Origin of the sequence: Sphingobium sp. TCM1 (assembly GCF_001650725.1) — a bacterium.
Classification (GTDB): Bacteria; Pseudomonadota; Alphaproteobacteria; order Sphingomonadales; family Sphingomonadaceae; genus Sphingobium.
In genome coordinates this window covers 1-45,357 of the sequence record NZ_LXVX01000024.1, presented here as the reverse complement: position 1 = coordinate 45,357, position 45,357 = coordinate 1, and the positions used below count along the sequence as shown (strand labels likewise).

The following is a 45,357-nucleotide window of genomic DNA, read 5'->3' as shown; positions in this document are numbered from 1 at the left end:
AGATGTGTATAAGAGACAGGTCCGCAGCTCGGCATAAACCCCCCACAACCACAACATTGGATTTTTACGCACCCAAGCTGAAAGGCTGGATATCCGCCTGCGAGAGGTCTGGCCCATGGCGAACCGCAAGGAACGGGCCATGTTCGAGAAGCTCAAGGACGCCTATGTAAAGGCGCGCTACTCCAAACATTATCGCATCAGCGAGGAAGAGCTGAGCTGGCTTGGCGAACGCGTCGAGGAACTGGGCCGCGTCGTCCATATCGTGTGCAGCGAGAAGATCGCACAGCTCGAACAGGCCCTCTAGCGGATCGCAAATTCCTTCAGCGTGCGCAGGTCGCGGTTGATCCATTTGGCATCCCGCGCGAACATCTCGTCATCCATGCCCGGCTGACGGAAGAGCGTCAGCATGACCTCAGAGCCCTCGCCATTCTGGATGACTCGCAGCGGCACATGGACCTCCTTGCCCTCGCCGGTATCGACCCAATGATCCATCACCCCATAGTCATTATGGGGCGTGAAGCGGATCGTGATCGCCCCCTCCGGACCATCGGCAATCCACTTGCCATCCTCCTCCCGCAGATCGGATTCTGAAAGACCCGACGCCCATTTGGGGAAGACTTCCGGCCGCCAGATCGCTTCGTAAAGGTCGCGCCAGTTGCGGTCGATCGAGATGCTGTAGGTGCGCGACGGCAGCATGCGGATGGTCCAATCGATGGGGACGGGAAGCCAAACCGCTAGCGCCCCGTCTGACCCCTGTCACTCCCTTCCTTCAGCCACAACATGTCGATTCTGGCGGGTTCGGCATGCGACCGATTCTCTCCCGTTTAGGCCGCCCATGAGGGTTTGATGGCGGTCGCAGCGGGCAAGCCGCTGCGGCATGGCTGACGCATCGGCACAAGGCCGTATTGTAATGCACCGTACGCACAGGTGCTGCGCCGTAAAGTCTAGTGATAACAATGGATTATGCCGTATGACGCGTCATGCGCGGGACATGGTTCGCGTCCTACGCGCGTGACAGGGCCGGTTGGCATTTGGCGGCAAGTGATTGATCCGGCGCGGAAAGATGCGCGTATGACGGGTCATATCCTTGTCCCTTCTTGGGCTTGATGATCGGCCAATGAGCCGCTGTCCGATTGTCGCTGCCGATGGCGGTCATTCTGCGGCAATCGGCACGTCAGTGCCCTGAACCGGCACCTCATTGCCCTGGCCGATGCGCGGCCGTCCGCCTTGCGCTACAGCCATGCATGGCGGGCCAGTCCAGTGTGAAGGACAGCTCAAACATGCGAACATTGTCGATCAGGATCGATGACGCCCTGCACCGCAGGCTGCGCCTCCGGGCCTATGGCGCCAATCTCTCCGTCTCGGAGTTCCTGCGGCCCCTCATCGAGGACGCCGCCGTCCCCGGTGGCCGCTACGCCTATACCGGCCAGGACGAGCTGCTGGGCGTCGCGCTCCAGACCTACGCGCTGCTCGCGGAAATGGCGGCGCAGCAGTCGGGCGGCATCGTTGAACGGGCGCTTGCCGCCTCCCGCGCGATGTTGCGGGAGCGGGGCCTGCTCGAACCCGAAGAGGAGGCGGCGAGCGGAATGCGGCCCACCTCGCTGGGGAAGGAGGGGCGGGCGCGATGAGCATCTTCCGCAACGACACGCTGGGTTCCTGGACGAGGGGTGGTCAGGCGACCGTCCACAATGTGCGGATGACCACCCAGGTCTTCAAACAGTCCGCGCTCGCTGGGCTCGTCCTCTGGGTCCTGCTCACCCTCTGGCTGGTCTATGAAGTGCTGCATCAGACGACCCGGCTCCTGCTCGGCAAGATGGCGGAAGCCTGGTTCCAGCTCTATGTGGTCGGCAGTCCCTCCAGCCCCGTCTTGTTCACCGCGCCTGGGGGACGGCAATATTGGGTGCGGGCCGACGAACTGCTGCGGTCCGGCATCGCCAGGGACGCAGGCAGCGAACTCATCTATAGCCTCAAGCTGGTCGGCAGCTGCACCGCAATCTTCGTCCTCATCATGCTGTTCGCCGCCTGGTATTATTTCACTGTCTCGGGGCGTGGGCTCGGCTCCAACCAGTTCCTGCGCGGGGCGAGCTTTGCCACGGTCAGGCAGTTGCGGCGGCGCTTGAGGGGCATGGCAAAGGGATGCCTGAGCGTGGGCGGGATCGCGATCCCCGCCGCCTATGAGCCCGAGCATATCCTGCTGAGTGGCGCGCCGGGAACGGGGAAGACCAATATCCTCCACACCATGCTCGAGGGCATCCGCAAGGAGGGGAAGCGCGCCATCGTCTATGATACCGCCGGGACCTTCGTCGAGCGCTTCTACCGCCCCGGGCGGGACATCATCCTCAATCCCTTCGACACCCGTTCGGCGCGCTGGTCGCCCTGGTTCGATGTCCCCCTCGACTATCATTATGACCAGATCGCCGAGTCCGTCGTGCCCGATGGCGGCAAGGATCCCTTCTGGGCGAAGTCCGCCCGGGGCACGCTGGTCGCGGTCATGCGGACTCTCGTCCATCAGGACCGGATGCGGGTCTCCGCGCTCCTCGATATCATCACGCGATCAAGCCTCAAGATCCTGGCGCAGTTCGTCGAGAATACCGACGGCGCGGCGTTCGTCTCCGCCGAGGGCGAGCGCACTTCGGCCGGCATCCAGGCGGAGCTTGCCTCCGTCCTGCGTGGGTTCCGTTATCTTGATGACACCGATGAAGGTCTTTCGATCCGCGACTGGGTGACGATCGAGGAGGATGACAGCTGGCTCTTCATCACGGTGAAGGCCGACCAACTGCCGACCCTTCGCCCGCTCATTACCATGTGGCTCGACATCGCCATCAACGCGATCATGAGCATGGCTCCCGATCAGCAGCGCCGCCTCTTCTGCGTCATCGACGAACTCCCCTCGCTGCAACGCCTGCCATCGCTCTCCGACTTCCTGGCACGCGCGCGGAAATATGGCGGCTGCGGCATATTGGGGTTCCAGTCCTATCCGCAGCTCGAAGCCACCTATGGGCGGCAGGAGGCCGCGGCGCTCACCGGCTATTGCTCGACCTGGATTGCGCTGCGCGCCAACGATACGCCGACCGCCCGGCACATCTCCGACAATCTGGGCCAGGTCGAGCAGGTCGAGGCCAATGAAGGCATGTCCTATGGGGTCAACGACATGCGCGACGGGGTGAACCTGTCGCGCGTGCAGGTGACGCGGCCGCTGGTGATGCCGACCGAGATCGTCAACCTCCCCAACCTTACCGGCTATCTCCGGTTCGGGCGCGATCTTCCGGTGGTGCGGTTCACCGATCGCTACCGGCACGGACGCCTGTTCGAGCCGGCCTATATTGATCGCGCAGCGCCGGGGATCAGGCTTGACGCGCCGAGCGAAGAGACCGCTACGCCGGACAACACATCAGCCTCGACGCCGAAATCCTTTGTTCCGCCGATCAAGCCCGATGGTGAACCAACGCCCGGTGATCGGAACGCGGAGGAGACCATCCCTGCGCCCCATCCAGGGCTGATCGGACCCCGCAGTGAACGTAGTTCAATTCGCCAGCAGGGGCGGCCCAACGGGCCGTTCCGACCCTCCAACCCTGCATAGCCTCATCACCCATGAAAGGACGTCATCCCATGCACAGAATTACCCGCAACAGAGAAACTCGACCGGCAGCCGCGCCTTCGCCCGAGGAAAAGGATCATGTCATCGCCCCGCTCAGCGTCCGTATTGCGATGGCGGTGAAGATGACCGGCATTGGCCGATCCAAGCTCTATGAGCTGATCCAGGAGGGAGAGGTTGAGATCGTCAAGATCGGATCGGCAACGTTGATACCGATAGCCAGTCTTGAGCGGTTGTTGGAGCGCCATCGGAAATGCTGACCAGCCGGAATTGTTGGCCAGCATGGTGCCGGCTGTGGGGTCTGCATATGGCGAGGGATGGGGACGAAGCCGTCATTTGCGAACACCATCGTGGAGGTCGGGTTTCGGCTGAACCTGCCGTCGGGGCGTCGACCCAATCAGCTTTCGGTCGCGCGGTGGTAATAGCTGTCGTCCCTGCGACGCGGATGTCTTCCGAATGGCCTCGGTGCGAGCACGGTCGCCAAGACGCTGGTGGGTTCTTAGAGGTCGGCTGATGTCCCTGCTGGTTAGATAGCCTCCTTGGCTGATTCCGGCGGCGGCTTAAGAGGCGTCAATGGCCGCCAACGAGACCGACCGATCGGTGCGCAGATCGCCGTCGCCGGGTGAGAGCCTAATAACTTGCCAGCCAGCTGGCACACGAGACGCGAAATCAGCTCAGGGACGGAATGTGTCGAGCGCAAAATCGTCCTCGCGGAACTTGAGGCAACTAACCGCGCTTCCAATCCGTCGCAGCTCTGGAATCGCAGCAACAGAATCGAGTTGCTGGACAAGGCTGGGATTAATGCCCTCGCAACCGATGGCCTGAAGCCCGCCTTCGGTCAGGTCCGCGTTGTAGCGCACATACCGGAACAGCTTCTCGACTAGCGGGCCCGCGCTACCTTTCAACGTGCCAACTTCTCGGTCGAGATGATCGCCCGCCACACAGTCGCCGAAGACGCGGCAAAGTTCGTCTTGCTCAACAAGTGCGCTGAACATCAGAGCCGACGGGATCTTGCTGGCGTTGAACAGCAGGTTCATCTCGCGTGGCTCCAAGAGGTCGTTCGCTCCCGAGCTCGTTCCTGTCCCAACCGAGACGAGCAGCATCTTGTCGACGCCCGGCGCCCAGCCTCTCGCAAGATGCTTCGGGGCTCTCGGCCAGAAGCGATCCACTGTCAGCATGAGGAAGATGCGGAATGCGGGATTATTGTACATTGTCACGCCGCCATCCACGAAGAGGAAGGTCCGATCGCCAAGCACGGCACGCTCCGGGGGAAAATAGGTCGGCGCAGCGGTGCTCGCGCGGACGAGCTGCCACAAAGCCAAGTTTAGATTGCGGCCGGGATGATCGGGAGCGTTGTACAGTGCATAGGGATTGTTGCTCACGGCCCAAGGCGACTCAGTTGTGGCGTTGCGTAGCATGACCACGAGAAGCGTCTGGAGATCGGGCGACCCAAGCGTCCGTTCGCCAAACTCTTGCTTGAGGAGCGTGACAAGAGGCTTCGCCTCAAATTTATACCTCAACCGATCAAACCAGTGCGCACGCCGGAACATCGCTTCGCCGTGATTTTGATAGAAGTCGATAAGCTGTCCCACCTCGAAGCCGAGCGACAGGCCAGCCGCAATAATCGCCCCGGTGCTGGTTCCGCCTATGCAGTCAAAATACTCACTCAGGCGGTAGTTTGGATTGCCGGTGCGGCGCCGCAGCATGCCCTCTATTCCTGAAAGAATTTCCAACGCGAGAATTCCACGAATCCCTCCACCGTCTATGGAAAGGATCTTCTTTGGTGACGGATCCGCGATCCGCTGCAGTAGCGTCCTTGACTGGCTCACCTTGCCCCCTTCAAACCGATGCGCGACCTGGACCGAGCGCTCACGCTCTTTGCCAGTGCCGAGCTTAGCATGCTTTCGTCGACGACAGATCCGCCAAATTCGTGCTCATGGTGACAACATTTACAGCTAGTCATCAAGGTGAGGAGATGTCAGACTGCCATAAATGGTCGTCTGCGACTTCAAGGCGGCTCGATCAACTTTCGTCTCAAAGTCAACGCGGTGATTAATTGCGGGCCGTTCGCAGATTATGTAAATTGATGGTGGAGCATTTCGTTAACGGAGGGGCATCGTGTTTGTGTTCTTATCACACCGAAGCACCGATAAGCCCAGGATCTTGGGCTTCGTAAAGCGCCTCGAGGCCGCGCGACTTGCGTTCTGGATCGATAGCCCAAGCGCTTTCGGTTCGGACGCCCCCATGGCGCCCGGGATCGAAGCAGGGCGCGACTGGCCGGAACAAATCGATCAGGCGCTGATGAAAGCCCGCGCCATCGTGGTTTTCTGGTCGATCTCTTGGGAGAACGGGGGCGCTTACCTTAGCATGGAGCATGCAGTCGCGCTGAGCCGCCATCGCGCCGGAACTGCAACGTATATCCCGGTTTTGCTCGACGGTCAGCGCGCCCTTGCTTCGCAGGTTCAGGCGCTGCGGGCCGATCGCCATGATCTCGTTCAGGCAATCAACATAGCGCGTGACGGCGAACGCGGCTGGGATCAGCTTTTCGAACTGCTACGGCAGACACTGCCCAAGCCTCTGGAGCATCCCGACGGCAAGGCAACGGCTCGCGCTTTAGACCCAAGCATGAAATGGGCCGAGATCCTGCGCGCGCCCCCAGACGATGAGAAGGAGCGAGCGCGATTGTTGCTCACTTTGCCGAAAGGTCCACCTATCGACACGTTTGCAGTCTCTCTACGGATTGTTCAGCGCATTGCCAATGCAACCACGGCGCTCACCGCCGCAGGTGCGGTTGGTGAGGCCAATGCGCTGATGATGGACTCGATGGCGATTCGGCACGATGATCGCTTCGCCTTCATCATCATGCGAGGCGCCGTGCCCGACCCAAATCGGATTGCGCTCCAAGACTACTGGATGTCGGTAATCGAACAGGCCTGTTTTCTCGGCCCCAGGATGCTTGCCGCGTTGCTCATAGCGCTACCGGCTAGCGCAAGGTTTGGGTCTGAAGATGCTCTCGGTAAAGTTCTCGACAGGGTGGGAATCACGACATGACGCGCGTGTGTTTGAACGTCCGCTCTTTCGTCAGCGCTTGGCTCCTGCTCTTCGCATTCACTGTGACGACCCCAAACGCCGCGCAGCCCGCCGCGCTTTCAGGCGAGGATCAGCGCGCCCTACAAGTCTTGGCGTCTGCCGTTGCTGGGCAGCCAGACCGAACCGATCAAATACTTTTAGACATGGGATTCCCGCGAGAGGAGGCACGCGCCCGTTGGACCGGCTTCGATCAGTGGCCATCGCTTCGCAAGATTGAAACCGGATACTTCTCCGCGATCGAAGCCAGTGGCGCGCAGGGTGGCGCCGACTATCTGCGCACGATGAGCCGGATCGCTGCGGCGGACCACTCCCGCGCGATCCGATTTGAAAAGGCGCTCGCAAGTTACTTTCCTGAAGCACCGTCGGCGAGCATCACCATCGCAGATCGGCAAGCGACGCGCTTTAGACTTCCCTCGTCGTTGCCCACCGCTGCTCCGCCGCCCGAAATCAGGGCTGTGGTCGCTGTACTCGAGAAGCACGTTGGCCGTATGCCCGGTGGCCTTCAGGGCCTTGTCTCCCGCTGTTGTAATCATTCACCCGACGCGGTCTACGACATCATTCGCAACTCCGCCTCCGCGGGCGACGCGCTCAGTAGAGCGCTTCAGAGCGGTCGTATCCCGCCCGAGCTGCTCGCGCGTCTGAAGCGGTTAGCGATCCTCTCGGTCGAAGGCAGTCACGCTCTCGCATCGGAGCCTGCGCTTGCCAGCCTCATCGAGCCGCCGTTGGTGCGGGCGGCTCCGCCAAATTCAACAGCCGTTGAGGGGAAGCAGCACTCGGCTGCGTCGGAGCTGGCCCGGCAAGCAATGGTTGCTTCAGACATCAACCAAGCGACGGTGGATTGGGCGCTTGGGAGCAATGGAATTGACGATCCCCCTGCCCCAGCGGGCTCTGGGCCCGCGCTCGGCGGCGCTCCTGACGGAACTCCCGGCGGAGCAGCTGGCGACAATGCGAAACGCTACTCGAACATTGGCAAGACGGTCGCCAGCGGCGGCTCCCGTCCAAACTTTCGCGACGCCCGTATCGCCGCTCGCGGCTTTGGCGGGGTGCTATTTGGCAATCAACTCGACATAAGCCAAATGCCGCGTCCGCGTTTGCTCAGCTGGGTAGCTGATCCTCAGATTGAGGTCGACGGCACCGCATGGGGTCGGTTCGAAGTCGTGCTCGAAAATGGTGATGTGGCGCCCACGCGCCGGTTTCGGCAGGAGGATGTTGCGGTCGCAAATGCAGTTGTTGCCGATATCAATGTCGCGGCAAGCGAGGCTGTCGGACTAAGCGGCCTTCATACCGTTAGAGGACAAACAGCGTTATTCGTCGTTCACCCAAAACTATTTGGGACGAGCCTCGCTGATGCATCAATCGTCGCTGATGCTCGCAAATTTATGACCGACCAAGCGCTGTTTGAGCGGAGACTAAGGAAGGCGCAAATTCCTGAGGAGCAGATCGCTCTGGCGATGGACTGGAGAAAAGTCGTCGCGGGCTATTACAAGATCACCGATGCACCACTCAGTGTGATTCTAATCGATGGAAGAGTCACTGTTGAACGAACCCGAAACTCCCAGGCGGTGAGCGATCAACTACGCCGAAATGCTCTTTTGGCGTTTCAGGCTTGCGACGACGATCCCTCAAAAAAACCCGAAGATAGATCATGCGATCTTCCTGAGGACCGGACGACTTTCTATCCTGCCCTCCCTGCTCTGATGGCGGCATTTCCGGAGTTTGATCGGTTGAACCGGTTTTCAGAGGCCTTTGCGCTCATGCGCTGGGCGAAGCTTACACAGGCCACGGTAGAAGTGCCCGCGCCGACGCCCGCTCAATCGCAACGCCTTTTAGTCTACAGGAGCGACGATGGCGACATCGAGCTGGTGGACGCCCAAGCAGACATCGCCAATCAATTTCACGACTGCGTTCGGGAGCCTGATTTGGCGGCCATACAGCACGGGTATACGCCGCGCGAAGGTGCTGATACGACAGCGCTGTGTAACCTGATCGTCGCAAGAGAGATGGTCGAGATGACTGATCTCGACTTCGATGAGAAAAAGCGAACTCAGTCTGAGTTGGAGCAACAATTAAGTCGCTATATTGCACCTTCGGAACCGTTCGAAGATTGAGTCGAGGCGGCTCGGTACGAATACTCGGGTCGAGAATGAAATTTTTATCGTATTCCAGAAGTGCAGACGCTTAAAGCGGGTTCGGCACGTATCAGAGTTAGGGGAATCGCAAGAAAGAGGGAACGTCGCTAGCTTTTACTTACCTTCTGGCCGATATTTAGTCGAGTCCTGCTTGATGGACGGGAAATGACCGTATTAGGTATGACCCTCGAGAGGAGAGAAAGCCGCTGCCGAGGCGCGCTCTCCTGCCATTACTACATGCTCGTCACAGTGCGGAAGGTAAGATCGTCGAGGTCAGAGAGTATGCCGACACCTTCATGTTTCCGACCATCTTCAGATCAACGCTACGCACGATGAAGAGGCTCGCTCGCCCTGTTGTCGCATGGATTCATCCGCGCCCAGGGAGCATCACGCCCGCAATAACTGGCGCACGTCGGTCAGTTGCGCGTGTTTAACGGACGTGAGCTTTTGGGCTCGGCAGATCCGGCGTTGAACGACCGTGATTGGGCGGGAGATGCCGTAGGTTCCCAACGGAACGAACGTCGGTTTTAGGGCAGCACCGCGGCGATGTTGAACGATCGACTTTTTGGCGCATTGCTTACCGTCCGCTTTTTGACAACCATACGGCAAGTTCTGTCAGGAGCAGACGCTCATGGTAGGTGTGTTGAACGACCGGGCTTGGTCGCGAGATGCCGGAAACCGGGTGGTTGGCACCTCGGTATCGATAACCTGTCGCTAAGCGTCCGGGATGGATCGAGGTCGGCGATAAAATGCCAAGAAAAGCAACTCGAACTGTGCGCAAGAATCAGGGGTGAAGCGACCGCAGGACTCGAATTCGTGGCGAAATGGCTCGTAATTTTTTTGGGGGCTTGTGCGGGGGCCTTCATCACCCGCTTCGACAGTTTATCCAGCTTATTGAGGATGATAGGGTCGCCTTATGAGTCCCGTAAGCGCACCATTCCCAAGCTCCAAGAGACGCGCCGCGCCAGTCGATGATCCGGCGAGGCGTCTCCTTGTCCGGACGGCGACGTCCCGGTCGTCTATATCGTCGCCCAGGCGGCGAGGCTGACGGCTGCCGCCGCCAGGGCGGCGAGCAGCGGCAGGGCCGCCCGGATGCCGCCATGCCCCCAGCCGATGACCATCGTCATCACCGCCTTGGCACCGGTATTGGCGAGCACGGCCGCGCCCAGGATGAGGCCGGCGACATGATCGTCGAGCAGATCGGATGGCAGTCCGGCCATGGTCATGACCGCTGCATCCACGTCCGTTATGCCGGTCAGGGTCAGGACCACTGCCATGCCCTCCTGACCGAAATGCTCCAGCGCCCAGCGCGCGGCGAGCGACAGGCCCGCCACCAGCGCCGCCAGCAGGAGCGCAGGCCCGAAGCCGAGAGGATTGGAAATCGACACGCCATCGCCACCGGCGCCGTGCCGACGCCAGGCGATCAGGGCGAAGGCGACGGCCACCAGCGTCGCGGGGGCCATCGTCAGCGCCAGGGTCGGAACCGCGCGCGGGATCAGGGCGAACGCCACGAGTTGGACTCGCACGAACATGACGATGGACGCGACCGCAATGCCCGCCGACAATATCCCGCGCGCCTCCGGCTCGTCGCGCAGGCGTCGCGCATAATCGGCGGTCACTGCGGTGGAGGAGACGATGGCGCCGGTCAGCGCCACCAGCAATATGCCTCGGTCACGCCCGAAACGGCGCGCGATGGCATAGCCCGCAAAGGACAGGCCCATCACGAACACCACCAACATCCAGATCTTGCGGGGATTCCAGGCGTCATAGGGGCCATAGGCGGCATCGGGCAGCAGCGGCAGGATGATGAGCGCGACCAGCAGGAAGCGAGATACGCCCTCGATCTCGCTTTCGTCCATGCCCCGCAGCAGGGCGTGCATTGATTGTCGCGCGCTCAGGATCGCGAAGGTCGCCGCGCCCGTCGCGAGGCCGAGCGCGGGGGAAAGCCGCGTCGCGCAGAAGCTGGCGCCGAAGGTTACGAGAGCAGCGAGCGTCGTGGTCGCTGACAGATGGTCGGGGTCGGCGCTCCGGGCATAGCCGATGGCGAGGATGGCCGCGACGCCGATGCCGATCGCGGCGGCCATGCCGTCGGGGGCCAGCCCGCCGATGCCGCCCAGCAGACCGATCAGGCCGAAGGTCCGGAAGCCCGCCACCCGACGGCCCTTGCCCAGGTCGCGCTGCGCCCAGCCGCGTTCCAGCCCTACGAGCAATCCGACCGCGATCGCGGCGATCATCGACAGATAGGGCTGGGCGATGTCGGACATGGAGCCTTCTTGCACGAAAGCGGCGAAATCTGGAAACGCTGGCGGGATGCGGCCATGGACATGTGCCGCGATCAGCCCTGTTTCATCGTCACCGGAATCTTCAGATAGCGCACGCCATTGTCCTCCGCCTCCGGGAAGCGGCCGGCATGGATATTGACCTGGATCGCGGGCAGCAGCAGCCTGGGCACCGCCAGCGTGGCGTCGCGCGCCTCGCGCATCGCGACGAAGCTGTCCTCATCCACCCCGTCATGCACATGGACGCTGGCTTGCCGTTCTTCGGCGACCGTCGTTTCCCAGCGATATTCACTGCGGCCCGGCGCCTTATAGTCATGGCAAAGGAACAGGCGCGTGTCGCCGGGCAGGCTGAGCAGCCTGCGGATCGAGCGATAGAGGGTGCGGGCGTCGCCGCCGGGAAAATCGGCGCGGGCCGTGCCATAGTCCGGCATGAACAGCGTATCGCCGACAAAGGCGGCGTCGCCGACCAGATAGGCGATGTCGGCCGGCGTATGGCCGGGAACATGCAGCACCGTGAAGCGCAGCGCTCCGACCGAAAACTGCTCTCCATCGCGGAATAGCCGGTCGAAATCCGCGCCGTCGCCCTGCGCGCCCTCCTGTCCGAAGATCGGGCGGAAGATCTTCTGCACGTCGCGGATATGCTCGCCGATGCCGATTGGCGCGCCGGTCCTGGCCTTGATGAAGGGCGCGGCCGACAGATGATCGGCATGGGCGTGGGTTTCCAGCACCATGGCGATCCGCCAGCCCCGGTCCTGAGCAAAGGCCAGCATCCGTTCGGCCGATCGGCTATCCGCCTCTCCGCTGGCGATGTCGAAGTCCATCACCGGGTCGATCACGGCGGCCTCGCGCGTCTGGGGATCGGCGACCAGATAGCTGACCGTGAAGGTCGCTTCGTCGAAAAAGGCTTCGATCAGGGGTTGCGGTTCCATGCTCTTCTCCTGTGATGCTTGACAACATATTATTATTTACTAAATTAGCAATACCTAATGGAGTAGCGCAATGATCCGGCCGCCGATGGACCTTTCCACTTTCGAGAAGAAGGCGGGGGAGGTGTCGACCCTGTTGAAAGCGATGGGCAATGTCCGGCGCCTGATGGTGCTGTGCAAGCTGGTTGAACATGGCGAGATGACCGTGACCGACCTCGCGCGCGACGTGGGCTTGTCGCAATCCGCCCTGTCGCAGCATCTCGCCCGGATGCGCGAGGAGGGGCTGGTCGCCTTTCGGCGGGAAAGCCAGACGCTCTGGTACCGCATTGCCGATCCCCGGACGGAGGAATTGCTCGCCAGTCTTTATACCATCTTCTGCAAGGAATGACCCCAATGTCGATCAGGACCATCACGCCGCAGGATGCGGCCCAGGCGGTGGCGGCGGGCGCGACGCTCGTCGACATCCGCGACGCCGACGAACATGCGCGCGAAAGCATCGCGCGCGCGGTCCATGTGCCGCTGGCGCGCCTTGGCGATCTGCCCCGTGTCGCCGGGCCGATCATCTTCCATTGCAAGTCGGGGATGCGGACGCAGGCCAACGCTGCGGCGCTTGCGGCGGCGGCGGGCGTCACGCCCTGCCGGATATTGGAGGGCGGGCTCGACGGCTGGCGCGCGGCGGGCCTGCCGACCAGAGTCGATCGCCGCCAGCCGATCGAGGTGATGCGGCAGGTGCAACTGGTGGCCGGCGGGCTGGTGCTGCTTGGCGTGGTGCTGGGCTTTCTGGTCGCTCCGGCCTTTTTCGGCCTGTCCGCCTTTGTCGGCGCGGGGCTGATGATGGCAGGTGCGACGGGCTGGTGCGGCATGGCCAGGCTGCTGCGGCTGATGCCCTGGAACCGCCGCGCGCTCGGCGCCTGACGCGATGATGCCCCCGGCCATGATCGCCGCCGCGCTGGCGTCGGGCGGGGTGGTCGGCCTCGTCCTGGGCCTGGTCGGCGGGGGCGGGTCGATCCTCGCCGTGCCGCTGCTGGTCTATGTGGTCGGTGTCGGCTCGGCCCATGCCGCCATCGGAACGGCGGCGGTCGCGGTGGCCGCCAATGCCGCCGCCAGCCTGATCGGCCATGCCCGCGCGGGCACGGTGAAATGGCCCTGCGCCTCGGTTTTCGCGGCGGCGGGCGTCATCGGGGCCGCGATCGGCGCGGAAATCGGCAAGGCGGTGGACGGCCGGAAGCTGCTGATGCTGTTCGGCCTGCTGATGATCGGCGTGGGGCTTTCCATGATGGGGAAGAGGCGCGGCATGGAGGCGCCCGATGTTCGCCTGTCGCGCGCGACGGCCGCCACCCTGTTGCCCCGGCTTGTGCCCATTGGCCTCGGCGTCGGGCTTGCGGCGGGATTTTTCGGGATTGGCGGAGGCTTCCTGATCGTGCCCGGACTGATGTTGGCTACCGCCATGCCGCTCAGGAATGCGGTTGGAACATCGCTGGTGGTCGTCACCGCGCTCGGGCTGACCACGGCGGCCTCCTATGCGCTGTCGGGCTATGTCGACTGGCGGCTGGTGGGCGTGATGGTCGCGGGCGGGGTGGTCGGCTCGGCAATCGGCATGGCTATGGGTCGACGGCTCGCCGCGCGCAAGGGGCTGCTGGAGCGGCTTTTCGCGCTCATCGTGATGGTCGTCGGCGTCTATGTCGCGATGCGCGCTGGGTGAGGCCCGCTGTCAGCGCGTTCTGACGCTGGTTTCGCTGATCCGCCCGTCCAGCATGGAAATTTGCACGTCGGCGGCGGCCGCGACGTCGGCATCATGGGTCACGCACACCAGCGCGCGCCCCTGATCATGGGCGAGGCTCCGGAACAGGTCCACCACGCGGGCGCTGTTCTGGCTGTCGAGATTGCCGGTGGGTTCGTCGCACAGCACCAGCACCGGATCGTTGGCGATGGCGCGGGCGATGGCGACGCGCTGCCGCTCGCCGCCGGACAGCCGGTCGGGCGTCTTGCCGGACTTGGCGCCCAGGCCCATCTCGTCCAGCAGGCCCAGCGCCTTGTCGCGCGCCTGCGCCTGCGGCAACCGTCCCAGCCGGCGCATCGGCAGCATCACATTTTCCAGTGCGGTGAATTCAGGCAGCAGGAAATGGAACTGGAACACGAAGCCGAAGCTGGCCAGCCGTATCTGCGCGCGGGCATCCCCGTCGAGCGGGTTCATGTCGCGCCCCTGGAACAGCAAGGTTCCGCTCGTCGGTCGGTCCAGCAGGCCCAGCAGGTAGAGCAGCGAGGACTTGCCGCAGCCCGAAGGCCCGACGATGGCGGTGAAGCTGGCCGGCTCGATGGCGATCGCCACGTCGCTCACCAGCGTCACCGGCGGTGTCCCCGCCAGGCTGCGCGACAGTCCCTCCGCCTGCATGACCGCGCTCATACCGCGCCTCGCAGGATGTCGACGGGGTCGACTCGCGCCGCCTTGCGCGCCGGGAGCCAGGCGGCGATCACGCCGGCGAACAGTGAGGCAGCGGCGGCGATCGCATATTGGCGGGGCGACCGGTCGAGCGGCAGATATTGGTCGTCGCCCGCGATCGGAAATTTCAGCGACCCCAATATCGCCATCAGCCCATAGCCCAGCAGCCATCCCGCCATGATGCCGATTACCGCCAGCGCCAGTCCTTCGAACACGAAGATCAGTTGCAGGTCGCGCTCGGAAAACCCCATGGAGCGCATGATCGCGATGTCGCGGCGCTTGTCGGTAACGCTGTTCGACACGACGGAATAGATGCCGAAGCTGGCGACCAGCAGGATCGCCGACACGACGCTGTACATGATGACGTTGCGGGTCACGAGCAAGGAGAGGAAATCGGCCGACCGTTCCTGCCAGCTTTCCGCCTTGTAGGAAAAACGCTGTTCCAGCCGCCGGCCGACCGGCTGCGCGCCATAGGGATCGGCGAGGCGCACGCCGATGCGGTTGATGATGAAGGGGCGGCCGAGCAGCGACTGGGCCTCTCGCAACAGCACATAGCCGGCCGATGGGCCAAGCTGGCTCTGGCCGCGCTTGAACAGGCCGACGATGCGCAGCGACCGGCTCTTGCCCGATGCCGATGTCGCGCCGACCATGTCCCCCATGCCGATGCCCAGGCGCTCGGCCATTTCCTCCCCGATGATGATGCCGCCCTGCGTGCTCTCCAGATCGCGCAGACGGCCCGTGCGCAGCTGATCGCTGATCGTGCTCACTTTCTCCTCGATGGCGGGATCGACGCCGATGACGGTCAGCGCTTCCTCCCGCCCGCCGCTGCGCAGGGTGATGGCGCCGGTCAGGCTGGGCGATCCGATGGCGCCCGGCTCGGCGTTGACGGCGCGCAATATTTCGGGCCAGCCCTTGAGCCCGCGCACTTCGCTGCGGACCCTGTAGTGGCGCAGGTCGATCGCGGCGCCCGGATAGGCCCGCACACCCGGCTGCGGCGGCGGGCTGCGCCGTTCGTCGGAAATGATGATGTGCGGGGCCGCGTCGATCAGCGTCTCGACAAAATCATTCTGGCTGCCGATCATCATCGCCGACACCGCCAGGAAAAAGCCGACGCCCACGGCAACGCCGCTCACCGCTACCAGCGTCTGGCGCCGGCGCCCCGCCAGGTGCCGGGCGGCGATCCCCGCCAGCAGCCGCAACTGCCCGCTCATCGCGTCGCCCGCACGCGCATATTCTCGGTTATCTTGCCGTCCGGCCGGGCGACGACCTTCTCCCCTTGCGACAGGCCGGACAGGATCTGGACCCCGCTCGATCCGGCGATGCCGGGACGCACCACCCTGGCATGGGCGCGGCCGTCGCGCACGATCCAGACATGGTCGTTCTCGACGGCATCAGCCGGGACGAGCAGTGTCCGGGCCGCATGGCGGGTCACGATATTGACTTCCAGCGTCAGGCCGAGCGGCAGGGGCATGGCGCCGTCGGTCACGATCCGGGCGCGGAATGCCCGCTGCTCGGGATCGCCGCCTGGCGTGACGTCCCGCACATGGCCGCGCAGCACACGCCCCGGCCAGGCGTCGCTCGACATCAGCGCGGACTGGCCGGGATGGAGGCGTGGGACGTCGCGCTCGTCCACCGTGGCGGTGATGCGGATGCGCGCAGGATCGCCCAGGGTCATCAGCGTCCGGCTGGGCACGGCCAGATCGCCCGGCTCCACATCCCGGCGCAGGACGATGCCGTCGATGCCCGAGCGCACCACCATCTGGTCCAGCCGCGCGGCGGCGCTCTGCTCGGCCGCCCTTGCGCCGTCGGCCGCGGCCACAGCCGAATCGCGGGCTGCCCGCGTGACCCAGCCCCTGGCGAAGAGGGTCAGCGTCCTGCTTTCGTCCTGAAGGGCGACGCGCCGCTGAGCCTTGGCCTGTTGCAGCACATGGCGCTGTTCCTCGTCATCCAGAAGGATCAGGGGCTGGCCGCGCCGGACGCGGTCGCCTTCATCGACCAGCACCTGCCGCACGGGGGCGGTCAGGCGCGCGGCGACGGTAGCCGGATGCTCGGCCTCGACAAAACCGGTGGCGTAGACCAGTTCGACCGCGTCACCGATACGCGCCGGGGCGAGCGTCACGTCCTGGGCCTGTCCTGCAAACAGCCATCCGGCCGCTGCCGCCGCCAGCAGCGCCACCGCCAACAGCCAGGGCGCGATGCGTTTCATAACTCCGTCATAGCATCATGTGACGATCATTGCCTGCCCGTATCGAATTTCCGCCTGCGGCCTTTGGCGATGCTATCGCAGCGTCACGTCCGAACTGCCGCGCGCGACGATGGTCCCCGCCCCCCGCGTCGTCTGCAAACGGTGATCTACGTCTCGAGGAGCGGGCCGAACAGGGAATGTGGCCAGTCGTGCGGGCCATTCTTTGGCTGTCACATCGCTGTTGGCGCGGGGCGGGTTCCCAATCCGGCGATTCATATTCTAAGGATGGGGCATGATCCGGGATTTTGCCATCAGCCTCGAAGATGTCGTCGACGCCGCGCGCGTGATCGCGACGGCGGCGATAGGGACGCCGCTGCTCGAAAATGCACAATTGAACGAACGCTGCGGCCGGCGCGTGCTGCTGAAGTTCGAGGGCGCGCAGCATACCGGCTCGTTCAAGTTTCGTGGCGCCTATAACCGGCTGGCGCGGCTGACGGTGGCCGAGCGGGCGGCGGGTGTCGTCGCCTGGTCGTCGGGCAATCATGCGCAGGGCGTGGCGGCGGCGGCGCGGATGCTGGACATGCCCGCGACCATCGTGATGCCCGCCGATGCGCCCGCCATCAAGATCGCCAATACGCGCGCGCTCGGGGCGCAGGTCGTGCCCTATGACCGGCTTCGCGAGAGCCGCGAGGAGATTGCGACGGAGCTGGCCCGGACGCGCGGGGCGACGCTGGTGCCGTCCTTCGACGATCCGTTCATCATCGCGGGCCAGGGCACGGCCGGGCTGGAAATCCTCGATCAGGCCGCGGACGCGGGCGCCGAGCTTTCGCAACTGCTGGTCTGTTGCGGCGGGGGCGGGCTGACCGCCGGGATCGCGACGGCGGTCAAGTCGCTTGCCGCCCATGTCGATATTCACACGGTCGAGCCTGTCGGGTTCGACGATACGGCCCGGTCGTTGCGCAGCGGGCAGCGCGAGACGGTCGCGCCTGAAGCGCGGTCCATCTGCGACGCGCTGTTGTCGCCCAGCCCTGGCGCGCTGACCTTTCCGATCAACCGGGCGCTGGTGACGAGCGGCCTCGCCGTGACCGACGATCAGGTGCGCGACGCGATGCGCTTCGCCTTTTCGACGCTCAAGCTGGTGGTCGAGCCGGGCGGGGCGGTGGCGCTGGCCGCGCTGCTCGCAAGACTGGTTCCGGCGCGCGAGGGGGCGATCGCGGTCGTCCTGTCGGGGAGCAATGTCGATCCCGCCGATTATGCGGCCATTCTGAACGGCCTGGCCTGACGGCGCCGCGCTCGCGATTTCCGGGGAGCGCGGACTGGCTTTATTGCGCGATCACGCGCACGGCGAAGGCGGCTGCGGCGGCGCGCGTCTCGACTCCCAGCTTCTCGAAAATCTGCTCCAGATGCTTGTTCACGGTGCGCGGGCTGATCGCCAATATCTCGCTGATGACGCGGTTGGGCTTGCCATAGCTGATCCACAGCAGCACCTCCGCTTCGCGCTGGGTCAGGCCGAAATGGCTTTGCAGCCGACCGATATCGGCCAGCGGGTCGAGATGATTGAGGCGGATCAATATCTCTTCGCGGCGCGGGCGGCCTACGATGATCAGTTCCACCGTGTCGCCGCCGCCGCTGTCCGCCTTCGCGGTCGCGCCGGCGGGAAGGTCGTCGCCCAGCAGCCGCGAGATCGTCGCGCGGAGCAGGGCGGGCGGCGCGGCGTCGCCGCGTGACCAGCCCGGCTCCAGCGCCTCCATCAGCTTTTCCGCGCCGGGCGTGCTCCAACTCAGTTGTCCCCCGGTCGTTACCGCGATCAGGTTGCGGCCGGTGGCGTCCAGCGCGAACTGGCCGCCCTGGGTCTGGCGCGCGTTGGCCATGTGGACGCGCACGCGGGCCAGCAATTCCTCGACCACGATGGGCTTGCGCACATAATCCACGCCGCCGGCCTCCAGCGCATGGACGACATGCTCGCTTTCCGTCAGGCCGGTCATGAAGATGATCGGGATCGGCGCCCCCGCCGGCATCTGCTTGATCGCGCGCGTCGTTTCGAAGCCGTCCAGCCCCGGCATCACCGCGTCCATCAGGATCAGGTCGGGGGCGACATGCTCCAGCAATTCCAGCGCCGCGTCGCCGCTGGTGGCGATCAGGACGGAAATATGCGCGGCTTCCAGCGTGTCGGTCAGGAAGCGGAGCGACTCGGGGGTGTCGTCGACGACCAGTACGGTGTCGCCGGGGGAAGTCTTGGTCATTGAGCGGCCCTTATGGTTCTGATCAGCGCCTTGAGGTCGAAGCGGTCGAGATGGAGGAGGAGAGTGCGGGTCAGTGGCTGGGCGTCGGGCACGGTTTCCTCCAGGGCGCGGATGCTGGCCTCGATCCCGCGAACATGGCCGATGATCGCCTTCTGTTCGATATCGGCGAGGATGGGGGCGGCTTCTTCGGGCAGGGGCGGCATTGCGGCGTCGGCTTCGGTCGGGAGGGGCGGGGCGTCGCCGGTCCAGCGGATATGGAGCTGGTCGGCGATCGCGTCCAGCAGGGCGTCCAGATCGACGGGCTTCATCAGGAACATGTCGTGCGCCGCCTGGCCGTCGCCGCCGCGATGAAATTCATGCGCGTTGGCCGAAACCATGACAATGCGGACCCGGCCGCCCAGTCGTTCGCGCAGGATGCGGCAAATGTCCCAGCCGGATTCTCCGGGCATCGAGATATCGAGGAGAATGATGTCGGGCTGTTCCCGCGCCGCGATCTCCAGTCCGGCCCGGCCGCTGAGCGCTTCGAACACGGTGAAGTCGAGCGGTTCGAGCAGGCCGCGCAAGACCGCGACCTGCGCGGCGTCGTCGTCGATCAGCAGCACCTTGCGCCGTTCGCCTTCATAGCCCCTGATCCGGTCGACCGGCTGGCTGTCCGCCGCCTGTCCGGCGACATGGCCCAGCATCAGGCGCACCGTGAACTGGGTTCCCCTGCGGGTCGAATCGCTGCCCGCATCACTGATGACGGACAGGTCGCCGCCCAATATCTGCACCAGCGCCTGGGTGATGGCGAGGCCGAGGCCGATGCCCTTCTGTTTCTGTGCGTCCGGATTGGAGCCGCGCTCGAACGGATCGAAGATGCGCTTCAGGTCGTCGGCCGCAATGCCCAGCCCTGTGTCGATGATGTCGAACGTCGCCATCTGGCTGCGATACTGGACGCGGAAGGTGACGGACCCGGACCGGGTGAACTTGATCGCGTTGGACAGCAGGTTGATCAGGATCTGGCGCAGTCTTTTCTGGTCGGTGCGCACGAAGTCGGGCAGATTTTCGGGCCGTTCGTAGAGAAATTCGATGCCCTTGGCCTGCGCCTGGGGTCGGAACATGTTGGCGATCTGGTCGACGAAGGGAGACAGGCGGACGGTTTCGCTGCTGATGCGCAGTACGCCGCTTTCGACCTGGCTGATGTCCATCAGCCCCTCGACCAGATTGGTCAGATGTTCCGCGCTGCGGCGGATGATCTTGGCGGCTTCGACCGGCGCGATCTCATGGCCGCGTTCCATCAGCTGGGCATAGCCGTAGATGCTGTTGAGCGGCGAGCGGATTTCATGGCTGACACTGACGAGATAGCGGCTCTTGGCCGCATTGGCGGCCTCCGCCGCCTCCTTGGCGCGTTGCAGTTCCGCGCCGGTCACGTCATGCGCGATCACCTCTTCCATCAGCTTCTGCACATGATGCTCGCTTTCCTGCATCGCGCTGCGGCGGCTCTGATGCGCCAGCACGATCATCCAGGCGATGACCCCGCCGAACAGCGAGAAAAGGAGGAAAAGACCCAGCATCAGGCTGCTGGTCTGGGCGGCGATGGAGGGCGCGCGCCGCGCGACCTGCCAGCCGATCCCGCCCAGCACCGCGCCATTGGCGAGTGTGATGATCGTCATCACCGCGATGAAATGGCCCACCGGGGTATGGACATGCGTCGCCACGGCGCGAGGCAGCAGGCGCTCCAGCCACCGCGCGGCCTGCTGCGTCGCCCGGCTGTCGGTCTTGCACCGGTCGTGGCAGCGCGCCTCCAGCGTGCAGCAGAGCGAGCAGATGGGGGCGGCATACATGGGGCAATGCGCCATATCGACATGCTGGAACGCATTTTCGCAGATGATGCACGTCTTTGTCTCGCCGCCCTCCGGCCAGTGCGACCGGCGGGCGATATAATAGCGGCCATGGGTCAGCAGCGCGATGACCGGGGCGCTGGTGAAGGCGACCGCCATGCCGATGACCGGGGCGAAGGCGCGGGCGATCTCTCCCAGCAGGCCGACATGGGCGATGCCCGACACCGAAATGGACAGCAGCATCGCGCCGATGCCGACCGGGTTGATGTCGAACAGATGCGCCCGCTTGAACTCGATCCCCGCCGGCGACAGCCGCAGCGGCTTGGAGATCATGAGGTCCGCCGCCAGCGCCCCGATCCAGCCCGCCGCGACCGTGGCGTACAGGATCAGGATCGCCTCGATCGCGTCGAAGATGCCGACTTCCATCAGCAGCAGCGCCAGCAGCACGTTGAAGATCAGCCACACGACGCGGCCGGGATGGCTGTGGGTCAGTCGGGCGAAGAAATTGGACCAGGCGATCGAGCCGGCATAGGCGTTGGTGACATTGATCTTGAGCTGGCAGATGATGACGAACAGGCCCGTCAGCACCAGCGACAGGCCGGCATGGCCAGACATGGCGGTGTAGATCGCCTGAAACATCGCGGTCGGGCTGGACGCTTCGCTCTGCAAGGCGGCGCTCTGGACCAGGAAATGCGCCAGCCAGGAGCCGAGTAGCAGCTTCATGCCGCCGATCAGGGTCCAGCCGGGGCCGCCCGCCAGCATCGCGGTCCACCATTTGCCCCGGCCGATCTTCGCCTTGGCGGGCAGGAAGCGCAGATAGTCCGCCTGCTCCCCGATCTGGGGCAGCAGCGACAGGAGGGTGGAGAGGGCAAAGCCGAAATAGAGCAGGCTGACGCTGCCGTCGGGCGCGCCCAGTTGTCCGGTGAAACGGCTCCATTGCGCCAGCGCGTCCGGGCCGGACCAGAGGATATAGGCGATCGGCGCGACCTGGAGGACGATCCAGAAGGCCTGGGTCGCATTCTGGAACCGGGTGATGGCGCTCATGCCGTAGAGGGCGATCGGGATGACCATCAGTGCGCTCACCAGATAGGCGACGCTCATCGGCATCCCGGTCATCGCCGTCAGCGCGACCGCCATGATCGTCGCTTCGACCGAGAAGAGCAGGAAGGTGAAGCTGGCGTAGATCAGCGAGGTGAGGGTGGACCCCAGATAGCCGAAGCCGGCGCCGCGCGTCAGAAGGTCGATGTCCAGGCCATGCTTGGCGGCATGATAGGCGATTGGCAGGCCGATGACGAACATCAGCGCCACGGCCGCCGCGATGGCGGCGACGCTGTTGGCGAAACCATAGGTCAGGGTGATGGACGCCCCGATCGCCTCGCAGGCGAGGAAGGCGGTCGCCCCGATCGCGGTGTTGGCGACCTGTCCCGCCGTCCAGCGCCGGGCGCTGTCGGCGGTGTAGCGCAGGGCATAATCCTCCAATGTCTGGCTGGCGACCCACTTGTTGTAGAGCCGCTTTTCGCGCAGGACATAGGCGGCGCGGTCCATCAGCCGGCGGTTTCGAGCGCGGGCCGGGGCCGTAGCCCGCCGGTCGCGATGATGAAGTCGATGATCGCGTCCAGTCCGATCATGTCCTTCAGGTTGGTGAAGAGGAAGGGGCGCGTCCCGCGCATCTTCTTCGCGTCCCGGTCCATGACATTGAGGTCGGCCCCGACCAGCGGGGCGAGGTCGATCTTGTTGATGACCAGCAGGTCGGACCGGGTGATGCCGGGGCCGCCCTTGCGCGGGATCTTGTCGCCCGCCGACACGTCGATGACATAGATGGTGATGTCGGCCAGTTCGGGGCTGAAGGTGGCGGCGAGATTGTCGCCGCCGCTTTCGATGAAGATGAGTTCGAGGCCGGGGAATTTCCGGCTCATTTCGTCCACGGCGGCGAGGTTGATGCTGGCGTCCTCGCGGATCGCCGTATGGGGGCAACCGCCCGTTTCCACGCCCATGATCCGTTCAGGAACGAGCGCGCCCGAACGGGTCAGGAACTCGGCATCCTCGCGAGTGTAGATGTCGTTGGTGATGGCGGCGATGTTGTAATGGTCGCGCATCGCCTTGCACAGCCGGTCGGTCAGCGCGGTCTTGCCGGAACCGACCGGGCCGCCGATGCCGACACGCAGGGGACCGTTACGAGAGGTCATGATCTGAAAAGCCTTGTGTAGAGGGTTTCATGGGCGAGCGACGCCAGTTCCAGTTCGGGCGCCGCGGTACCGAGGTCGTCGAGCGATGTCATCAGGGCACGCTCGGCAATCGGGGGAATCGCGTGCGACAGGGCGGCAAGGGCAAGCTGGCCATCGGTCTGGCCGAGCGGGACGAGGCGCACGCCGGCCGACACCAGATTGGCCGCGGTGGCGTGCAGCCAGCCATGGAGCGCGGCTTCGCGCGGTATGTCGTGCGCCGCGCAGGCCAGCGCCATGACCGCGGCATGGGCGATGGGATGCTCGCCCCAGCGCTCTGCGAAGGCATCGAGCGCGCGATGCGGCCAGGCCTTGCGCGTCACCGACAGGAAGGAGCCGCCCTGCTGGCGGCTTTCAAGAGCGGTTTCGCTGCTGCCGCGAAAGGCGGCGGCCAGTTCGGCTATGGCATCGAACGCATCGGCGTCCCCCGCCGCGTCATAGGCATGGACGAACAGCACCGCGTCGATCCAGCCGCCGCCGCGCGCGAGCACCGCCTCGACATAGTCGGCGACATTGGCGGCGGTGCGGACGCGGCCATCCTCCACCGCTGTTTCCAGCCCATGGCTGTAGGTGAAGCTGCCCACCGGATAGGAGGGCGAAGTCCAGGCCAGCAGGCGATGGAGCGCGGCGTCAGCCAGCATGGTCGTGATGATGATGGTCGGGGCTATGGCCATGATCGGGATCGTGCGCGTGGCCATGATCATGGTGATGATGCCCGCCCCCCGAATAGGCGCCGCCCTCCGGCGTGAAGGGCGCCTCGATCTTCGTCACCGTCGCGCCCAGCCCCTCCAGCATCGCGTTGATGACATGATCGTCGCGCAGGCGGATGGCATGGGGGTGGAGTTCGGCAGGCAGGTGGCGATTGCCGATATGCCAGGCCAGCCGGATCATCGTCGCCGGGCTGTCGGCGGTGACTTCGACCAGCGCTTCGGGCGCGGCCAGTATCTCGACCAGCCGCCCGTCCGACAGTATCAGCGCGTCGCCATGGCCCAGCACCGTCGCGCGGGCGAGGTCGAGCAGAAACATCGTGCCATGGTCGGCGGTATAGACCCAGCGGCGGCGATGACGCGCGTCATGCTCCAGCATGATATGGTCGGCGGCGGGGCCGGACCAGTGGCCGGCGGGGAGGACGTCATGGGCGGTCAACATGGGGAAGTTCCTGTCATTCCTCTCCTGGAAAGGGAGGGGGACCGGCGAAGCCGGTGGTGGGGTTCGATCAGGTTCAACTGCCCCCGGCAGTTGAAGGTCATGCCGGGGGCATGACCGACCTGATCGACGCTATCGAGATCGGGACACCCCTCCATCACCGCCTTCGGCGGCGGTCCCCCCGCCCCTATGGGGGAGGAATTGGGCCTGACCTCAACCATCAGAACAGGAAATAGCGCTGCGCGAAGGGCAGCACGCTGGCCGGTTCGCAGGTAAGCAGTTCGCCGTCGGCCCGCACCTCATAGGTCTCGGGATCGACCTCGATATGCGGCATCGCGTCATTGAGGATCATCGACGCCTTGCCGATCCCGCCGCGCGTGTTGCGCACCGCCTCCAGCGGGCGCGCCAGTTGCAGCCGCTCGCCGATGCCCTCCGCGATACCCGCTGCCGACACGAAATGCACCGCAGACAAGGCGCCGGCCCGGCCCAGCGCGCCGAACATCGGGCGGTAATGGAGCGGCTGGGGCGTCGGGATGCTGGCATTGGGATCGCCCATCGGCGCGGTGGCGATGCTGCCGCCCTTGATGACCATGTCGGGCTTCACCGCGAAGAAAGCGGGCGACCAGAGCACCAGATCGGCCAGCTTCCCGACCGCGATCGACCCGACAATGTGCGAAATGCCATGGGCGATCGCCGGGTTGATCGTATATTTGGCGATGTAGCGCTTCGCGCGGAAATTGTCGCTGTCGGCGTCGTCCGACTCCAGGCTCCCACGCTGCTGCTTCATCTTGTCCGCCGTCTGCCAGCAGCGGATGATCGTTTCGCCCACCCGGCCCATCGCCTGGCTGTCCGACGACATCATGGAGAAGGCGCCCAGGTCGTGGAGAATATCCTCCGCCGCGATCGTCTCCTTGCGGATGCGGCTGTCGGCGAAGGCGACATCCTCGGCGATGCGCGGGTCGAGATGATGGCACACCATCAGCATGTCGAGATGTTCCTCGATCGTGTTGACGGTGTAGGGCCGCGTGGGATTGGTGGAGGAGGGCAGGACATTGGGCAGCCCCGCCAGCTTGATGATGTCGGGCGCATGGCCGCCGCCCGCCCCTTCGGTATGGAAGGCGTGGATGGTGCGGCCCTTGAACGCGCCGATCGTGCTTTCGACGAAGCCTGCTTCATTCAGCGTGTCGGTATGGATCGCGACCTGGATATCATACTCGTCGGCGACCGACAGGCAGCAGTCGATCGCGGCGGGCGTCGTCCCCCAATCCTCGTGCAGTTTGAGGCCGCATACGCCCGCGCGGGCCATCTCCTCCAGCGCGTGCGGCTGGCTGGCATTGCCTTTGCCCATCAGGCCGAAATTCATCGGCATGGTTTCGAGTGCCTGGAACATCCGCCCGATATGCCAAGCCCCCGGCGTGCAGGTCGTGGCCAGCGTGCCATGCGCCGGGCCGGTGCCGCCGCCCAGCATGGTGGTGATGCCGGCGTTGAGCGCCTCCTCCACCTGCTGCGGGCAGATGAAGTGGATATGCGCGTCGATGCCGCCGGCGGTCAGGATGCGCCCTTCGCCCGCGATGATCTCCGTGCCTGGGCCGATCGGGATGGTGACGCCGGGCTGGACATCGGGATTGCCCGCCTTGCCGATCGCGGCGATCAGGCCGTCGCGGATCGCCACGTCCGCTTTGATGATCCCCCAATGGTCCAGGATCAGCGCGTTGGTGATGACCGTGTCGGGCGCGCCATCCACACGGCTCATCTGGCTCTGGCCCATGCCGTCGCGGATCACCTTGCCGCCGCCGAACTTCACCTCCTCGCCATAGATGGTGCGGTCTTCCTCGACCCGGATGAGCAGCGAAGAGTCGCCCAGCCGCACCCGGTCCCCCACGGTCGGCCCGAACATGCCGGCATAGGCGCGGCGGCTCATGGTTACGGGCATGTCAGAGCGCCCCCATCACATCGCCGCGAAAGCCGATCACCACCCGATCGCCCGCATAGGGGATGACTTGCACGTCGCGGCTCTGCCCCGGCTCGAAGCGGACGGCGGTGCCCGATGGAATGTCCAGCCGATACCCCCGCGCCGCGTCGCGATCGAAGACCAGCGCGGGGTTCGTCTCGGCAAAATGATAATGGCTGCCCACCTGGATCGGCCGGTCGCCGCTGTTGGCGACGGTCAGCGTGATGGGCTCTCGCCCTGCGTTCAGCACGATGTCGCCGGGGACGGGGATGATTTCGCCGGGGATCATCATGCTGACCTCCCGACCCGTTCGGGCTGAGCTTGTCCAAGCCCCGCTTTTTCCGGAAGAGAAGAACGGCCCTTCGAGGGGATGAGGGCGAAAGGATTGAGGGGCAAGATCCTGTTCACCGGATCGGCCTGTGCACGGTGACGAGCTTGGTGCCGTCCGGAAAGGTCGCCTCCACCTGAATGTCGTGGATCATCTCGGCTACGCCCTCCATCACCTGGTCGCGAGTCAATATATGGCCGCCGCTCGCCATCAGCGCGGCCACGGTCTGGCCGTCGCGCGCACCCTCCACCACATGGTCGGTGATGAGCGCGATCGCTTCGGGGTGGTTGAGCTTCACTCCGCGCTCCAGCCTGCGCCGCGCGACGATCGCCGCCATGGCGATCAACAGCTTGTCCTTTTCGCGCCCCGTCAGATTCATGATGGTCCTAACAGTAACAGATGGTCGGCATGGTTGGCGACAGGCCCAAGATCGCCGCGCGCAGCACGCCGGCCGCGCGCATCACATCCTTGCGCAGCCCTTGCGGATCGGCGGCGGTCAGGCGCAGGATCAGCAGGCCGTCGAAGCTGGTCGCGCCCGCGCCCGGCCCCGCAAACAGGCTGCGCGCCAGGTCGAGATAGTCTGCGGCGTCCGGTCCGGCATAGACCAGAGTGGCGATGGCGGTGGCATCGCCGAAGCCGAACGGCGCGCGACCCTGGGCGGCGAAATCGCCCTCGACATGCAGCGTGTCGGCCCAGACCAGCCGGCCGTTACGGCGGATGCGCCAGGCGTCGTGGATCAGGCCGCTGGCATAGGTTTCGCCCATCGCGCCGCGCCCCAGCACCAGCATCTCCATCGCCAGCATCCGCGCGTCGAGGGCGAGGTTCGCGTCCAGCGTGCGGCGCATCCGGCTGCGGTCGAACAGGATCGCCTCCTGCGCCAGCCATTCGCAGGTCGCGCCCGCGCCAATCGTGATGCGCGTGTCGATCCGCGTCGGCTCGTCCTCGTCCAGCGCGCGGTAGAGCTTCTCCGCCGCCTGCGGGACGATCGTCGCGGCCGCCCCCGGATCGACGATGATGTCGAGCGCCAGCCGGTCTCCGCCGGTGAGGCCACCGCTGGTGGTGACGGTGACGGCCAGCGGGAAGTCGCCATCGCGCCCGTCGGGAAACAGCAGCCGGGCCGGCGCCACCTGCATCATGTCGCGGATGCCGCGCGGGGAGAAGGCGACCATCGCGCGTCCATCGACCCGCTGGTGCCGGGAGCGGGGCGGCGGGACGATGGCGCGTTGGACGGTCATGGGCACCATCTGGTCAGGCCCGGCGGGTCACGACATGGGGCATATGACGTATGGGACGAGAGGGCGGCCGGCTCTGCCGGCACGCCCTGGCTCATTCCTCCCCGTGCGGGGGGAGGGAAATTACGTCGTCGGCCGACGGCCGCCGCGCGCGAAATTGGGATCGACCTTCTCGGCCTTGCCCTCCTTCGCGGCCTTCTCGCCATGGAAGGGCTGGCCATGCTCGGTGGTCAGGTCTGACAGGAAGCCGGGCTGCCTGATGCCCTTCTTGCGCATGGCGACGCCGGTCAGGCAGGCGTGCATGATGAAATTGGCGTTCAATGCGCTGCGATAGGTCGGGTCCAGCACCGGCGCCAGTTCCACGATCTCGAAACCGACCAGCTCGTTTTCCGCGCACAGGCGCCGCACGATCGGGATCGCCTCGCGCATGGTCAGGCCACCGGGAACCGGGGTGCCGGTGCCGGGGATGAAGGCGGGGTCCAGCACGTCCACGTCGAAAGAGACATAGAGCTTCTTGCCGCTCTCCCGCGCTTCCTTGAGCGCGCGCTCCATCGTGGCGGCCCAGCCATTTTTCTCGACTTCCGGCATCGCATGGTAACGCACGCCATTGTCGCGCATCCATTCGAAGCCTTCCTTTTCCGGCCACGGCCCGCGCAGGCCGACCTGGATATAGTTCTTGCCCAGCACATGGCCTTCCTTGACCGCGCGATAGACCGGGGCGCCATGGGTGATGAAATGGACGCCGCCCTTGCCCGCATCATAGTGGGAATCGAAATGGACGACGCCGAAGCTGCCCTTGCCATGGACATCGGCGATGCCGGCGACGTCGCTATATTCCAGGCTGTGGTCGCCCCCGACGATGAAGGGGATGGCGCCGGTGCGGGCGATCTCCGCCACGCGCTCGCGGACATGGGCGACGGTCCGTTCGGTCGACATATTGTCGACGGCGATGTCGCCATAATCCACGATCTTCAGTTCCTTGGACGGATCGACCATCGTGTACATGTCGATCCCGCCCGCGCCATATTGGGTCCGCATGGCCGACGGGCCGCCCTTCGCGCCGCGGTAGCCCGATCCCATGTCGAGCGGCGCGCCCACGATCGCGACATCGACCTTGCCCGCGACCAGATCCTCGGGGAAAATCGCGACCGGCGCGCCGGCGAAGGTCGCGATGCCGCCGCCATAGACGCCACCCCCACGGCCATTGGCGTAATAGCTGAGTTCGAACGGACCCGGCTCACGCTTGGGGTCCAGGCCATCGGGCCGGCGCAGCTTCCAGCCGTTGAAATTCTCGTTCCCGGTATCGAGCGGGATCGCCGCCATGTCGGCCTTGGGGTTGAACTTCGACGCTTCCACCGCGTCCATCATCGCCTCGACATAGGCGTCGATTTCCTGCGGACTCTTGGTCGCCAGCCGTTCGAACAGCTTGTCATAGGAGCCGGCGAACATTTCCGCCGGGTCGGAGGTCAGGAAGTCCCGCTTTTCCTTGGACAGCCCCTTGATCTTGGCTTCCAGCGCGGGCGGGATGGCCGGCTTGTCATTCTGCGCGACCACGGCCGCCGACGAGATGACCGTGGCGGCGAGCAAGGCGCCCAGCAGCCCATATTTCATCCTCATGCCTTCTGTTCCCCTAAATTCGGACATTCGTCCCGAAAGCTAGAGGCGGAGGGCAATGCGGCACATGGGGCGATTGACGTAGCTCCCGGCAACGGCCCGGACTCACCGGGGAGTCCGGGCCGGAGCAAGCGCCATGGGAGAGGTGTTTTGCGCGCTTGCTGCGGGGCGGCCTGCGCCGCCCGAGAGGATCCTGCGAACGACCCTGGTTCCGACATAGCGGCCGGGGCGCGCGGCGCCCTACGTCAAACGCCCTATCGAGCGGGATCGCCGGGCGGGTTAGCGCGATGGTCGGGCATCTGGATCCCCTGTCAAAGGCTTTGGCCATACGTGCTGATCGCATCGCTTTTCCTTCTCTGGATCATCGTCATCCTGCTGGCCGTTGCGGTGGTCGCGCTGGCGCGGCAGGTGCGCCTGTTGCAGGATCGCGGCGGAGCTGCGGCCGCGCGCGGCCTCCCCATGACGGCAGGCGCGGCCCCGGTGGTCAGTGCGCCGACGCTGGCCGGAGACATGCTGACGATCGGCGGGCCGAGCGCCGACGGGCGGGCGATGCTGCTGCTGTTCATCCGCCCCGGTTGCGCGGCGAGCCGGTCCGCCATCCGCGACGCGCTGGCGCTGACCGATCGCAAGCAGCTGCGACTGCTGTTCCTTGGCGAAGGGCGGGCCGAGGATTATGGCGATCTGCTGCGCCAGCATCGCATCCGTGACACCGACATCATCCTGAACGCGGACGTGCTCGGCGATTATCGCGCGGGGGACCGTCCGTCCGCCGCGCTGATCGACGCGCGCGGGCGGCTGCTCGCGCGCGGGGTGGTGGAGGCGCGCGAGCAGCTCGATGCGCTGCTGGTCCATGTCCAGCCGCAGGAGAACGAGGCGGACGACAAGATTCCGATCCTGTCCTGAACCTGCTGGACAGGAGGATGCGGATCGGCATCTAATGAAGGCATCAGTAACGGGGTAGCGACATGAGCGTCAGCTTTACGGTGAATGGCGAGAGGCGGCAGGTCGAGGGGGATCCGGCCAAGCCGTTGCTGTGGGTGCTGCGCGAGGATCTCGCCATGGTCGGCACCAAGTTCGGCTGCGGCGCGGGCCTGTGCGGCGCCTGCACCGTGCATGTCGGCGGGGAAGCGGTGCGATCCTGCCAGACGCCGCTGGGCGATGTCGCGGGCAAGGCGATTACCACGATCGAGGGCGTGCAGACGGGGGACGCGGGCAAGCGCATCGCCGCCGCCTGGATCAGGCATGACGTGCCGCAATGCGGCTATTGCCAGGCCGGCCAGATCATGAGCGCCACTGCGCTGCTCGCCACCACGCCAAAGCCCAGCGACGAGGAGATCGACGCGGCGATGATGGGCAATCTGTGCCGTTGCTCCACCTATGTCCGCATCCGCGCGGCGATCAAGGACGCTGCCGGCATCGTGGAGGCAAAAGCATGAGCGCCGCCACTCTGTCCCGCCGGGGCTTCATCTCCGCCTCGCTGCTGGCCGGGGGCGGGCTGCTGTTCGACCTCAATTTGGCCGTAGCGCAGGCGGCCGACGGCACGCCCGTCATCCTCACCGCCTTCATCCGCATCCTGCCCGACAATCGCGTCATCATCGGCGCGAAGAATGCGGAGATCGGGCAGGGGGCGAAGACCATGCTGCCCATGATGATCGCCGAGGAACTGGACGTCGACTGGAGCCAGGTGACGATCGAGCAGACCCATGCCGATGCAAAGATTTTTGGCGGCCAGAGCGCGGGCGGCAGCCGCACCACACCGCGCGAATGGCTGCCCACGCGGCAGGCGGGTGCGGCGGCGCGCGCGATGCTGGTCGCCGCCGCCGCGCAAGGCTGGGGCGTCGCGCCCGACACGCTCAGGACCGGCGGCGGCAAGGTGACGGACCCCGCATCGGGCAAGTCGGCGACCTATGCCTCGCTCGCGGCGGCGGCGGCGAAGCTGCCCGCGCCCGATCCGGCGACGCTGACGCTCAAAGACCCCGCCGCCTTCCGCATCATCGGCCAGTCGGTCGGCGGGGTCGACACCCCCGCCATCGTCGCGGGCAAGCCGCTGTTCGGCATCGATTTCACGCTGCCAGACATGCTCTACGCCGTGCTGGAAACCTGCCCGGCCCATGGCGGCACGTTCAAATCCGCCAATCTGGACGCGGTGAAGGCGTTGCCCGGCATCGCCCATGTGCTGACCGTCAAGGGCGACGGCACGCCGGAGTCCGGCCATGACGGCGTCGCCATCCTCTCCAGAAGCTGGTGGAGCGCCAACCAGGCGCGCGAGACGCTCAAGGTCGATTGGGACATGAGCGCCGTCAGCAGCTTCTCGACCGAAAGCTATGCCGCGCAGGCCGCCGAAAGGCGCAAGCGCAAGGCCGACGGCGACATCGTCCGCACCGGCGATGTCGCGACCGCCTTTGCCGCCGCCGCCAAGACGGTGACGGCCGATTATGCCTATCCCTTCCTCGCCCATGGCACGCTGGAGCCGCAGAACTGCACGGCTTTGTTCAAGGACGGCGCGATCGAAATCTGGGCGCCGACGCAAAACCCCGAAAGCGGCCGCGCGCTCGTGGCCAAGGCGCTGAACCTGCCGCCGGAGAAGATCCGCATCAACTTCACCCGCATCGGCGGCGGCTTCGGCCGGCGCCTGATGAACGACTATATGGTGCAGGCCGCCGTGATCGCGGCGCAGGTGCCGGGCGTGCCGGTGAAGCTGCTCTGGACCCGGCAGCAGGACATCCAGCGCGATTTCTACCGCCCCGCCGGGTGGCACGGCATGCGCGCCGGACTCGACAAGGGCGGCAATCTGACCGCCTTCCACGATCATTTCATCACCTTCGGCAAGGACGGCAAGCCGCTCCGATCGGCGGAAATGCCCGCCAGCGAACTGCCCGCCGGGCTGATCGACCATGTGCTGCTGGAACAGAGTTTCCTTGCCACCAACATGCCGACCGGCTGGCTGCGCGCGCCCGGCTCCAACGCGCTCGCCTTCGTCACGCAGGCTTTCCTGGACGAAGTCGCGCAGGCGGCGGGCAAGGACTTGCCGACTTTGATGCTGGACCTGCTCGGCGATCCGAAGGAACTGCCGCGCGGCCCCAACGCCCCGCCCTTCGTCACTGCCCGCGCAAAGGGCGTGATCGAGAAGGCCGTCGCCATGAGCGGCTGGGCGAACCGCAAGGCGCTGCCCAAGGGGACCGGCAAGGGTTTCGCCTTCTACTACAGCCATATGGGCTATTTCGCCGAAGTGGTGGAGGTCGCGATTGTGGACGGCAGCCCCAGGGTCAAGACCGTCTGGGTCGCGGGAGATGTCGGCAGCCAGATCATCAACCCCATCAACGCCCTGCACCAGGCGCAGGGTTCGGTGATCGAGGGGCTGGGCCAGGCGCTGGCCGGGCAGCAGATCACCCAGGTCGGCGGCGCGGTGGAACAGGCCAATTACGACACCCATCCCTATCTGCGCATCAACGACGCGCCGCAGATCATCGTCGAGTTCGTGAAGACCGCCTATCCGCCCACCGGCCTTGGCGAACCCGCTCTGCCGCCGGTCATCCCCGCCCTGGTCAACGCCATCCACGCCGCCACCGGAAAACGCATCCGCACCCTGCCGATCACCGCGGACATGTTGGCGTAGGCGGGCTGGGGAGAAGCGACCATTTGTGGTCATTAAGCCCGGGCATGGACTTACCTCAAAGCCCGTCATTTGCAAATCCATTGGGGAATGCCTTATGGCTTGGTCATGAGCATCTTCGCCCTCATCCGAAAGATAATTGACCGTGAATGGATCAAAGTTGATTGGACTGGCAGTCAAACGCTAACTCATCGACTTATAGCATTTCTACCTTTGCTGATTTCTTGCGGGCTGGCATCAATCCCGGCACCCACTTGGCTTCAAACCACCATTATTGTGGTTGGCTGCTTGGCATTTTTTTGCGCGACAATGTGGATCGAAGGGCGGCGGCTAAGGGGAACAGGCGCATTCTCGACAAAGAGGTCAGAAAAAATAGCGCAACGCAGTCGTCTGCGACAGAAACAACCGCACAGTGGAAAAGGTGATAGCTGAAATAATCTGGCGGCTATCATGAGGTCTATCCTCGAAAGCTGCCTATCCGCTTTCCACCCCTTTCCGTCATCGCGAGCGTAGCGAAGCAATGACGGTGAGGATAGTTTGAGAGCCGACAGGTTCCGGACCACCCCTGCCAGCTACCGCCGTTGACCGATCTCCCCTTCAAATCCCGCCCTTCCAATGTAGGATTTTCTCTGGTCTATCCTCTCAGATGGACCCGTCCGCCGCCCTGCCTCCGCCCGCGCCTGTCGCCGCCTTGTCGCGCCAGTGGCGCGTGATCGGTGCGTCGGTGGTGCGTCAGTGCCGCGTCACAGACGCGTCGCAGGCGCGTCGCTGTGACCTTGCGTCCGGAAAATGGCGGAAATGCGTCGGCGTAACGCCCTGCGACGGTGTGAACTTCGGGTCGTCGCCCCATGCGTCATTTGACGTAGAGGGGGGTGCCGGGAGGATCGTCATAACCGCCAGAAGGCCCGCCTGTGTGGCAGCTGTGAAAGGAAGCAAACGTTGATGCGCCGTTTGATGACTCCGCTCCGCGGATTGGCGAACCGCGATCCGTTTCTGGTGTTTCTCGCCGTGGCGGCGGCGATCTTCGCGCTCTACTGGGCCGTGACCGCCCGGCGCGAGACGATCGACGTGCCGCTCTCGGTCCAGAAGAGCCTGTCCGACGATTATGAGATGATGGCGGGCAGGAAGCCCGATGCACAGGCAAAGGCCAAGCTGATCCACGATTATGTCGCCGACGAACTGCTGTTCCGCGAAGCGGTGGAGCGGGGGATGCACATGACCGACAAGACCACGAAGCAGCGGCTCATCGACCGTGTCCGCTTCATGATCGCGGGCGCGCCCGCCGACCCCAGCGAGGACCAGCTGATGGGCTATTACGCCACCCATCGCGAGCTGTACCGCGCCGAACCGCGTCTGTCGGTCGATCATGTCTTTTTCGAGCAGCGGCCGGGCAATGAATCCGCGTTGCTGGCGACGCTGCGGTCGGGCGGCACCGTGAAGGGCGACGATTTCTGGATGGGGCATGATCTGCCCGACTATGGCGAATCCATGCTGCGCGGCATGTTCGGCCAGTCCTTTCTCGATGTGCTGAGGAAGACGCCGACCGGCCAATGGGTCGGCCCGCTCAAATCGACGCGCGGCTGGCATTTCGCCCGCGTGCGCAATCGCGGTGCGTCCGCCATGCTGCCCTATACCGACGTGCGCGACCAGGTGAAGCAGGACTATCTGGCGGCCGAAACCGGAGCGCTGGTCGAACAGGAAGTGAAGCGGCTGGAAGCGGGCTACGCCGTCCGGGTGGAACAATAGAATGGTGCGGCCCGTCCTGCTGAATATGCTGCTGGTGCTGGCGGCGTTGGTCGGCTTCGCCGCGCCGGCGCAGGCGGACGTGTTCCGTGTCGGCGACTTCAGCATTCAGCCGGGCATCGATCCGGGCAGTTTCGACCTCAGCGCCTCCATCCCGTCGGTCCTGGCCAGCGACAAGCCGCTCGGCTTGCCCGATGGCTGTCGCGAGACGAGCCGGGAAAAGCTGACCGAAGCCGTGATGACGCGCTATGCGATCGGCATCGCCTGCGACCGGGCGCTGGCGGCCGACGATGCGATCGTGACGCCCTGGGCAGTCGATGGCGGCACCTTCCTTTCCACCGCGACCGGCGCGCGCGTGCAGCAGGCGTTGCAGCCCGATGGCGACACGCTGTCGCTGCCGATCGGCGAGACGGCCGCGCGGACGCGGGCGCTGCCGGAGATCGCCGTCGAATATACGGCGCAGGGTATCGTCCATATATTGGGCGGCTGGGATCATCTCGCCTTCGTCCTGTGTCTCTGCCTGCTGGCGCGCGGGCGCCTCCTGCTGGCGCTGGTGACGACCTTCACCATAGGCCATTCGCTCAGCCTGGCGCTCGCCTTTTTCGACATCGTCAAGGTGCCGGTTCCCCCGGTCGAGGCCGTCATCGCCCTCTCCATCGCCTTCATGGCGCGGGAAGCGATCGCCGCGCAGCCGGGTGACATGGCCGATCCGCACAAGCGCCGCCGCCAGCTGGCGGTCGTCGCGGGCTTCGGCCTGCTCCATGGCCTGGGCTTTGCGACGGTGCTGCGGGAACTGGGCGTGGCGCCGCAGGAGCGGCTGTCGGGACTGCTGTTCTTCAACGGCGGCGTGGAGCTGGGGCAGTTGATCTTCGTGGCGCTGGTGCTGTCGGCGATGAAGCTGGCCGCGATTTTCGACCGCGACCAATGGGTGCGGCAGGCCGCGCTCTACGGGGCCGGGATCATCGGCTGTTTCTGGGTGATCGAGCGGGTGGCGGGCTTCACCCTGCAAACCGCATGAGCCTGGAGGCGACGGCGCGCGCCGCACTGGCGCGGGGCGATCTGCCCGCCGCCGCGCAGGCGGCGCAACGGCTGGCCATGACGCAGCCGGGCAAGCCCGCCGGCTTCTTCCTGCTGGGCATGGCCGCCGCCGAGGCGGGACAGGTGGCAAAGGCGCTGCCGATGCTGGAGCAGGCCGTGGCGTTGGGCGGGGAGGCGGAACATCTGGCCCAATATGCGAAGCTGCTGATCCTGCTGCGCCGCGATGGCGAGGCGGGAAAGGCCGCGCGCGCGGCGCTTGTCGCGGCGCCGGTGGACGCGCTGACGCTCGACACGATCGGTTGCGTGCTGGCCCGGCTGGGCGATCATGAGGCATCGGTCACGCCCTTCGAGGGGGCGGTGGCTGCCGACCCGGACAATCTCGGCTATCGCTACAATCTTGCCGCCGCCTATGGCTTCACCGGGCGGGTCGCGGCGGCGCGGGATCATTATGAGACGATCCTTCGGGTAGATCCGGGCGACGCGCGGGTCCATTATGCGCTGGCGATCCTGGCGAAGCAGACGGCGGAGGCGAACCATGTCCCGCGCCTCGAAGCCGCGCTTGCCGCAGCGACCAAACCGGAAGACCGGCTGCGCATCCGCTATGCACTGGCCAAGAGTCATGAGGATCTGGGCAACGGCGCCGAAGCCTTCGCCAGCCTGTCTGCCGCCAATGCCGCGCACAAGCAGGCGATCGGCTATGATTTCGCGCAGGACGCGGCGATTTTCGACGCTATCGAGCGGCTATATGCTAACGGTGCGTCTGCGGCCGGAGGAGTGGGGCTGGACGAGCCGGCGCCGATCTTCATCGTCGGAATGCCGCGCACCGGCACCACCCTGGTCGACCGCATCCTGTCCTCGCACCCGCAGGTCGGGTCGGCCGGCGAGTTGCAGGCCATGCCGCTTGCCGTGAAGCAACTCGCGGGCACACGGTCCCGGCTGGTCATAGACCCGGAGACGATCGCGGCCAGCGCGGGGATCGATCCGCGCGCCGTGGGTCAGGCCTATATGGCGCGGGCCAGCCATCACCGGCCGGAAGGCAAGGCGCGCTTCATCGACAAGCTGCCGGCCAATTTCCTGTATGTCGGGCATATCGCAAGCGCGCTGCCCAAGGCGACGATCCTCTGCCTGCGCCGGCATCCGATGGACACGGTCTGGAGCAACTACAAGAATCTCTTCGCCAGCCAGTCCGCTTACTATGCCTACAGCTATGACCTGATGGACATAGCGCGCTACTATGCGCGCTTCGATAGGCTGATGGCGATGTGGGAGCGGCTGTTTCCGGGGCGGGTGCTGCAACTATCCTATGAAGCGCTGGTGGCGGAGCAGGAGACCCAGACGCGGCTCTTGCTGGCGCATTGCGGCCTCGACTGGAACCCGGCCTGTCTGTCCTTCCATGAAAACAGGGCGGCGGTGGCGACCCCGAGCGCCGCGCAGGTGCGTCGCCCGCTCAACGCCGACGCCATCGGTCGCTGGAGGCGGCACGAAGCCGCGCTCGCACCGGTCCGCAACTGGCTGGAGGGGCAGCGGATCGCGCTTGATTAGAGGCGGCGGGCGATCGCGCCCGCCGTCCAGCCCATGCCGACCGCCAGGGCGATGGCGGCCAGGCCGTAGAGAAAGGACCAGCTTTCAGCCGCCACCGCCATGAACTGTTCGAAACCGGACTTCCGCACGGTGATATCGCGCACCGCCGCCGCGACGACCCGGCCGTCCTGCACCAGGAAGGTCTCGGCGGTGTAATCGCCGACGATGACGCGGGCGGACAGAGGCAGGCGGGCGCGGTAAAGCACGCCGTCGCTGATCTCGATCGTGCCGGGGCGCTCGACGAACAGCCCGGCGCGCTGGCGCAGATCGACGAGGCCCGCCTGGAACCGGTCCAGTTCCGCGCTGTCGTTGAGCGAGGAGGGGGACAGTTGCAGCTTGTCGACGCCCAGTTCGTAGATGGCGGCGGTGCGTTCATCGACGATCTGGTTGATCGGGCGCGACGATGCCATTGCGTAGAAACTCGGCGCGGATTCGAAACGGGCGCGGTCGACATTGACCCAGATTCCGGCGACCTTCTGTTTTTCGCGCATCTGGATCGATTGGTCCGGCCCCTTGAGCACGACCACGACATCGGCCGGCTTTTCCGGCCGTACCCCGCCCGGATAGACGATCGCGCCGAACAGCAGCAGGTCTGCGCCGGTGAAGCTGTACTGGATTTCGACTTCGCGCTGCGAGACATCGGGCACCAGTTGCGGTTCGTCCGCCGCGCCCAGCAACAGCGATGCCGCGAACAGGGCCAGGCGGCGGCGCATTGTCAGCGCACCTCTATCGTGTAGATTTCGTCCGGCCGGAACCCCAGGCCCAGCCCCATGCGCGCGGCGACCAGCAGCACGATGGCGGCGAGCAGGATGCGCAGATATTCGGGCCGGATCGTCATGGAAATTCGAGTCCCGACTTGCGCTCCGGTCACGCTGCCGATCAGCAGCAGCATCGCCAGGACCAGGTCGACCGCCTTGGTCGTCATGGCGTGCATCATCGTCGTTGCGATGGTCACGAACAATATCTGGAACAGGGACGTGCCGACCACCGACTGCGTCGTCATGCCGAGCAGATAGAGCATCGCGGGGACCAGGATGAAGCCGCCGCCGACACCCAGCAACATGGTGAGAATGCCCGTCGCCATGCCGAGCAGCAGCGGCGCCAGCGGCGATATGTAAAGGCCCGAACGATAGAAGCGCCAGCGCATCGGCAGCGCGGCGACCAGCGGATGGTGCCGCCGCTTGCGTGCTGGAGGCTTGCGGCCGGTCTTGAGTGCGATCAGCGCCTGGATCGATTCCTTGGCCATCAGCCCGCCGATGCCACCCAGCATGAGGACGTAGAGGATGCCGATGACGGTATCGATCTGTCCCAGATACTGGAGCAGGCGGAAGATGAGGACACCGAGCCCCGCGCCAACGACGCCCCCGGCGATCAGTACGCCGCCCATGCGGAAATCGACAGTGCCGCGAGACATGTGCGTGACCACGCCCGAAACGCTGGCGCCCGTGACCTGCGAGGCTGCGGACGCGGCGGCCACCGTCGGCGGGATGCCGTAGAAGATGAGCAAAGGGGTCGTCAGGAAACCACCACCCACCCCGAACATGCCCGACAGCAGGCCTACGACACCACCCAGGCCGATGATGACCAGCGCGTTCACCGACAAATTGGCGATGGGCAGGTAAAGATCCATGGCTTCTCAACGCCTAGTCGTAAAGCGCGGCGATATAAAGGCGGCTTGGGCGATGTCGGTCAAAAATCCGCCGCGAGCGTCACGGCCAGGCCGGAGGCGGGCGCGGCCTTGCCGGCGATCCTCTCCCGCCATTCGATGGAGAGGCGCGCAGCATTGTCGAGAATGGGAAGGCGGACCTGAATTTCCGGGCCGATGTCGAGCCGTTCCACGCCAGGTTGCGCGCCCCCGGAAAGCGCCGCGCCGATCCGCAGCGGTGTCTTTGCGATAGGCGAGAGGAGCGACATCTTGCCATCGACAAAAGCGTCGCGGCGATGAAAGCCGACCAGCCCGGCCTGGACATAGGCTTCGGCATCGACGCCTGGAGCGACACGGACAGAACCAAAGCCGCCGGCGGCGAGAATGGCCATGGCGTTGCGCGATCCGTCGCCCAGCGCAACGCGTCGCTCGATCGCGAAGCTTACGGGAAGGGCGCGGAATGGCTGGACCGCAAGGCCGATGGCACCTTCCTGTGCCGCGGGGCTTTCGAGCGCGCTCGTGAGCCGTGCATAGGCCGCGGGCCGGCTGGGCGCGCCGGGGGCCAGCAGATAGTCGACGCGCAGGCCTGCTTGCGATCCGCCAAGCCGGCCTACCGTGGCGACGTCCGCACGGCTGATGCTGCCCGGCCGCCAGAGAAGCCAGCCGCTGCCGCGCCAGCGATCGGCTGATTTCATTGGAGTTGGACGGACAGCGGGCACTGGTACCGCTGTGGGCTCGCCGGTCATCGCATCGGAGGCATGACGGCGGTTGGCAAATGCTGTGGTGAAGCGGATGAATTCCAGGAAATCCACCAATGCTCCATTGTTTTTGGTCGAGGACAGGGAAGCGACCGGCAGCGCTGGCCGGATGGCCGGCGCGAGCGGAGGTCGGGTTGTCGCGATGATCCAGCGTCTATAGGCCGGGAGGTGATGCGAATCGTTCGACCGGCTCCCTGCATAGCGATCCGGCGCGAAGCGGGCGGCCAGGGCAGGCGGCTGTGGCAGGATGTCGGGACCTGGCGCATCCGGTGGCCCGAGATGAGCGACCAGACGGGCCGTGACCCAGCCGATCATCAGCAGCGCGAAGAAGCGCAAGGGGCGACCGCCTCTGGTCGCCGTCATGGATCGGTCCGCAGGTCGGGGAAATGATGCTGGGTCTTGTCCCAGGTCAGCGGCGTGCCCAGCAGCGAGCGGATATAGAGGTAGATAGCGCGGCGGGCCGCGAGGATCGCGATATAGTTGGCGATCAAGGTGCGCGGGATGGCGCCCAGCCCATAGCGCCAGCCATAGGTGCGGGCGACGAACAGCACGCGCATCACGCCACGCCACAGCATCAGGCCGACATTCAGCCAGAGCAGGCTGGTCAGGTAAGGGGAGACGTTTTGGGGCGGGAGGGTATGGAACTGGCCTATCACCCACAGGATCGCCCAGAGCAGCAGCGTCACATAGGCTGCGAACAGCATCAGGGCCGCGAGTGCGGACCTTCGGTCCCGCAGCCGCATCCACCATTCCGCAGGACCGCCGCGCCAGCCCATCCGATCCCAGCCGGCCAGCGATATGCCGATCATCCAGCGCGCCTTCTGCTTCACCGCGGCATCGATGCTGTCGGGGAAATATTCGCGGGTCGCAACCAGCTCTCCGGTCGCGTCGCGCATCCGGATGAAGACGCTGCGTCCGCCCATGTCGCGGATGCGCAGGCCCGCCTCATAGTCCTCCGTCAGCGAGGAAGGGTCGAACGGGCCATAAGCAGGGTCATGCGCCAGCGCCTCCAGTGCATCCCGTTCGAAGGCGCAGGCGACGCCGGCCGAGGGAACGGAGGCGCCCAGCGCCTCACGCACGGTCAGGAGCTTGCCATGACTCTCCGCAAACTCGTCTCCATAATGATTGGCAACCGCGCGCGAGAACCAGCCGCCCCGCCCGGGCAACGGCAGGACCGGCAATTGCACCAGGTCGAAGCGGTCGATCATGAAATCATAAAGGCGGATTTCGTCAGCGTGCACGACGTCCTCGGCATCATGCAGCACGACCGCCTTGTAGCGGAATCGACTCGCTGCTTCCTCCGCCAGCATGGCGCGCCAGAGCAGGTTGAGGCAGTCCGCCTTGGTCGTGGGGCCGGGCCTGTCGTTAATCGCGAGCATCAGGCGCGGATCGTCCTGCGCCAGCGCGGCGACCGCGTCGATCGTCGCCGGGTCGTTAGGATAGGCGCCGATGAAGATGCGATATGGCGCATCGCCCCAGCGGCTCAGCGCATGGCGCAGCATCGGGGCGATCACCCCCGATTCCTGCCATGCGGGGACGAAGATGGCGATCCTGCCCGGACGGGAGGATGCGGGCAGGGTGGTCGTGGTCATCCGTGAATGACGCGCATAGACGGTCAGGTCGCGCCACGTCTTTCGCAGGAGAAAGAGGATGTCGACGAGGAGATCGTCCAGCCCGCCGAGCGCAAAGCCGGCGGCCGCGAACAGCAGCAACTCATGGTGCAGCGCGGCCATGACGGCAACAAACACATCCCCCAAAGGCTTGACCCCCAATGCCTTGTCGGGGACAGGATGGCATTATTGCATGGCGCTTCCAAGTCTTAGGCTTGAGTGAGGCGCGCCGAAGGAGGAATTTTCCGCATGTCAGGTCGCCCCCAGTCGGCGCTTCGCGATTTTCTGACGGGTGAGACCGGCGGCGCGGTCCTGCTGATCCTGGCGGCGGCCGCAGCGCTGCTGCTCGCCAATCTGCCGGGGCCGTCCGGTCATTTCTATCATGATCTGATCCATGCGGAACTCGGCCCCACCCTGTCGCCGAAATTGGGGCCGATGACGGTTCATCTGTGGATCAATGACGGGCTGATGGCGATCTTCTTTCTGGTCGTCGGTCTGGAGATCAAGCGGGAGTTTCTGGATGGCGGGCTTTCGACATGGGACCGACGCCGACTGCCGATCGTGGCGGCGGTTGCCGGCATGGCCGGTCCGGCACTGATCTATCTGGCGCTTACGATGGCGCGTCCGCAACTGGTCAATGGATGGGCCATTCCCGCCGCCACGGACATCGCTTTTGCCATCGGCGTGCTGGCACTGCTCGGCAGTCGCGTCCCTGCTTCGCTCAAATTGTTCCTGACGGCGGTGGCGATCGTCGACGACATGGGCGCGGTCGCGATCATCGCCCTATTCTATACCAAGGGTCTGGACTTGGCGGCGCTCGCAGGCGCGGCTGGCATTCTGGCCGCCCTATATTGTCTCAATCGCGCCGGCGTGCGGTCGCTTGCGCCCTATCTCCTCGGCTTTGCCTGCCTCTGGTATCTGACTCTTCTGTCGGGTGTTCATGCCACGGTCGCGGGCGTTCTGGCCGCGATGACGGTGCCGATCCGTTGTACGCCTGGAGCGCCGGACGCGCCCGACAGTCCGCTGCACCGACTGGAACATGCCGTCCATCCGTGGAGCGCCTACGCCATCATTCCCCTGTTCGGGTTCGTGAACAGCGGACTGGCGTTGAACCGTGAGATGTTGGTCGCCCTGACTACTCCTTTGCCGCTGGGTGTGGGGCTTGGCCTGTTCCTGGGCAAGCAATTCGGTGTGTTCGGTGCTATCTGGGTATCGACGCGCCTCGGCATTGCCGAGCGGCCAGCCGGCGCGAGTTGGGGGCAGGTCTATGGCATGGCCGTGTTGTGCGGAATCGGCTTCACCATGAGCCTGTTTATCGGCGCGCTCGCCTTTCCCGACGACCCGTTGCTCGTGGAAGAGGCGAAGGGCGGTGTCCTGATGGGGTCGCTGCTCTCAGCCCTTGCCGGCTTCGCCATTCTGCGCTGGATCGCCCCTGTGGCGCGACGTGCTGTCCAGAACCCCGATTAACGCGTTCGCGAGCGGCTGCGGCCATGCTATAATTCGAAAGTCGACTTGCGTGTGACTCGCATTGTCGGCCCATCGACCAATCTCACGAAAACAAGCGAGGAGGGCGAGGATGAGGATGGAGACGGATGTCAATTATCTGCTGCATCGCCAGCAGATGTCGTTGATCCGCGCACAGGCCAGCTCGTCGCGAGAGGGACGCGTAGCCTATGAAAGTCTGGCGCGCAGTTACTCGGATCAGATCGACGCTTATCGCAGGGAAAATGAACGGCTGATCGTCCACGCCCATTGAGGGCGTGGCGATCACCGCCGCCGGATCAGGCGCTCGATCGCATGGCGGTGGGTTTCGTCGCTGCCGCATTCCCTTTCGAGTATGTGTTTGATCTTCTCCAGTTCGGCTTCGGTCAGATGCTCGATGCCGATGAAGTCGTTGCGCGCACCATCCATCGCCCGGATCAACTCGTCCAGTTTCGCCTGGATGGCCGAGCTGTCGCGGTTCTGTGCATTCTGGATGAGGAACACCATCAGGAAGGTGACGATGGTGGTCCCGGTGTTGATGATCAGTTGCCATGTATCCGAATAGCGGAAGATGGGGCCCGTGAGCAGCCACAACAGGATGACGATGCCGGCCAGGATGAAGGACAGGGGCTGCCCCGCCCAGCCGGCTACGCGATGCGAGAACGCGGCGAAAATCCTGTCCATGCCAAGTCTCCTGGGTGCAGGGCGTTTATCCCGCGTTAAGCGGCGTGTTGCCATGACGCCGGCATGATGGCTACTCCTTTCCGTTCGTTGTGCCTGCTCCTCGCGGCAGGCTCCATGGTCGCATCCTGCGCCAGCCTTTCGCCCGAATCACGGCTGCGTTCCGGCCTGTTAGATGCGGGCCTGTCGCCGAGAACGGCTGGTTGCATGGCGGCGCGCATGGCTGACCGGCTCAGCATCGTCCAGTTGCGGCGGCTGCAGTCGCTCGCCTCGCTCCGCAAGTCTCACAGGCAGGAAATGACGCTCGACCAATTCCTTCATAAGGTCCACGCTTTGCAGGATGCGGAGATCATCGCGGTAACTGGCAAGGCAGCTCTGATATGCGCTTTCTAGGCTGAATTTCGCAATAAACAGGCAGGGTATCGGCGGGCGGTTTTGCAATTTTGCAAAGTGGTTTTGCAAAATCCGCTGGCGCTCCTTTGCCGGCTGTGCTTAGCCGCTGGACATCAGGTTCAACGCAAAAGGACGGGCCAGCCCATGAACATTCACGAATATCAGGCCAAGGAACTGCTGGCCAAGTACGGCGCGCCGATCGCCGCTGGCTATGCCGCTTTCTCGGTCGATGAAGCCGTCGAAGCCGCCAAGAAGCTGCCTGGACCGCTCTATGTCGTGAAGTCGCAGATCCACGCCGGTGGGCGTGGCAAGGGCAAGTTCAAGGAACTCGCCCCCGAAGCGAAGGGCGGCGTCCGCCTGGCCTTCAATCTCGACGAAGTTAAGGCCCACGCCACCGACATGCTCGGCAATACGCTGGTCACTATCCAGACCGGCGAAGCGGGCAAGCAGGTCAACCGCCTCTACATCACCGATGGCGCCGACATCGCCAAGGAATTCTACCTGGCGCTGCTCGTCGATCGCGCCACCAGCCGCATTGCGTTCGTCGTGTCGACCGAAGGCGGCATGGACATTGAAGAAGTCGCCCACTCGACCCCGGAAAAGATCCACAGCTTCTCCGTCGATCCCGCTTCGGGCTTCCAGCCGCACCACGGCCGCGCCGTCGCTGCAGCCCTGGGTCTGACCGGAGACCAGGCGAAGCAGGCCGCCAAGGTAGCGTCTTCGCTCTACGCCGCCTTCCTCGACACCGACGCCGAGCAGATCGAAGTCAATCCGCTGGCGCTGACCGAGCAGGGCAATCTGCTGGTGCTCGACGCCAAGGTCGGGTTCGACGGCAACGCCATGTTCCGCCACAAGGACATTGCCGAACTGCGCGACCTGACCGAGGAAGATCCGGCGGAAGTCGAGGCCAGCGAGTATGACCTGGCCTATATCAAGCTGGACGGCAACATCGGCTGCATGGTGAACGGCGCGGGCCTGGCCATGGCAACCATGGACATCATCAAGCTGAACGGCGAATTCCCCGCCAACTTCCTGGACGTCGGTGGTGGCGCCTCGAAGGAGAAGGTGACAGCAGCCTTCAAGATCATCCTGAAGGATCCGGCGGTGAAGGGCATTCTGGTCAACATCTTCGGCGGCATCATGAAATGCGACATCATTGCCGAGGGCATCGTCGCTGCCGCCAAGGATGTGAACCTGTCGGTTCCGCTGGTCGTTCGCCTGGAAGGCACGAACGTCCAGCAGGGCAAGGACATTCTGGCGCAGTCTGGCTTGGCCATCGTCCCGGCGGACGATCTGGGCGACGCGGCCAAGAAGATCGTGGCGGAAGTGAGGAAGGCAGCCTGATCGGCTCTTTCGCCTGAACGATACACCAAAGGGTGCGGGTGGTCCGGAAACGGGCTGCCCGCGCCCATGTTCCCATTTGGGGATCTGGCGTTGATAAGGAGGATGTAAGATGAAGATCCTTGTGCCCGTGAAGCGGGTTATCGATTACAATGTGAAGCCACGAGTGAAGGCGGATGGGACGGGCGTCGACCTGGCGAACGTCAAGATGAGCATGAACCCGTTCGACGAGATCGCGGTTGAGGAAGCGATCCGCCTGAAGGAAAAGGGCG

Annotated in this window: 41 protein-coding genes and 2 pseudogenes; 21 read left to right on the top strand and 22 right to left on the bottom strand. The window is 65.0% G+C overall.

The genetic code is table 11. The annotated features are described in order from the left end of the window. Positions 1–37: 37 nt before the first annotated feature. A pseudogene (locus A7Q26_RS16560) lies at positions 38–304 on the top strand (nucleotidyltransferase); the annotation flags it as partial. Here A7Q26_RS16560 and A7Q26_RS16555 read toward each other — a convergent pair. Beyond that, positions 301–696: a polyketide cyclase gene (locus A7Q26_RS16555; RefSeq protein WP_066861727.1), complete on the bottom strand. Its 396-nt coding sequence runs from the start codon at positions 694–696 to the stop codon at positions 301–303. The pseudogene A7Q26_RS16560 and the gene A7Q26_RS16555 overlap by 4 nt on opposite strands. Positions 697–1,280: 584 nt before the next feature. Between A7Q26_RS16555 and A7Q26_RS16550 the strand changes: the two genes are divergently transcribed. From A7Q26_RS16550 to A7Q26_RS26245, 3 genes are read left to right on the top strand one after another with little or no spacing between them, the layout of a single operon-like run. Beyond that, positions 1,281–1,628 carry a hypothetical protein gene (locus A7Q26_RS16550; protein ID WP_066861740.1) on the top strand — a complete coding sequence of 116 codons (348 nt, stop codon included), beginning with the start codon at positions 1,281–1,283 and terminating at the stop codon, positions 1,626–1,628. After that, positions 1,625–3,580: a type IV secretion system DNA-binding domain-containing protein gene (locus tag A7Q26_RS16545; protein WP_066861724.1), complete on the top strand. Its 1,956-nt coding sequence runs from the start codon at positions 1,625–1,627 to the stop codon at positions 3,578–3,580. The genes A7Q26_RS16550 and A7Q26_RS16545 overlap by 4 nt, the downstream gene beginning before the upstream one ends. A 29-nt stretch (positions 3,581–3,609) precedes the next feature. Then, positions 3,610–3,855: a helix-turn-helix domain-containing protein gene (locus A7Q26_RS26245; protein WP_084439169.1), complete on the top strand. Its 246-nt coding sequence runs from the start codon at positions 3,610–3,612 to the stop codon at positions 3,853–3,855. 414 nt (positions 3,856–4,269) lie between these two features. On the opposite strand, the gene A7Q26_RS16540 is transcribed toward A7Q26_RS26245, so the two are convergent. Then, complete coding sequence (locus A7Q26_RS16540; protein WP_066861721.1) at positions 4,270–5,424, bottom strand: patatin-like phospholipase family protein; 1,155 nt, start codon at positions 5,422–5,424, stop codon at positions 4,270–4,272. A 289-nt stretch (positions 5,425–5,713) separates the two neighbouring features. Here A7Q26_RS16540 and A7Q26_RS16535 point away from each other — a divergent pair, with 289 nt between their 5' ends. Then, complete coding sequence (locus A7Q26_RS16535) at positions 5,714–6,646, top strand: toll/interleukin-1 receptor domain-containing protein (protein WP_066861718.1); 933 nt, start codon at positions 5,714–5,716, stop codon at positions 6,644–6,646. Beyond that, positions 6,643–8,793, top strand: coding sequence for a hypothetical protein (locus A7Q26_RS16530; protein WP_066861715.1), 2,151 nt, complete (start codon positions 6,643–6,645; stop codon positions 8,791–8,793). The genes A7Q26_RS16535 and A7Q26_RS16530 overlap by 4 nt, the downstream gene beginning before the upstream one ends. 1,040 nt (positions 8,794–9,833) lie before the next feature. On the opposite strand, the gene A7Q26_RS16525 is transcribed toward A7Q26_RS16530, so the two are convergent. Both A7Q26_RS16525 and A7Q26_RS16520 read right to left on the bottom strand, forming a co-directional pair. Next, positions 9,834–11,078 (bottom strand): MgtC/SapB family protein, encoded by a 1,245-nt coding sequence (locus tag A7Q26_RS16525; RefSeq protein ID WP_066861712.1) that lies wholly within the window; start codon positions 11,076–11,078, stop codon positions 9,834–9,836. A gap of 71 nt (positions 11,079–11,149) precedes the next feature. After that, positions 11,150–12,022, bottom strand: coding sequence for an MBL fold metallo-hydrolase (locus A7Q26_RS16520; protein ID WP_066861709.1), 873 nt, complete (start codon positions 12,020–12,022; stop codon positions 11,150–11,152). A gap of 70 nt (positions 12,023–12,092) precedes the next feature. Here A7Q26_RS16520 and A7Q26_RS16515 point away from each other — a divergent pair, with 70 nt between their 5' ends. The 3 genes from A7Q26_RS16515 to A7Q26_RS16505 are packed head-to-tail and all read left to right on the top strand — an operon-like array spanning position 12,093 to position 13,721. After that, positions 12,093–12,407, top strand: a complete 315-nt coding sequence (locus tag A7Q26_RS16515; protein WP_066861706.1) for an ArsR/SmtB family transcription factor — start codon at positions 12,093–12,095, stop codon at positions 12,405–12,407. Positions 12,408–12,412: 5 nt separating this feature from the next. Then, positions 12,413–12,934 (top strand): rhodanese-like domain-containing protein, encoded by a 522-nt coding sequence (locus A7Q26_RS16510; protein ID WP_066861703.1) that lies wholly within the window; start codon positions 12,413–12,415, stop codon positions 12,932–12,934. Between the two features lie 7 nt (positions 12,935–12,941). Continuing rightward, positions 12,942–13,721, top strand: a complete 780-nt coding sequence (locus A7Q26_RS16505; RefSeq protein WP_066861700.1) for a sulfite exporter TauE/SafE family protein — start codon at positions 12,942–12,944, stop codon at positions 13,719–13,721. Between the two features lie 9 nt (positions 13,722–13,730). Here A7Q26_RS16505 and A7Q26_RS16500 read toward each other — a convergent pair whose 3' ends face one another. From A7Q26_RS16500 to A7Q26_RS16490, 3 genes are read right to left on the bottom strand one after another with little or no spacing between them, the layout of a single operon-like run. After that, positions 13,731–14,423 carry an ABC transporter ATP-binding protein gene (locus tag A7Q26_RS16500; protein WP_066861698.1) on the bottom strand — a complete coding sequence of 231 codons (693 nt, stop codon included), beginning with the start codon at positions 14,421–14,423 and terminating at the stop codon, positions 13,731–13,733. Beyond that, positions 14,420–15,670 carry an ABC transporter permease gene (locus tag A7Q26_RS16495; protein WP_066861696.1) on the bottom strand — a complete coding sequence of 417 codons (1,251 nt, stop codon included), beginning with the start codon at positions 15,668–15,670 and terminating at the stop codon, positions 14,420–14,422. The genes A7Q26_RS16500 and A7Q26_RS16495 overlap by 4 nt, the downstream gene beginning before the upstream one ends. Beyond that, the gene (locus tag A7Q26_RS16490) at positions 15,667–16,665 is read right to left on the bottom strand and encodes an efflux RND transporter periplasmic adaptor subunit (protein ID WP_066861692.1); all 999 of its coding nucleotides are present in this window, start codon (positions 16,663–16,665) and stop codon (positions 15,667–15,669) included. The genes A7Q26_RS16495 and A7Q26_RS16490 overlap by 4 nt, the downstream gene beginning before the upstream one ends. 271 nt (positions 16,666–16,936) lie before the next feature. Between A7Q26_RS16490 and A7Q26_RS16485 the strand changes: the two genes are divergently transcribed. After that, complete coding sequence (locus tag A7Q26_RS16485) at positions 16,937–17,926, top strand: threonine ammonia-lyase (RefSeq protein ID WP_066861689.1); 990 nt, start codon at positions 16,937–16,939, stop codon at positions 17,924–17,926. A gap of 40 nt (positions 17,927–17,966) precedes the next feature. On the opposite strand, the gene A7Q26_RS16480 is transcribed toward A7Q26_RS16485, so the two are convergent. The 10 genes from A7Q26_RS16480 to A7Q26_RS16435 form a co-directional block, all read right to left on the bottom strand. Continuing rightward, on the bottom strand, positions 17,967–18,887 hold the full coding sequence (locus tag A7Q26_RS16480) for a DNA-binding response regulator (protein WP_066861686.1): 921 nt from the start codon (positions 18,885–18,887) through the stop codon (positions 17,967–17,969). Next, positions 18,884–22,252 (bottom strand): hybrid sensor histidine kinase/response regulator, encoded by a 3,369-nt coding sequence (locus A7Q26_RS16475; RefSeq protein ID WP_066861683.1) that lies wholly within the window; start codon positions 22,250–22,252, stop codon positions 18,884–18,886. The genes A7Q26_RS16480 and A7Q26_RS16475 overlap by 4 nt, the downstream gene beginning before the upstream one ends. Continuing rightward, a complete protein-coding gene (gene ureG, locus A7Q26_RS16470; RefSeq protein WP_066861680.1) occupies positions 22,252–22,893 on the bottom strand; it encodes an urease accessory protein UreG in 642 nt (213 codons plus the stop codon). Before ureG ends, A7Q26_RS16475 begins: the two co-directional genes overlap by 1 nt. Continuing rightward, complete coding sequence (locus A7Q26_RS16465; RefSeq protein ID WP_232313838.1) at positions 22,890–23,603, bottom strand: urease accessory protein UreF; 714 nt, start codon at positions 23,601–23,603, stop codon at positions 22,890–22,892. Before A7Q26_RS16465 ends, ureG begins: the two co-directional genes overlap by 4 nt. Further along, the gene (locus A7Q26_RS16460; RefSeq protein WP_066861676.1) at positions 23,560–24,078 is read right to left on the bottom strand and encodes an urease accessory protein UreE; all 519 of its coding nucleotides are present in this window, start codon (positions 24,076–24,078) and stop codon (positions 23,560–23,562) included. Before A7Q26_RS16460 ends, A7Q26_RS16465 begins: the two co-directional genes overlap by 44 nt. A 217-nt stretch (positions 24,079–24,295) precedes the next feature. Continuing rightward, a complete protein-coding gene (ureC, locus tag A7Q26_RS16455; RefSeq protein ID WP_066861672.1) occupies positions 24,296–26,008 on the bottom strand; it encodes an urease subunit alpha in 1,713 nt (570 codons plus the stop codon). A 1-nt stretch (position 26,009) separates the two neighbouring features. Next, complete coding sequence (locus tag A7Q26_RS16450) at positions 26,010–26,315, bottom strand: urease subunit beta (protein ID WP_066861735.1); 306 nt, start codon at positions 26,313–26,315, stop codon at positions 26,010–26,012. A 115-nt stretch (positions 26,316–26,430) separates the two neighbouring features. Beyond that, positions 26,431–26,733, bottom strand: coding sequence for an urease subunit gamma (locus tag A7Q26_RS16445; RefSeq protein WP_066861669.1), 303 nt, complete (start codon positions 26,731–26,733; stop codon positions 26,431–26,433). A 7-nt stretch (positions 26,734–26,740) separates the two neighbouring features. Continuing rightward, entirely contained in the window at positions 26,741–27,589 is an 849-nt protein-coding gene (locus A7Q26_RS16440) for an urease accessory protein UreD (RefSeq protein ID WP_232313837.1), read from the bottom strand. Positions 27,590–27,709: 120 nt separating this feature from the next. Next, positions 27,710–29,203: an agmatinase family protein gene (locus A7Q26_RS16435; RefSeq protein ID WP_084439167.1), complete on the bottom strand. Its 1,494-nt coding sequence runs from the start codon at positions 29,201–29,203 to the stop codon at positions 27,710–27,712. A 327-nt stretch (positions 29,204–29,530) separates the two neighbouring features. On the opposite strand from A7Q26_RS16435, the gene A7Q26_RS16430 reads away from it, so the two are divergent. The 6 genes from A7Q26_RS16430 (at position 29,531) to A7Q26_RS16405 (ending at position 37,136) form a co-directional block, all read left to right on the top strand. Next, positions 29,531–30,103 carry a hypothetical protein gene (locus A7Q26_RS16430; RefSeq protein ID WP_066861661.1) on the top strand — a complete coding sequence of 191 codons (573 nt, stop codon included), beginning with the start codon at positions 29,531–29,533 and terminating at the stop codon, positions 30,101–30,103. A gap of 62 nt (positions 30,104–30,165) precedes the next feature. Further along, positions 30,166–30,636 (top strand): (2Fe-2S)-binding protein, encoded by a 471-nt coding sequence (locus A7Q26_RS16425; RefSeq protein ID WP_066861658.1) that lies wholly within the window; start codon positions 30,166–30,168, stop codon positions 30,634–30,636. Beyond that, complete coding sequence (locus tag A7Q26_RS16420) at positions 30,633–32,816, top strand: xanthine dehydrogenase family protein molybdopterin-binding subunit (RefSeq protein ID WP_066861656.1); 2,184 nt, start codon at positions 30,633–30,635, stop codon at positions 32,814–32,816. The genes A7Q26_RS16425 and A7Q26_RS16420 overlap by 4 nt, the downstream gene beginning before the upstream one ends. A 951-nt stretch (positions 32,817–33,767) precedes the next feature. Then, positions 33,768–34,559 (top strand): peptidyl-prolyl cis-trans isomerase, encoded by a 792-nt coding sequence (locus tag A7Q26_RS16415; RefSeq protein WP_157102578.1) that lies wholly within the window; start codon positions 33,768–33,770, stop codon positions 34,557–34,559. 1 nt (position 34,560) lies between these two features. Continuing rightward, complete coding sequence (locus tag A7Q26_RS16410) at positions 34,561–35,574, top strand: HupE/UreJ family protein (RefSeq protein ID WP_066861648.1); 1,014 nt, start codon at positions 34,561–34,563, stop codon at positions 35,572–35,574. Then, on the top strand, positions 35,571–37,136 hold the full coding sequence (locus tag A7Q26_RS16405; RefSeq protein WP_066861644.1) for a tetratricopeptide repeat-containing sulfotransferase family protein: 1,566 nt from the start codon (positions 35,571–35,573) through the stop codon (positions 37,134–37,136). Before A7Q26_RS16410 ends, A7Q26_RS16405 begins: the two co-directional genes overlap by 4 nt. Here the strand turns inward: A7Q26_RS16405 and A7Q26_RS16400 are convergent. The 4 genes from A7Q26_RS16400 to A7Q26_RS16385 are packed head-to-tail and all read right to left on the bottom strand — an operon-like array spanning position 37,133 to position 41,311. Beyond that, positions 37,133–37,888 (bottom strand): TIGR02186 family protein, encoded by a 756-nt coding sequence (locus tag A7Q26_RS16400; protein WP_066861640.1) that lies wholly within the window; start codon positions 37,886–37,888, stop codon positions 37,133–37,135. The two genes, A7Q26_RS16405 and A7Q26_RS16400, sit on opposite strands and share 4 nt — an antisense overlap. 2 nt (positions 37,889–37,890) lie before the next feature. After that, entirely contained in the window at positions 37,891–38,805 is a 915-nt protein-coding gene (locus A7Q26_RS16395; RefSeq protein ID WP_066861637.1) for a sulfite exporter TauE/SafE family protein, read from the bottom strand. A 59-nt stretch (positions 38,806–38,864) separates the two neighbouring features. Further along, on the bottom strand, positions 38,865–39,941 hold the full coding sequence (locus A7Q26_RS25675; protein ID WP_066861634.1) for a hypothetical protein: 1,077 nt from the start codon (positions 39,939–39,941) through the stop codon (positions 38,865–38,867). Beyond that, positions 39,938–41,311, bottom strand: coding sequence for a glycosyl transferase family protein (locus A7Q26_RS16385; protein WP_066861631.1), 1,374 nt, complete (start codon positions 41,309–41,311; stop codon positions 39,938–39,940). The genes A7Q26_RS25675 and A7Q26_RS16385 overlap by 4 nt, the downstream gene beginning before the upstream one ends. A gap of 126 nt (positions 41,312–41,437) precedes the next feature. On the opposite strand from A7Q26_RS16385, the gene nhaA reads away from it, so the two are divergent. Both nhaA and A7Q26_RS25255 read left to right on the top strand, forming a co-directional pair. Next, positions 41,438–42,655, top strand: coding sequence for a Na+/H+ antiporter NhaA (gene nhaA / locus A7Q26_RS16380; RefSeq protein ID WP_066861627.1), 1,218 nt, complete (start codon positions 41,438–41,440; stop codon positions 42,653–42,655). A gap of 109 nt (positions 42,656–42,764) precedes the next feature. Next, on the top strand, positions 42,765–42,944 hold the full coding sequence (locus A7Q26_RS25255; RefSeq protein ID WP_157102577.1) for a hypothetical protein: 180 nt from the start codon (positions 42,765–42,767) through the stop codon (positions 42,942–42,944). Positions 42,945–42,955: 11 nt separating this feature from the next. On the opposite strand, the gene A7Q26_RS16375 is transcribed toward A7Q26_RS25255, so the two are convergent. Then, on the bottom strand, positions 42,956–43,354 hold the full coding sequence (locus A7Q26_RS16375) for a low affinity iron permease family protein (protein ID WP_066861624.1): 399 nt from the start codon (positions 43,352–43,354) through the stop codon (positions 42,956–42,958). A gap of 63 nt (positions 43,355–43,417) precedes the next feature. On the opposite strand from A7Q26_RS16375, the gene A7Q26_RS16370 reads away from it, so the two are divergent. The 3 genes and pseudogenes from A7Q26_RS16370 to A7Q26_RS16360 all read left to right on the top strand — a co-directional run. Then, complete coding sequence (locus A7Q26_RS16370; RefSeq protein WP_066861621.1) at positions 43,418–43,744, top strand: hypothetical protein; 327 nt, start codon at positions 43,418–43,420, stop codon at positions 43,742–43,744. A gap of 144 nt (positions 43,745–43,888) precedes the next feature. Then, a complete protein-coding gene (sucC, locus tag A7Q26_RS16365) occupies positions 43,889–45,088 on the top strand; it encodes an ADP-forming succinate--CoA ligase subunit beta (RefSeq protein WP_066861617.1) in 1,200 nt (399 codons plus the stop codon). Positions 45,089–45,197: 109 nt separating this feature from the next. Continuing rightward, positions 45,198–45,357, top strand: a pseudogene (locus A7Q26_RS16360) (electron transfer flavoprotein subunit beta/FixA family protein); the annotation flags it as partial.

Bases quoted from the DNA above. Each gene is read 5' to 3' on its own strand.
- A7Q26_RS16395 (WP_066861637.1), bottom strand. From the start codon at position 38,805: ATGGATCTTTACCTGCCCATCGCCAATTTGTCGGTGAACGCGCTGGTC.
- A7Q26_RS16370 (WP_066861621.1), top strand. From the start codon at position 43,418: ATGATGGCTACTCCTTTCCGTTCGTTGTGCCTGCTCCTCGCGGCAGGC.
- sucC (WP_066861617.1), top strand. From the start codon at position 43,889: ATGAACATTCACGAATATCAGGCCAAGGAACTGCTGGCCAAGTACGGC.
- A7Q26_RS26245 (WP_084439169.1), top strand. From the start codon at position 3,610: ATGCACAGAATTACCCGCAACAGAGAAACTCGACCGGCAGCCGCGCCT.
- A7Q26_RS16405 (WP_066861644.1), top strand. From the start codon at position 35,571: ATGAGCCTGGAGGCGACGGCGCGCGCCGCACTGGCGCGGGGCGATCTG.
- ureG (WP_066861680.1), bottom strand. From the start codon at position 22,893: ATGACCTCTCGTAACGGTCCCCTGCGTGTCGGCATCGGCGGCCCGGTC.
- A7Q26_RS16520 (WP_066861709.1), bottom strand. From the start codon at position 12,022: ATGGAACCGCAACCCCTGATCGAAGCCTTTTTCGACGAAGCGACCTTC.
- A7Q26_RS16460 (WP_066861676.1), bottom strand. From the start codon at position 24,078: ATGTTGACCGCCCATGACGTCCTCCCCGCCGGCCACTGGTCCGGCCCC.
- A7Q26_RS16515 (WP_066861706.1), top strand. From the start codon at position 12,093: ATGATCCGGCCGCCGATGGACCTTTCCACTTTCGAGAAGAAGGCGGGG.
- A7Q26_RS16530 (WP_066861715.1), top strand. From the start codon at position 6,643: ATGACGCGCGTGTGTTTGAACGTCCGCTCTTTCGTCAGCGCTTGGCTC.
- A7Q26_RS16505 (WP_066861700.1), top strand. From the start codon at position 12,942: ATGCCCCCGGCCATGATCGCCGCCGCGCTGGCGTCGGGCGGGGTGGTC.
- A7Q26_RS16490 (WP_066861692.1), bottom strand. From the start codon at position 16,665: ATGAAACGCATCGCGCCCTGGCTGTTGGCGGTGGCGCTGCTGGCGGCG.
- A7Q26_RS16550 (WP_066861740.1), top strand. From the start codon at position 1,281: ATGCGAACATTGTCGATCAGGATCGATGACGCCCTGCACCGCAGGCTG.
- A7Q26_RS16555 (WP_066861727.1), bottom strand. From the start codon at position 696: ATGCTGCCGTCGCGCACCTACAGCATCTCGATCGACCGCAACTGGCGC.
- A7Q26_RS25675 (WP_066861634.1), bottom strand. From the start codon at position 39,941: ATGACGGCGACCAGAGGCGGTCGCCCCTTGCGCTTCTTCGCGCTGCTG.
- nhaA (WP_066861627.1), top strand. From the start codon at position 41,438: ATGTCAGGTCGCCCCCAGTCGGCGCTTCGCGATTTTCTGACGGGTGAG.
- A7Q26_RS16410 (WP_066861648.1), top strand. From the start codon at position 34,561: ATGGTGCGGCCCGTCCTGCTGAATATGCTGCTGGTGCTGGCGGCGTTG.
- A7Q26_RS16475 (WP_066861683.1), bottom strand. From the start codon at position 22,252: ATGGACCGCGCCGCCTATGTCCTGCGCGAAAAGCGGCTCTACAACAAG.
- A7Q26_RS16480 (WP_066861686.1), bottom strand. From the start codon at position 18,887: ATGACCAAGACTTCCCCCGGCGACACCGTACTGGTCGTCGACGACACC.
- A7Q26_RS16525 (WP_066861712.1), bottom strand. From the start codon at position 11,078: ATGTCCGACATCGCCCAGCCCTATCTGTCGATGATCGCCGCGATCGCG.
- A7Q26_RS16425 (WP_066861658.1), top strand. From the start codon at position 30,166: ATGAGCGTCAGCTTTACGGTGAATGGCGAGAGGCGGCAGGTCGAGGGG.
- ureC (WP_066861672.1), bottom strand. From the start codon at position 26,008: ATGCCCGTAACCATGAGCCGCCGCGCCTATGCCGGCATGTTCGGGCCG.
- A7Q26_RS16385 (WP_066861631.1), bottom strand. From the start codon at position 41,311: ATGGCCGCGCTGCACCATGAGTTGCTGCTGTTCGCGGCCGCCGGCTTT.
- A7Q26_RS16450 (WP_066861735.1), bottom strand. From the start codon at position 26,315: ATGATCCCCGGCGAAATCATCCCCGTCCCCGGCGACATCGTGCTGAAC.
- A7Q26_RS16435 (WP_084439167.1), bottom strand. From the start codon at position 29,203: ATGAGGATGAAATATGGGCTGCTGGGCGCCTTGCTCGCCGCCACGGTC.
- A7Q26_RS16440 (WP_232313837.1), bottom strand. From the start codon at position 27,589: ATGACCGTCCAACGCGCCATCGTCCCGCCGCCCCGCTCCCGGCACCAG.
- A7Q26_RS16465 (WP_232313838.1), bottom strand. From the start codon at position 23,603: ATGGCCATAGCCCCGACCATCATCATCACGACCATGCTGGCTGACGCC.
- A7Q26_RS16375 (WP_066861624.1), bottom strand. From the start codon at position 43,354: ATGGACAGGATTTTCGCCGCGTTCTCGCATCGCGTAGCCGGCTGGGCG.
- A7Q26_RS16400 (WP_066861640.1), bottom strand. From the start codon at position 37,888: ATGCGCCGCCGCCTGGCCCTGTTCGCGGCATCGCTGTTGCTGGGCGCG.
- A7Q26_RS16415 (WP_157102578.1), top strand. From the start codon at position 33,768: ATGACTCCGCTCCGCGGATTGGCGAACCGCGATCCGTTTCTGGTGTTT.
- A7Q26_RS16485 (WP_066861689.1), top strand. From the start codon at position 16,937: ATGATCCGGGATTTTGCCATCAGCCTCGAAGATGTCGTCGACGCCGCG.
- A7Q26_RS16420 (WP_066861656.1), top strand. From the start codon at position 30,633: ATGAGCGCCGCCACTCTGTCCCGCCGGGGCTTCATCTCCGCCTCGCTG.
- A7Q26_RS16545 (WP_066861724.1), top strand. From the start codon at position 1,625: ATGAGCATCTTCCGCAACGACACGCTGGGTTCCTGGACGAGGGGTGGT.
- A7Q26_RS16495 (WP_066861696.1), bottom strand. From the start codon at position 15,670: ATGAGCGGGCAGTTGCGGCTGCTGGCGGGGATCGCCGCCCGGCACCTG.
- A7Q26_RS25255 (WP_157102577.1), top strand. From the start codon at position 42,765: ATGAGGATGGAGACGGATGTCAATTATCTGCTGCATCGCCAGCAGATG.
- A7Q26_RS16445 (WP_066861669.1), bottom strand. From the start codon at position 26,733: ATGAATCTGACGGGGCGCGAAAAGGACAAGCTGTTGATCGCCATGGCG.
- A7Q26_RS16500 (WP_066861698.1), bottom strand. From the start codon at position 14,423: ATGAGCGCGGTCATGCAGGCGGAGGGACTGTCGCGCAGCCTGGCGGGG.
- A7Q26_RS16510 (WP_066861703.1), top strand. From the start codon at position 12,413: ATGTCGATCAGGACCATCACGCCGCAGGATGCGGCCCAGGCGGTGGCG.